The sequence below is a fragment of the Cupriavidus phytorum genome (genome assembly GCF_003254285.1).
Taxonomy (GTDB): Bacteria; Pseudomonadota; Gammaproteobacteria; order Burkholderiales; family Burkholderiaceae; genus Cupriavidus; species Cupriavidus phytorum.
Genome location: NZ_QKZN01000017.1, coordinates 1 through 54,960, shown reverse-complemented (window position 1 = coordinate 54,960; position 54,960 = coordinate 1). Strand labels below are relative to the sequence as shown.

Below are 54,960 nucleotides of genomic sequence, written 5' to 3'. Positions count from 1 at the left end.
CGCGCCTTGGACAGCGCGTTGTCGCGCAGCTGCGCGCCCGGCCAGCCCTTGGCAAGATCCGCGGCGTGGGCGGCGATCTTGTAGGTGATGATGCCCTCGCGCACATCTTCCTTGTCCGGCAGGCCCAGGTGCTCCTTGGGCGTGACGTAGCACAGCATGGCCGTGCCCATCCAGCCGATATTGGCCGCGCCGATGCCGCTGGTGATGTGGTCGTAGCCGGGGGCGATGTCGGTCACCAGCGGTCCCAGGGTGTAGAACGGCGCCTCGTAGCAATGCTTGAGTTCTTCGTCCATGTTGGCCTGGATGCGCTGCAGCGGCACGTGGCCCGGGCCCTCGATCATCACCTGCACGTCGTGCTTCCACGCCTTGGCGGTCAGCTCGCCCAGCGTGCGCAGCTCGCCGAACTGGGCCTCGTCGTTGGAGTCGGCGATGCAGCCGGGACGCAGGCCGTCGCCGAGGCTGAACGACACGTCATAGGCCTTCATGATCTCGCAGATCTCGTCGAAGTGCGTGTACAGGAAGTTTTCCTTGTGGTGCGCCAGGCACCACTTGGCCATGATCGAACCGCCGCGCGAGACGATGCCGGTAACGCGGTCGGCGGTCAGCGGCACGTAGCGCAGCAGCACGCCGGCGTGGATGGTGAAGTAGTCCACGCCCTGCTCGGCCTGCTCGATCAGCGTGTCGCGGAACATCTCCCAGGTCAGGTCCTCGGCGATGCCGCCGGTCTTGTCCAGCGCCTGGTAGATCGGCACCGTGCCGATCGGCACCGGCGAATTGCGCAGGATCCATTCACGGGTTTCGTGGATATGCTTGCCGGTGGACAGGTCCATGATGGTGTCGGCGCCCCAGCGGATCGACCACACCATCTTTTCCACTTCCTCGGCGAGCGACGAAGTCACCGCCGAGTTGCCGAGGTTGCCGTTGATCTTGACGCGGAAATTGCGCCCGATCGCCATCGGCTCCAGCTCGGTGTGGTTGATGTTGGCGGGAATGATGGCGCGGCCCGAGGCGATTTCCTGGCGCACGAATTCCGGCGTGATGTCTTCCGGACGCAGCGGCAGGCCGGCGCCCAGCGCGTTGCCGGGATGCTGGCGCAGCAGCGCCTTGTATTCGGGCTTGTCGTACAGCGCCTGCAGGTTCAGCGACTCGCGCAGCGCCACGTATTCCATTTCAGGCGTGATGATGCCCTTGCGCGCATAGTGCATCTGCGACACGTTGGCACCGGCCTTGGCGCGGCGCGGGTTGGTCAGCTGGGCGAAGCGCAGGTGCGCGGTGGCGGGGTCGTTGGCGCGGTCGCGGCCGTATTCCGACGACAGGCCGGGCAGCACCTCGGTGTCGCCGCGCTCTTCGATCCACTTGGCGCGCACCGGCGGCAGGCCAGCCTTCAGGTCGATATGCACGTCCGGATCGCTGTACGGGCCCGAGGTGTCGTACACCGGGATCGGCGGATTGGGCATCTCGCCCTTTTCCGTGCGCGTGGAAGTCTGCAGGATGGTGCGCAGCGGCACGCGGATGTCCGGGCGGCTGCCGGTCAGGTAGGTCTTGCTCGAAGCCGGGTAGGCGAATTTCTGGTCGAGATCGCTTTCGAGCGATTCGAAGGATGCAGCGGGGGCAGTACGGGCCATGGGTGTCGTCCTCTCTCTCTTGCGGGGTGGACGAAACCAGGAGCCCTGTGAGCGCCGCCTGGCTTGTGGCCGAGGTAGCGAGTCCCGGTGGGACTAGAGGCTTGGTCTTGCTGAAACTTCCCACGCCGGTACTAACCGGATCGGGTTCGAAGGGACTCTCTCAGCCGCGCGGCCCATCCGCACGGCACCCCTGTTTCATCCAACGGGGTGAATTTAAGCACAGAGCACCGGTGGGCGCCAGTGCCAGTTGGCCACCGCGGGTGGTGCCACAGCTGTGCAAAAAGGTATCGAATCGTGCATGCTGCATCGCAAAAATGCGCGCAAAGCGAACCGCCGTGCACTCAATGCGCGCGCGGCGTGATCTACCATGCAAGCAAACGCCCAGCCCCGCTCGAGGAGACAGCATGACCGACGCCGCCACCCACCGCGTCTTCAACCAGGTGCCGGATCTCGCGCACTACAACCTGTTCGACAGCGATCCCACGGTGCGGGCCGCGCTGGAACGCCTGAGCGGCGGCTGGCATGCCGGCGCGCTGCGGCAGTTCGGCGCGCGCCTGGGCGAGCCGGAGGTGCAGCAATGGGCCGCGGACGCCAACCGTCATGCGCCCGAGCTGCATACCCACAGCCGCACCGGCGAGCGCATCGACACGGTCGAGTTCCATCCGGCCTGGCATGCCTTGCTGGGGCTGCTGCGAAGCCAGCAGCTGCAGGCCCTGCCCTTCGCGCAGCCGCGCGCGGGCGCCTGGGCGGCGCGCACCGCGGGGTACTTCCTGCAGGCGCAGGTGGAATCGGGCTCGCTGTGCCCGCCCACCATGACCTTTGCCAGCATCCCGGTGCTGCGCAAGGAAGCCGCGCTGTTTGCCGAGCTGGAACCGCGCCTCTATGCGGCCGAACACGATGCGCGCGACCTGCCCTGGCGCGACAAGACCGCGATCATGATCGGCATGGGCATGACCGAGAAGCAAGGCGGTTCCGACGTGCGCGCCAACACCACCGTGGCACGCGCTGTGCGTGGCGAAGGCCGTGGCGCCGAATACGCGCTGACCGGCCACAAGTGGTTCTTTTCCGCGCCGATGTGCGACGCGCACCTGGTGGTGGCGCGCATGGGTGCAGAAGACGGTCCGCTGTCGTGCTTCTTCGTGCCGCGCTTTCGCGACGATGGCAGCCGCAACGCGGTGCAGATCCAGCGGCTCAAGGACAAGCTCGGCAACCGCTCCAACGCCAGCAGCGAAGTCGAGTTCCGCGACGCCACCGGCATCCTGATCGGCGAGGAAGGCCGCGGCATCCCGACCATCATCGAGATGGCCACCAGCACGCGGCTGGACTGCGTGATCGGCAGCGCCGCGATCCTGCGCGCGGCCTACGTGCAGGCACTGCACCACACGCGCCACCGCAGCGCCTTTGGCCGCCTGCTGTGCGACCAGCCGCTGATGCGCAACGTGCTGGCGGACCTGGCGCTGGAATCCGAAGCCGCCACGCTGCTGATGATGGAGCTGGGCCACGCCTTCGCGCAGGCCGAGGGCGACAACCCCGACCCGCTCGCCACTGCATGGAAACGCGTGGTCACGCCCGCGGCCAAGTTCTGGGTCTGCAAGCGCACGCTCGAAGCCACCGGCGAAGCGATGGAAGTCTGGGGCGGCAACGGCTATGTCGAGGAAGGGCCGATGGCGCGGCTGTACCGCGAGGCGCCGGTCAATTCGATCTGGGAAGGCTCGGGCAACATCATGTGCCTGGACGTGCTGCGCGCGCTCCAGCGCAATCCGGACGATGGCGCGCGGCTGTTGCAGGACCTGTCGCGCCGCGCCGGCGGCCACCCGGCGGTGCGCGCCGAACTGGCCTCGCTGCAGGCCATGCTGCGCGAGAACCCCGACCAGCTCGAAGCCAGTGCGCGCCGCTTTGCCCAGGGCCTGGTGCTGACCGCGCAGGCGGCGCTGATGCTGGCGCATGCCGAGCCCGCGCACGCGGAGCTGTTCGTCGCCAGCCGGCTCGGGCGCCAGCACGGGCGCGTGTTCGGCACGCTCGACGCGGATGCCGGCGCGCTCGGGCGGGTGGCGTCGCGCGGCTTCGAGGGCTAGGCCTCCATCGACTCCAGCACCCGCAGCATCACCCGCGGCGCATAGCGGATCAGGTCGTGCGCGCGCTCGCCGATCATGATCGCGGGCGCATTGGTGTTGCCGCCGACCAGCGTGGGCATTACCGAGGCATCGACCACGCGCAGCCCTTCCACGCCGCGCACGCGCAGCTGCGGGTCGACCACCGCCATCGCATCCATGCCCATGCGGCAGGTGCCGACGGGGTGGTAGATGGTGTCGGCGCGCTCGCGGATCAGCTCGCGCACGGCGGCATCATCGCTGCCATCGGCACGCAGGCCGGCCGTGTAAAGTTCGCGCCCGCCGAAGCAGGCCAGCTGCGGCTGCGCCAGGATGCTGCGCACGATGCGCACGCCGGCCACCATGTCGTCGAGGTCGCGCACGTCGCTGAGGTACTTCGGATCGATCAGCGGCGCGCGCCGGATATCGGGCGCGGCCAGCCGGACCTCGCCGCGGCTGCGCGGCCGCAGCAGGCAGACATGGCAGGAATAGCCATGGCCGAGATTCAGCCTGCGCATATGGTCATCGGCCAGGCCGACCACGAAATGCAACTGCAGGTCGGGCTCGGGCAGCGCCGGGTGGCTGCGCAGGAAACCGCCGGCCTCGGCGAAGTTGCTCGACATCATGCCGGCGCGCTCGCGCCGGTAGCGCAGCATTTCGGACAGCAGCCTGGCGACGCCGCCGAACGACACCCCGAACAGCTCGGGCACGGCGGTGCGCTTGTGCAGCACCACGTCGAGATGGTCCTGCAGGTTGGCGCCTACCCCGGGCAGGTCATGGACCACGTCGATGCCATGCTCGCGCAGGTGCGCGGCGGGTCCGACCCCCGAGACCATCAGCAGCTGCGGCGAGCCGAACGTGCCCGCGCACACGATCACGTCGCGACGCGCGCGCAGCAGCTGCTGGCGGCCGTCACGCTGCACCAGCACCCCGGCGGCGTGGCGGCCTTCGAAGACGATGCGCAGCGCCTGCGTGTCGGTCAGCACGCGCAGCCGCGCCCGGCCGCCGTTGCAGGCACGGTCGCGCGCGTTGCCGCCGTGCAGGTAGGCGCGCGCGGCATTCCAGCGCTCGCCCGCGTGCTGCGTGACCTGGTACCAGCCGATGCCCTCCTGTTCTTCGCCGTTGAAATCGTCGTTGCGCGGATAACCGGCCTGCTGCGCGGCCTCGATAAAGCGCTCGGCGAACGGGTTGGGCGTGCGCAGGTCGCTGACATGCAGCGGGCCATTGCCGCCGTGCAGCGGATCGTCGTCGCTACCCGCCAGGCGCTCGTTGCATTCGGCGCGGCGAAAGTACGGCAGCACGTCGTCCCAGGACCAGCCATCGCAGCCGGCGTCGGCCCAGGCATCGTAGTCGGCGGGCCGGCCGCGCGTGTAGATCATGGCGTTGATCGACGAGCAGCCGCCCAGCCCGCGCCCGCGCGGCTGGTAGCCGCGGCGGCCGTTCAGGCCCGGCTGCGGGACGGTGTGGAAGCCGTAGTTGCGCGTCCCCGCGCGCGGCAGCAGCGCCGCCAGGCCGGCGGGTGTGCGCACCAGCACATGGTGGTCGTGGTGCCCGGCCTCGATCAGCGCAATGGTGTCGTCGCCGCTGTCGGCCAGGCGCCCCGCCAGCGCACAGCCCGCCGAGCCCGCGCCGACGATGACGTAGTCATAGGTGGTTTCCATCTGTCTCCCCGCGAGTCCGCAGGCGGCGCGCATGCGTGAGCCGGGCCGCGCCGGCGCGCGCCCTGTCCGTCCAGCGGATGGCAAGCCGTGAGATTCAGTGTAGGCGCTGGCTGCGCCGGCTCAAGGCCGGAGCGGGCGGCGACAATCAAAGGCACGGGCTTGACGCAGAGGCGCGCGAGCGCGCCGGACGGGCGTTTGAATCGGCTTGCTGGTAGCAAGCTTCCATTGTCTTGGCCGGCGCGCTGCCTTATCTTGCGCGATGGTGCGCGAATGTGCGCGGAAATCCTGGAGCGCAGCCATGCGAGAAGTTCCCGACCTGTCGTCCGTCTTCGGTGCGATGCATGCCGCCTCGCGGCGCGACCAGCTGCCCGCGTGGACCATGCGTGCCGACCGCCTGCAGCGCCTGCGGCGCCTGGTGACCGAAAACCAGGCCGAAATTGCCGCGGCGATCCACGCCGACTTCACCAATCGCCCGCGCCAGGAAACCGCGCTGCTGGAGGTGTTCCCCAGCCTGGCCGGCATCGACGACGCCCTGCGCCACGGCAAGCGCTGGATGCGCGTGCGGCGCGCGCCCACCGGGTTCTGGTTCCGCCCGGGGCGCTCGCGCCTGGTGCCGCAGCCGCTCGGCGTGGTGGGCATCGTGGTGCCCTGGAACTATCCGCTGTACCTGACCGTTGGCCCGCTCGCCGGCGCACTGGCGGCAGGCAACCGCGCCATGGTCAAGCTGTCGGAATACACGCCGCGTTTCGCGGCGCTGTTCGCGCAATTGGTGCCGCAGCACTTCGCCCCGGACGAGATCGTGGTGATCAACGGCGATGCCGAAGTAGCCAGCGCCTTCACCGCGCTGCCGTTCGACCACCTGCTGTTCACGGGTTCGACCGCGGTCGGCCACCATGTGATGCGCGCGGCGGCCGCCAACCTGACCCCGGTGACGCTGGAGCTGGGCGGCAAGTCGCCGGCCATCGTCGGCGCCGGCGCCGACCTGGAGCGCGCGGTCGAGCGCATCCTGGTGGGCAAGCTGATGAACGCGGGCCAGACCTGCATCGCGCCGGACTATGTGCTGGTGCCGGAGGACCTGCGCGGGCAACTGGTTGACGCGGCGCGCCGCTGCGTGGGCCGGCTCTATCCCGACCTGGCGCGCAACCCGGACTACACCAGCATCATCAGCCCGCGGCATTTCGCACGGCTGGCGGGGCTGGTCGACGAGGCCGCCGCGCAAGGTGCGACCGTGGTGCCGCTGTCGGAGGCGCCGCCGGATGCGCAAACGCGGCGCCTGCCGCCGGTGCTGCTGCTGGACGTGCCCGCAGGCGTGACCGCGATGCGCGAGGAAATCTTCGGACCGGTGCTGCCGGTGGTGACCTACCGCACGCTCGACGAGGCGGTGGACTACATCAACGCGCGCCCGCGGCCGCTGGCGCTATACGTGTTCGAGCGCGACCGCGGCGCGATCGCCCATGTGATGCGGCAGACCGTCGCCGGCGGCGTTACCGTCAACGACACGCTGTTCCATATCGCCCAGGACGGCCTGCCGTTTGGGGGCGTCGGCGCCAGCGGCATGGGCGCGTACCACGGGCAGGCGGGCTTCGACACCTTTTCGAAGGTGAAGCCGGTGTTCCACCAGGCCAGCCTGAACGGCGCCGGGCTGCTCAAGCCGCCTTACGGCAAGACCTTCGACACCATGCTGCGCCTGCTGCTGCGTTAGGAGCGGGCCGGCGCAGGCCGCGTCTCACGACGCCAGCATCGGCCGCCCGAGCATGCGCGACAGCACCGCCTCGGGCGAATGGGTGTGGTCCGAAATTGCCTGCGGCGCCAGGTAGATGGTCTGCTCCATCATCGCGCGCCCGCGCATGGCGGCGTGCAGCAGCTGGTCGCTGAAGACGATCCAGGTCGCACCCGGCGGGAAGTGGAATTCCTGCTGCGGCACGTTGGCCTGGTAGTCCAGGTCGCCCTTGGCCAGGTCATGCAGCTGCAGCATGCGGTGGTCGTATTCCGACCGGCGGCGCTTGGTGATATGCAGCAGCTTCATCAGCGCCGCCTGCCCCGGCCACATGCCGTGGGTCTTGGGCACGAACTTCTGCGCAAAGTCGCCGAACGGCTCGCCCACCCGCCACACGCGCGGCGCGGCCGGATCGATATTGTGGAACACGCGCAACAGGCGCTTGCCCAGCATCGGGTTGGACGGAAACGAATCGACGTGCAGGCGGGTGTCGTCCTTGCGCCAGCTGACCGGGCGCCCGGCGATCTCGCTGGGCCGCAGCGAGGTGCCGGCGCGCGTCATGTGGGGGATGTATTCCGGGAACAGCGTGCGGATCAGCGACTCGCTGCTGTCGGCGTAGCGGCGGATCAGCGTGTACAGGTCGGCCAGGTCCTGCGGGCTGCCCTGCGCGCCGCGCACTGCGGTGTCGTTGGCGCGCAGGTTGATGTTCTTGGACTTGCCGTCGGAATAGCGGGCGTCGAGGAAGCGCTCTTCGCCCGGCTGGAACTGGAACTTCAGGTTGGGGAAGTAGAGTACCGCGCCTTGCTCCAGCTCGCGGCGCAGCGTGGCGCGCGCTTCGGGGGTGACCTCGGGCGCCCACTCCGTATAAGGCTGCGGACGGATCAGGTCGAGCTGGCCGGCGGCAGGCGGCCGGGCGGCGGGCGACGGGGCAAGGACAGGCGCTTCGGACATGGCATCCTCTGGGAACGGTTAGCCGTGTTTGGGGTGGCCGCCGCGACGGCGGCATTGCGTGGCGGAATTTTACTCCGTGCGCCGGCCGTGGCGCCGGCGTCACGCACAGCAGCTGGACCAGGATCAAACCCGCGCAAAAAAACCCCGCGGGCCCTTATGGGCCGGCGGGGCTTGCCGTCCGGACTGCGGATGCGGGCGCGGCGCTTACAGGCCGGCCGCGGCGCGCAGCGCAGCCGCCTTGTCGGTGGCTTCCCACGAGAATTCCGGCTCTTCGCGGCCGAAGTGGCCATAGGCCGCAGTCTTCTCGTAGATGGGGCGCAACAGGTCCAGCATCTGCACGATACCCTTCGGACGCAGGTCGAAATGCTCCTGCACCAGCTCCGCAATCTTGGCGTCCGGAATCTTGCCGGTGCCTTCGGTGTAGACCGTCACATTGATCGGCCGCGCCACGCCGATGGCATAGCTGACCTGCACCTGGCACTGCCGCGCCAGGCCCGACGCCACCACGTTCTTGGCCACGTAGCGCGCCGCGTAGGCCGCCGAGCGGTCGACCTTGGACGGGTCCTTGCCCGAGAACGCGCCGCCGCCGTGCGGCGAGGCGCCGCCGTAGGTGTCGACGATAATCTTGCGCCCGGTCAGGCCGCAGTCGCCCTGCGGTCCGCCGATCACGAAGCGCCCGGTCGGGTTCACCAGGTACTTGGTTTCCTTGAGCATCTCCGCCGGCAGCACCGGCTTGATGATCTCCTCGATCACGGCCTCGCGGATCTGCGCCTGGGTGATGTCGGGCGAATGCTGGGTCGATAGCACCACGGTGTCCACGCTGTGCGGCTTGCCGTCGACATAGCGCACCGTGACCTGCGACTTGGCGTCCGGGCGCAGCCACGGCAGGCGGCCGTCGCGGCGCAGCAGCGACTGGCGCTCGACCAGGCGGTGCGCGTAGTAGATCGGGAACGGCATCAGTTCCGGGGTCTCGTCGCAGGCGTAGCCGAACATCAGGCCCTGGTCGCCGGCGCCCTGGTTCAGGTAGTCGTCCGAGGCACGGTCGACACCTTGGGCGATGTCGGGCGACTGCTTGTCATAGGCCACCAGTACCGCGCAGCCCTTGTAGTCGATGCCGTAATCGGTGTTGTCGTACCCGATGCGCTTGATAGTGTCGCGCGCGATCTGGATGTAGTCGACGTTGGCGGTCGTGGTGATTTCCCCGGCCAGCACCACCAGACCGGTGTTGCAAAGCGTCTCAGCTGCCACACGCGCATACTTGTCCTGCGCCAGGATGGCGTCCAGGACGGCGTCGGAAATCTGGTCGGCGACCTTGTCGGGATGGCCTTCGGAGACGGATTCCGAAGTAAAAAGGAAGTCGTTTGCCACGAACTTATTCTCCAGGTTGGCTATTGCGTGCCAGCCTGTTCGGTTCATGGCGGCGACGCTTTAGCGGTATTTCAGGCAGCCCGGTTAGAGCCGCATCGCCCCGCAAGTTGTCAGTTAACTCGGCGATACACGCTATTATACGCGCCTGCAGGCGTCGTTGCAGCGCCACAGGCGTGCGCTACGACACCTTGCCGGCATGCCGGACCCACGCCTGCCTGCCCGTCTGATCCCGGCACAGACCCGGCGGCGGACTTGCCTGGACCCTTTTTCCGCGCCTGATGACTTTTTTATTCTGGCTGATCTCCCGTTTTCCGCTGCGGCTGCTGCAGGCCGCGGGCGGCGCGCTGGGCCTGCTGATCGCGCGTCTGCCGGGCCGCTATGGCCAGCGCCTACGCGAGAACTTCCGGCTCGCCTTCCCCGACGCCACCGAGGCAATGATCGACGAGGCCGCCCGCTCGGCCGGGCGCATGATCATCGAGATGCCCTACTTCTGGAGCCGCTCGCGCATCGGCGCGAAGCTGTACGGCTTCGACGACTACCTGTGGCCCGAACTGGCCAAGCTGCAGGCGCGCGGCAAGGGCATCATCATCCTGACCCCGCACCTGGGCTGCTTCGAGGTGCTGCCGCAATCCCACGCCCTGCATCGCCCGGTGACCGCGCTGTTCAAGCCGCCGCACCAGCCGTGGCTGCGCGACTGGATCGAAAAGATGCGCACCCGGCCCGACATGCATATGGCGCCGGCCACGCCGCGCGGCGTGCGCATGCTGGTCAAGGCGCTCAAGCGCGGCCAGGCGGTGGGCATCCTGCCCGACCAGGTGCCCAGCGGCGGCGAAGGCAACTGGGCGCCGTTCTTCGGAAAGCCCGCCTACACCATGGCGCTGGTGCACCGGCTGCAGCAGCTGACCGGCGCGCCGGTGGTGGCGATCTTCGCCGAGCGGCTGCCGCGCGGCGCCGGCTACCGCGGCCATCTGCGCGTGATCGAGGACGGCGGCATGCTGCCGGACGATCCCGCCGCCGCGGCCGCCGTCATCAACCGCACCATCGAAGAACTGGTGGGCCTGTGCCCGACGCAATACCTGTGGGGCTACAACCGCTACAAGCAACCCGCGGGAGCGGGCACCCCGGACACGCCGGCTACCGAGGGCACGGATTCCGAGCCGGCGACTGATCGATCGACTTCATGAGCCGTGTGTTCACGTGGCTCGGCATCGGCCTGCTGACCGTGCTGGGCAAACTGCCCTATCCCTTCGTGGCGCGCTTCGGCGAGGCGCTGGGCAGCCTGCTGTACCGCATCCCCAGCGAGCGGCGCAAGGTGGTGCAGGCCAACCTGCGCCTGTGCTTCCCCGACCGCACCGAGGCCGAGATCGAAGCGCTGTCGCGCCAGAGCTTTCGCCTGCTGTTCCGTAGCTTTGCCGAGCGCGGCATCTTCTGGACCGGCAGCGAGGCACAGATGCGCCGCTGGGTGCAGATCGACGACCAGGCCGGCCTGGTCGAACTCGATGGCACGCCGCACATCCTGGTGACGCTGCACCTGTCGGGCGTTGAGGCCGGCGCGATCCGGCTCACCATCCACCTGCGCGAGCATGTCGGCCGCTCCGGCGCATCGCTCTACACGAAGCAGAAGAACGCGCTGTTCGACGGCTTCCTCAAGCAGGCGCGCGGGCGCTTCGGCGCCAACATGATCTCGCGCAACGACAGCGCGCGCGACATCCTGCGCTGCCTGAAGAAAGGCGAGGCGCTGCAACTGATCGCCGACATGGATTTCGGCGAGCGCGATTCGGAATTCGTGCCGTTCTTCGGCGTGCAGGCGCTGACGCTGACCTCGGTCTCGCGGCTGGCACGCCTGACCGGCGCCAGGGTGGTGCCGATCTACACCGAGATGCTGCCCGACTACCAGGGCTATGTGCTGCGCGTGCTGCCGGCGTGGGAAGACTACCCCGGCGCCAGCGTGACCGACGACACGCGCCGCATGAACGCCTTCTTCGAGGACTGCATCCGCCCGCGCATACCTGAGTACTATTGGGTCCACAAGCGCTTCAAGCACCGCCTGCCGGGCGAGCCCGAGATCTACTGAGCGCTACTGAGCGCGCCGGCACGTCCGGCGCCGCGCCGCTACAATCCCCACCATGAAACTCAAGTTCACCAAGATGCATGGCGCGGGCAACGACTTTGTCGTGCTCGACGGCATCCACCAGCAGATCGACCTGACCCCGGCCCAGTGGCGCGCGCTGGCCAGCCGGCATTTCGGCGTCGGCGCGGACCAGATCCTGATCGTCGAGAAGCCGACGCGCCCGGACGTCGATTTCCGCTACCGCATCGTCAATGCCGACGGCAGCGAGGTCGAGCACTGCGGCAATGGCGCGCGCTGCTTCGTGCGCTTTGTCACCGAGCAGGGCATGACCGACAAGCGCTCGGTGCGCGTCGAGGTGATGAACGGCGTGATCACGCTGACGCTGCAGGACGATGGCCAGGTCACGGTCGACATGGGCGCGCCCGAGCTGGAACCGGCGCGCGTGCCGTTCCTCGCCCAGGGCCTGCCCACCCATGCCGAAGGCGCCGATACGCTGTACGGCCTCGAGGTCAACGGCCGCACCGAATGGATCTCGGCGGTGTCGATGGGCAACCCGCACGCGGTGCAGGTGGTGGACGATGTCGAGAACTTTCCGGTGCTGCAGGACGGCCCGGTGATCGAGCACCACCCGGCCTTCCCCAACCGCGTCAACGCCGGCTTCATGCAGGTAGTCGACCGCCACGCCATCCGCCTGCGCGTCTTCGAGCGCGGCGCCGGCGAAACCCTGGCCTGCGGCACCGGCGCCTGCGCGGCGGTGGTGGCCGGCATCCGGCGCGGCCTGCTGGATTCGCCGGTGCGGGTCCACACCCATGGCGGCGAGCTGACCATTGCCTGGGACGGCGATGCCGAACCGGTGCGCATGACCGGCCCGGCCACCACCGTGTTCGAAGGCAGCATTGACCTGGCGGCCCTGCCGGCCTGACCATAGGGGCTGCGCGCCCCTTTTTCCCCTCCCTGCAGCGCAGTTTCCGGGGCGCCCGATTCCCTGATCCCGCAGATCATCGCGAATGGAGCGCCCATGCCGCTGGACGATTTCCGCATCACCTCGGGCAAGCGATTCCGCCTTGCCGACTTCGACCCGGGCAGCAAGCCGCTGTCATGCGGCAAGAAAGAGGAAGACCTGGCCCGGATCATCGAGTTGAGCAACGCGCTCGACGCGCAGCAGGACATCTTCTATGCCGAGCACCGCCGCAAGCTGCTGGTGGTGCTGCAAGGCATGGACACCAGTGGCAAGGACGGCACCGTGCGCGGCGTGTTCCGCAGCTTCGATCCGCTGGGCATCCGCGTGGTGGGCTTCAAGGCGCCATCGCCCGAGGAGCTGGCGCGCGATTTCCTGTGGCGCATCCACCTGCAGGTGCCGAAGTCGGGCGAGATCGTGGTGTTCAATCGCAGCCACTACGAAGACGTGCTGATCACGCGCGTGCACGACTGGATCGACGCCGCCGAATGCGAACGGCGCTACCGCCAGATCCGCGAATTCGAGTCGATGCTGACCGAAACCGGCACCACCATCGTCAAGTGCTTCCTGCATATTTCGCGCGACGAGCAGAAGTCGCGGCTCGAGGCGCGCCTGGCCGATCCCGAGAAGCACTGGAAGTTCGATACCCAGGACCTGGCCGAGCGCAAGCACTGGAAGGCCTACATGGACGCCTACGAGGCCGCCATCATGGCCACCAGCACGCCCGACTGCCCCTGGTACGTGGTGCCGGCCGATTCCAAGACGCACCGCAACCTGATGGTGGCCGAGATCATCACCAAGGTCTTCGCGGACCTGAAGCCGGCTTATCCGCCGGCGCGTACGGAACTGGCCAGGATCAAGGTCGACTGAGCCAGCGCGCAGGCCAGGCTCAGCCGCCGTTGCCCCGATGCACGTCGTGCGTGACGAAGGGCTGCTCGCGGCTGGGCATGGCCAGCCAGTGCGGATGGCGCAGCGTCTGGCGGATATCCTCCAAGCCGCTGGTCCAGTGCTCATGCATGGTCAGCGGGCCGAACTGGTAGTCCTTGGCCAGATTCTCGAACGACTTGTCGCGGTAGATCAGCTGGATCACGTTGCGGCGCGCATCGCACGACTGCTCCGCGGCACGGCGGTACCAGTCATTGTCGCGCTTTGACTGCGGCACCAGCGCCATCACCTCGTTGAGCATGCGGCGCAGGTTCTGCTGCTCTCGCATATAGTCGGTGATGGCCCGCGTGCGGCTGGAATACTGGATGTCCTTCTGGCGCTCGGCCACGTCGATCAGGTCGTGCGGCAGCTTGCCGCGCGCACTCCACAGGTCGACCTGGAAGATCAGCGCGTCGCGCCGCGGCTGCGCGGTCAGCACCTCGGCCAGCGGCGTGTTCGAGACCAATCCGCCGTCCCAGTAGTATTCGCCATCGATCTCCACCGCCGGAAAGCCCGGCGGGAGCGCGCCCGAGGCCATGAAATGCTCGGCGCAGAGCTTGTCGCGGGTATTGTCGAAGTAGGCGAAGTTGCCGGTGCGCACATTGACCGCGCCCACCGAGACCCGCATCAGGTCGGGGCGATGGTTGATCAGGTCGAAGTCGGCAAAGCGCTCCAGCGTGGCCTTCAGCGGCTTGGTGTCGTAGAAGCTGGCATGGGTCGGGTCCGAGTAGCGCGACATCAGCGCCGGCCAGCTGCGCGGCTGGAAGAAGCCGCGCTGGCCCTCCAGCATGGCGCGCGCCGCGTGCAGGCCGTCGAACCAGATCCGCATCGGCTCGGGCCAGCTTGCCGCCTCATCGGCAAACCAGGTGTAGGACAGGCTGGGCAGCCACGGCTGCGCGCAGATGTGTTCCCAGAACGCCCGCAGCTGCTCGACCCGGCGCTGCGGCGGATTGCCGGCGATGATGGCCGCGTTCAAGGCACCGATCGAAATGCCGGCGACCCAGCTTGGGAAGATGCCGCCGTCGGCCAGCCCCTGGTACACGCCGGCCTGGTAGGCACCGAGCGCGCCGCCGCCCTGCAGCACCAGCGCGCGCACGGCATAGGCCTCGTGCGCGGGCCGGTCGGGCGCCTTGGCCGCCTTGCGCACCGGCTTGCGCGGCCGCACCTGGGCGCCGCGCTCGGCCAGCGAATCGCCGTTGGCGGCGGACTCCGCCGTTGGGGATGGCGTTGCCGCCTGCCGCACTGCCCGTTCCTGCCGCTCCTTTGCCGCCACGCCGCGCTCCCTCCCAGTCTGAAAGTCAGCCGTGTGCCCACCGGCCACGCCCCGGGCGCTGGCTGCCAGCGCCCGGTCTCTGCAACGGTTTCAGACGCCGTAGCGCTGACGATAGGCCGCCACGGCCTCGCGCGAGGCGCCCAGCGCCGGATCCTGCGAGGCATCGAGATAGGCCAGCAGGTCCTTCAGGCTGGCGATGGCGATCACCGGGATGCCGAATTCGCGCTGCACGTCCTGCACCGCCGAATGGGTGCCGACCTGGTCGGCGGTGCCGCTCTTTTCCATGCGGTCCAGCGCGATCAGCACCGCGGCGGGCTCGGCGCCGGCGGCGCGGATCAGGTTGACCGACTCGCGCACCGAGGTGCCGGCGGAGATCACGTCGTCGACAATCACCACCTTGCCCTGCAGCTTGGCCCCGACCAGGGTGCCGCCCTCGCCGTGGTCCTTGGCTTCCTTGCGGTTGTAGGCGAAGCCGACGTCACGTCCCATGCCGGCCAGCGCCACCGCCGTCGCCGAAGCCAGCGTGATGCCCTTGTACGCCGGCCCGAACAGCACGTCGAACTGCACGCCCGAGGCCAGCAGGGTTTTCGCATAGAATTGCGCCACCTGGCCCAGCATGCCGCCCTGGTTGAACAGGCCGGCATTGAAGAAGTAAGGCGACTTGCGGCCGGCCTTGGTGACGAACTCGCCGAACGACAGCACGCCCGCGTCGAGCGCAAAGCGGATAAAGGTCTGGCTGAGGTCAGTACCGGCTGTCGCCGCGGGCGGATTCTGCTGCGTCATCATTTCTCTCTGAATTCAAAATTTCCCCGAATGTTACGGATTATCAGCGCCAACCTCAACGGCATCCGCTCCGCGTCGAAGAAGGGCTTTTTCGACTGGATGGGCAAGCAGGACGCAGACATGGTCTGTGTGCAGGAACTGAAGGCGCAGGCCGCCGACATGACGGAAGCGTTCCTGGCGCCACACGGTTACCACGGCTTTTTCCATTACGCCGAGAAGAAGGGCTACAGCGGCGTCGGGCTCTACACGCGCCACAAGCCCGAGCGGGTCATCACCGGATTCGGCAATGCCGAGTTCGACAGCGAAGGCCGCTATGTTGAAGTGCAGTATCCGCACCTGGCGGTGATTTCGGTGTACGTGCCGTCCGGCTCGAGTGGCGAGGAACGCCAGCTGGCAAAGTTCCGCTTCATGGAAGCGTTCCTGCCGCACCTGCTGCAGCTCAAGGCCAGCGGGCGCGAGATCGTGCTGTGCGGCGACGTCAACATCGCGCACAAGGAAATCGACATCAAGAACTGGAAGGGCAACCTGAAGAACTCGGGCTTCCTGCCGGAAGAGCGCGCGTGGATCGGCGAACTGTTCGACGTGCATGGCTATGTCGACGTGTTCCGCAAGCTGGACCCGCGCCCGGACCAGTACACGTGGTGGAGCAACCGCGGCCAGGCCTATGCCAAGAACGTTGGCTGGCGCATCGACTACCACCTCGCCACGCCGAAGATCGCCGACACCGCGCAGCTGTGCTCGATCTACAAGGACGAGAAGTTCAGCGACCACGCGCCGCTGTCGATCGACTATAACTTTCCGCTCTGACCATAGCTTCAGGCCGCCCGGACCTCCTCTAGCAGTTCGGGGTGGCGGTCCAGCACTTTCAGCAGCTTGATCAGCGCCAGCGGCGGCATGGTCCGCCCCGTCTCATACCGAGAAAATGCATTGACGCCCCCGCCAAATATTTCGGCTGCCTCGCGCTGATCAAGGCGAAGCTTTTTGCGAACCGCAGTGATGAAGGTGGGGTCGAGGTATTTGGCGTTGACTTGCTTGTTAAAGGCGAGCATCGCTTCGCCCAGTGAATCGTCATGCATGGGCATGACTCCTTCTCCACACCTCGGGCACCAATCCCCCCTGACATTGCGAATTACCGTGGTCTCGCCACGATATGTATAGGGCACGTCTCGCAGTCCATCCACGAGTTCGGCGCCGCCACATTCCGGGCACTTCATCTGACCGCTCCTCCTTGCTCTGTGAACTACCTGAATTTGAATGAAACGACCAACACGCCATCGGTGACTATGAGCTTCACATACAAGGCGCCATTCGGTGTGATAGGCCGATAGACGTCCTGCCACACCGTGTGATCCTCATAGGCTGTCATGCTCTTGTAAAAGTCCCGCGGGGCAAGCTGCAGAAGTATGTCACGCACACTTCGCTTATTCAGCCCCATCTGGTTCGCTCCGTCGTAAGCAGTACGAGTCAGCCTCATCCGCCCCGCCTCGAGAAGTGCCCGCACTTCCGCCAGGCTGTAATGCGCCGTTCCCTTCTCCATGCAAATTAACCTATTTGGTTATTGCCAGCAAGTTCTGAACTGTGCCAAATCGCAATAATCCAATCCGTACAAACCCCTGCGACCGGCCCCCATCCCCGCTACAATGCAGGTTCCCCACAGCGCCCGGCAGGGGAGATTTCTCATATCCAAAGCATTCCCCCGCACTTCATTGAGTGAGTCAGCCATGGTTTTCAAAGTGTTCGTCGATGGTCAGGAAGGCACCACCGGTCTCCGGCTGCTTGACTATCTTTCCGGTCGTGCCGACGTGGAACTGCTGCGCATTGCCGAAGACAAGCGCAAGGACCCGGCCGAACGAGCACGCTTCCTGAACGCCGCCGACGTCGCCTTCCTGTGCCTGCCCGACGTGGCCTCGCGCGAGGCGGTGTCGCTGGTGACCAACCCGAACACCTGTGTGATCGACGCCAGCACGGCGTTCCGCACCGCCGACAACTGGGCCTACGGCCTGCCCGAACTGGCGCGCGGCCAGCGCGACAAGATCCGCGCCAGCAAGCGCATCGCGGTGCCGGGCTGCCACGCCAGCGCCTTCGTGCTGGCGGTGCGCCCGCTGGTGGATGCCGGCGTGCTGCCGGCCGACTACCCGCTGACGGCGTTCTCGCTGACCGGCTACAGCGGCGGCGGCAAGTCGATGATTGCCGAGTTCGAAGCCGGCGGTAACCCGAAGCTGAACAGCCCGCGCCCCTACGCGCTCGGCCTGGAGCACAAGCACCTGCCGGAAATGCGCGTGCAGGCTGGCCTGGCACAGGCGCCGATCTTCAACCCCATCGTCGGCAATTTCCTGAAGGGCCTGGCGGTGACGGTGCCGGTGTTTGCCGAGCGGCTGGCGCGCAAGGCCAGCCCCGAGCAGATCGTCGAGATCTATCGCCAGCACTATGAAGGCGAGCAGTTCGTGCGCGTGATGCCGTACAACAGCGCCGACAACCTCGACGGCGGATTCTTCGACGTGCAGGCCAACAACGACACCAACCGCGTCGACCTGTTCGTGTTCGGCAATGCCGAGCGCCTGAACCTGGTGGCGCGCCTGGACAACCTGGGCAAGGGTGCGGCCGGCGCGGCGGTGCAATGCATGAACGTGCATGTGGGGGCCGACGAGGCCAGCGGACTGCGCGCCTGAAGCCTGCCGTTCCCGCACGTCAAAAAAGCCGGCACTGCCGGCTTTTTTGTTGCCCCGCGGCCGCGGCTTACACGCGCTGCAGCGCGCGCAGCGCGTCGACCAGCCCGGCCCCCTGGAAAGCGCGCTCGCGCCCGAGGTCGGTGGCGGCGGCGCACAGGATGCTCTTGACCGTCTCGGGCTGGCCCATCAGTTCATTGTTGCGCGACAGCAGCAGCGCCGCGACTCCCGACACATGCGGTGCCGCCATGCTGGTGCCGTCCATCGACGCCAGCGTGCCGCCGGGCACGGTCGAGGTGATCTTCTCCCCCGGTGCCACCAGGTCGGGCTTGATGCGGCCGTCGCCGGTGGGGCCATGGCTGGAAAAGTAGGAGATGCCGAAGCGGTAGGGATCGGTGCGATGGGTCGCGCCCACCGTGATCACGGCGCGCGCATTGCCGGGATCGGTGATGGTCTGGCCGCGGAAGCCGGCGCCCATGTGTTCGGCGGCGAAGGCCTCGTCGTAGCCGTAGTTGCCCGCCGCCGCCACCACGATCACGCCGCTTGCCACCAGGCGGTCGCACTCCACACACACCGGGGTGCTGCCGCAGGCGTAGCTCCGCACGTCGTGGCGCAGCGCCACGCTCAGGTTGATGCCGTGCACCGACTGCCGGTCGCGGCTCTGGTTGAGCCAGCGCACATACTGCAGCGCGCCCAGGATGCCGAACTCGTCGCCCCTGCCCTGCGCGTCGAAAATGCGCAGGTCGAGCAGTTCGATGCGCGGGCAGATGCCGCTGACCTCACCGGCCTCCATCAGCTCGGGCGGCAGCGGCATGGGATCCGGCCGCGCCAGGTAGGCCGACGCAGGCCAGCCGGCGCCGATGATGCCCGCCACATGCGTACCGTGGCTGCCGCCGGGCGCCACGTACTGCGCCGGGTCATCGTGGCTGATTTCCAGCAGGGGCTCGATCACCGACCAGTCGATGATGCGGCCATGCGCCAGGTCCTCGGCAATCGCGGCGATGTGCTGCCGGAGTTCCGCCTCGCCGGGCCCGCGCTTGCCCTTGGGCATGGGCGGCAGGCGGCCGCTGGTGATCGCCGACAGGCGCGTGAAGTCCAGCGTCCGGACCACGCGCGACAGGCGCGGCGCGATCAGCCCGTCGCGCACGGGCAGCGGCCCGTCCAGCTTGAGCGGATCGAAGAAGGCCGGATGGCGCGCGTCGATGCCGGAATCGATCACCGCCCAGCGCACGCCCTGTCCGCCGGTATCGAACACGCGGATGGCCGCATCGGCCTTGACGGTCTTGCGCGAGGCGAACACCGCGTGCTCGGCCGGCCGGTTGACCGAGATGCGCCATAGCGGCGAGATGGCGGCGGCAGCGGCGGCGTCTCCGGCGGCCATGCCGGCGGTCGGCGTGGCGGCCCCCTCCACATGGTCCTCGCGCAGGCAATCCCACAGTGTCTCGAGCACCTGGCGGCTGGCCTGCGTGACACGCCGCGTCAGGCCACCGGGCGGGAAGCTGTCGTCGTGCAGGCCCAGCAGCGTCAGCGCGACATACTGCGCGGCGACATTGACCAGCCGCCCCAGCGCCTGCCCGGCCGGCGCGGTGAGGCCGCCGAAGCGGGTACGCGCCGCGGTGTAGCCGATGTCCTTGAAGCGCGCCAGCGCCGCCTCGCTGCCGACATGGGCCAGCACCGACTCGCCCAGCCAGCGTACCAGCGCATCGCCGGTCAGGCTCAGCGCCAGCGCACTGCGCGCGGCGGGCGTCCACCTGATGCCGGCCATCGGCACGCGCACCTCGCGGTGCCACCAGGCGGTGAGCGGCAGCAAGCGCAGCATGTCGAAGAAATCGATCTGCGCCAGCAGGTGCGATTCATTGGCGGCAAGGAAGCGCGGGCCGGCGGGGTCCGCTGCCGGACCGGCCAGCGCCGGCAGGCGCCTCAGTACCGCGGCGCGCAGCGCGGCGATGCCGGCGCCGTGGTGCGGGGTCAGCAGCAGGCCGCGCGGCACCTCGAACGATTCGCCGGATGCATACAGCAGCCAGACTTCGGAGCTGACCGGCAGGTCGCTGGTGAAGCGGTCGGGCTCGGCCTCGCAGCCGGCGAAGATCAGCAGATACGCGGCCCGTCGTTCCGACGGGCTCATGCGGTTCAGGCTCATGCGGGTTCCCCTGCGGTTGTCGCATTGTCCCCGGCGCCGGCTTCACGCCATCAAGGCGCTGTCCGGAATGCGGCGCGGCTGGTCGCGGCGCCGTTCAGCGCTTCAGCGGCTTTTGCCGGTCCTCGTCGCCGGCATCCACCGGCGCATCGCCCAGCCCCGTCATATTGGGGCGGTAGGGCGGCAGCTTGTCGACCGTGGTGTTGATCGCGCGCGCATACAGCGGCAGCACTTCGGGCAAGTGCCTTTCCAGGTCGGCGATGCGGCTGCGCCCGGACGGATGGGTCGACAGGAACTCGGCGCCGGACTGCGAGACCTTGCCCATCTTCTGCCACAGCGACACCGCCGCGCGCGGATCGTAGCCGGCGCGCGCGGCCACATCCATGCCGATCAGGTCGGCCTCGGACTCGTCCGAGCGGGAAAAGCGCAGCGTCAGCAGGTGCGCGCCGGTGCCCAGCGCCATATTGCCGAGGTTGCCGAAGCCGAACAGCTGCGAGATCACGTTGGCACCGAGGTTGGTGATCTCGGACTTGGCGGCGCGCTCGCGCGCATGCTCCTGCAGCGCGTGCGCGATCTCGTGCCCCATCACCATCGCGACTTCGTCGTCGGTCAGCTTGAGCTGGTCGAGCAGCCCGGTATAGACCGCGATCTTGCCGCCCGGCATGCAGAAGGCATTGACCTGCTTGGAGCCGATCAGGTTGATCTCCCACTGCCATTGCCGCGCGCGCTCGTTCCAGCGTGCGGTCTGCGGCAGCAGCCGCTTGCCGATGGCGCGCAGGCGCACCAGTTGCGGGTGGTTGTCGGGCGCCAGCGCGCGCTTGGCGCTGGCCTCCTGCTTGAGCTGCTCGTATTCCTGCACCGCCTGCTGCTCGATCACCTCGGCCGGCACGATATTGCGCACCGCCGAGCCGCCCGGGTTCAGCCGGATACCGCCGGCACCGCCGGCACCGCCGTCCTGCGGCTGCGCCGGCGCCGGCTGGCTCCAGCCGAGCGGCAGCACGGCCGCGGCCAGCGCCAGCGCACGGGCCAGCCGCAGTCGATGGGGACGCTGAACACCTTGCAGGCGGCGACGCATGGGGCGATTCCTCGGGCGCAATCGGAGAGTGGGCAAACAGGTGGTGCAATAATACACGGCGCCCGCGCAGCCGCGCGGGCGGCACACGGCCGCCCCATCCATGAATTTCCAGACCTATCTCGATATCTTCCGCAACCGCCGCATCGGCGCCATGCTGATGCTGGGCTTCGCCTCCGGCCTGCCGCTGGCGCTGACCTCCGGCACCCTGCAGGCGTGGATGACGGTCGAAGGGCTGGACATCAAGACCATCGGCTTTTTCTCGCTGGTGGGCCAGGCCTATATCTTCAAGTTCCTGTGGGCACCGTTGATGGACCGCTACACGCCGCCGCTGATGGGGCGCCGGCGCGGCTGGCTGCTGCTGACCCAGGTCGGGCTGGTGCTGGGCATCGCCGGCATGGCGTTCTGCCCGCCGCAGCAGGCGCTGTGGATGCTGGCGGCGCTGGCCACGCTGGTGGCGTTCCTGTCGGCCTCGCAGGACATCGTCTTCGACGCCTACAGCACCGACGTGCTGCGCCCGGCCGAGCGCGGCGCCGGCGCGGCGGTCAAGGTGCTGGGCTACCGGCTGGCGATGCTGGTCTCGGGCGGGCTGGCGCTGTGGCTGGCGGACCGCGTGCTGGGCTGGCAGCAGACCTACCTGCTGATGGCAGCACTGATGGGCGTGGGCATCCTGACGCTGCTGTGGGCGCCGGAGCCCGACGTGCCCGCGCGCGCGCCGCGCTCGCTGGAAGAGGCGGTGGTGGGCCCGCTGCGCGACTTCTTCGCGCGCCCGGGGGCCTGGTGGCTGCTGCTGCTGATCGTGCTGTACAAGCTCGGCGACGCCTTTGCCGGCAGCCTGTCGACCACCTTCCTGATCCGCGGCGCGGGCTTCTCGGCGGGCGAGGTCGGCATCGTCAACAAGACCCTGGGGCTGGCCGCGACCATCCTGGGCGCGCTGTTCGGCGGCACGCTGATGGTGCGGCTGGGCCTGTACCGTTCGCTGATGCTGTTCGGCGTGCTGCAGGCGGTGTCGAACCTGGGCTATTGGATCCTGGCGGTGACCCCGCCGCACCTGTGGACCATGGGCGCGACCATCGCGGTCGAGAACCTGTGCGGCGGCATGGGCACGGCGGCCTTCGTCGCGCTGCTGATGACGCTGTGCAACCGCTCGTTCTCGGCCACGCAGTACGCGCTGCTGTCGGCGCTGGCATCGGTGGGCCGGGTCTACGTGGGACCGACGTCGGGCTACATGGTCGAGGCCTGGGGCTGGGCGCCGTTCTATCTCGGCACCGTAGTCGTGGCGCTGCCAGGCGTGATGCTGCTCTGGGCGATGCGCCATACCGTGCACCGCTACGAGGCCCAGGCGCGAGAAGCGGTGGCCTGAGCCGCCGGCCGGCTTATTCCTTGTAGTAGACGATCTGGTGCGAGCTGGCGATCAACTCGCCCGCGGCGCTCCACAGCTGCGCGCGCTGGTCGAAAAAGCCTTGCCGGAACACCTGTGCCTGCGCGCTGGCCAGCACGTGGCTGTCGCCCAGGTCGGCCAGCGTGGACGCATCGGCATGGAAATACGTGGTCATCGACACCGTGCCGGCCGGCACGAAGCCGGCGCGCTTGAGGAAGATGCGCGGGTAGAAGCTGTCGGCCCACGCCGCCACCGCGGCGAAGTCGGGCGTGCGCGCCGGCGCGTCGCGCAGCCAGAACTGGGTCAGGCTGTCCGGGTGCTCGGTGCCGGCCTCGGCGATGGGCTTGGCGCCGCGCACCGGCCGCATGTCGTAAGCCTTGAGCCAGCGCACCGGTGCAAACCCGCCCATTCCCGGCAGCGTGTCGGCGGCCGGCACCTCCGGCATCACCGCTTCGCCGCAGGCCCAGGTGTCGCGCCGCACCGCGAACATCGCGGTGGCGGTGGTGGCAACGGCATCGCCCTGGCGCAGTTCCAGGGTCCAGTGCTGGGTCGAGCGGTTGGTGCGGACCGGACGCGCCTCGATCTCGAACGGGCCCTCGGCAATCGGGCCGGCAAAGTTGACGGTCAGCGAGACCGGCTCGCCGAGGCGCTGCGGGTGGTTCATGGCCGCCTGCAGCAGCGTGGCGGCCGTGATGCCGCCAAACGGGCCGATCATGTTCCAGTACGCCGGCGTGGTGCGGCCCTGGAAAAGGTGTTCGCCGGCCGGCACCAGCGCCAGCGCGTCGTCGAAGGGATGGAGCTGGCTGGAAACAGCGGCGGCTTGGATCTGGGGCGCAGTGGACATGGCGGAAGCAGGCTGGTCTCGTTGGAATAGAACGATCGTTCGCTAGCTGCCTACACTAACCGTAGTCAGCATTCCGGTCAAGCGTGGCCATGTGACCGGCCGCGCCCGGCCATGCCTCGCTTCATCCCCGCGCCCGCCGCCGCAACGGCAGCGCCCAGCCCAGCTGGTTGGCGACCACGCCCAGCAGCACCAGCGCCATGCCGGCCACCTGCAGCGGCCCAAGGACCACGCCAAACACCATCACGTCGATGACGATCGCCACCAGCGGATAGATGAACGACAGCGTGGCGATCGACACCACCGACAGCCGCTGGAAGGCGCCGTACAGCAGCGTGTACATCACGCCGGTATGCACCAGCCCGAGCGCCAGCAGCGCGGCCCAGGTGCCGCCGCCATAGCTGCCCGCGGCCGGATGCGCCAGCGGCGCCAGCATCAGCACGCCCAGCACCATCTGCAGCCCGGCGATCTGTCCCGGCGGGATCGCCTGCAGCCGCCGCGTCGCCAGCGTGGTCACGGCGTACAGCAGTGCCGCCAGCAGGCCCAGGCCGATGCCGGCCAGCATCGACGCGCCGCCGGCGCCGTGCTCGAGCCCGGTGATCAGCATGACGCCGGCAAAGGCCAGCACCAGCCATGGCAGCCGCGCGAACGGGAACGGCTCGCGCTGCAGCACCGAGGTCAGCAGCAGCAGGAAAAATGGCTGGGTGTGGTAGACCACCGTGGCGATGGCAATGCCGCTGTACGCGTACGCCGAGAACAGCGCCAGCCAGTTGAGCACCAGCGTGACGCCGCCCAGCACCAGCCAGCCGGCCTGGGCACGGGTCATGCGCACCCAGCCGCGCTGCAAGGTCAGCACGCCGAGCAGCGCTGCGCCGCCGAAAAGGCAGCGGAAGAACACCACGTCCAGCGGCGGCTGGCCGCTGGTCACCACGAACCAGCCGATGGTGCCCGACAGCACCATGGCGGCGGCCATGCGCCAGGTGCCGCCCGGCTGCGATTGTTGCGAAGGCATGAGGAACTCCGGTTTAGCCAATGGCCGCATTGTTCCACTCGTCACGGAAGTCAACAATGTGGCGGCAACTCAATTAGTATTTGACGACAGGTCAAAGACAGGAGATGCGGCATGCTGGATGCGCCACTCAATGCGATGGCGGTGTTTGCGCGCGTGGTCGAGTGCGGCAGCTTCTCGGCCGCCGCGCAAGACCTCGGCATGACACCGTCGGCGGTCAGCCGCCATGTCTCCCGGCTCGAGGCCCGGCTCGGCGCGAGCCTGCTGCAGCGGACCACGCGCGCGTTCGCGCTGACCGAGCTGGGCCAGTCGGTCTACGCCGCCTGCGCGCGCATGACCGCCGCCGCGCGCGAGGTCACCGCGCTGGCCGGCGAACACGGCGGCGCGCCGCACGGCGTGCTGCGCGTGAGCGCGCCGGTGTCTTTTGGCCAAGCCTGGCTGGCGCCGCGGCTGCCGTCGTTGCTGGCGAAATACCCGGGGTTGGACCTGCAACTGACGCTGGCCGACCGCATGGTCGACCTGGTCGAGGAAGGCCTGGATGTAGCCGTGCGCATCGCGCGCGAACTGGCCCCCGGCCTGGCGGCGCGGCCGCTGCGCGAGGTGCGCTACCGGCTGGTGGCCTCGCCCGGCTACCTGGAGCGCCATGGCGCGCCGGCAACGCCGGCCGACCTGCCGGCGGCGCGCTGCCTCTACCTCGGCTACGGCAATTTCGGCGAGCGCTGGACCCTGCGCCACCACGCCGGCGGCGACAAGGTGGAGGTCCGCATCCCGCCGCGGCTGACGCTGAACAACAGCCTGGCGATCATGAGCATGGTCGAGCGCGACGCCGGCATCGGGCTGGTGCCGGATTTCTCGCTGAGCGATGCGCTGGAACGGGGGCGCGTCGTCACCGTGCTGGGGGACTGGGACATCCTGGAACCCTACATCGGCACGGCATACGCGGTGTACACGCCGACGCGGCATGTGCCGCCCAAGGTGCGGGCCTTTGTCGACCACCTGGCTGCCAGCGCCGGCGACGCACCGCGTTAAGGTTCCGCCGGTGCGCGGGCTGCTAGCCCCCGGCCTGCCCCAGCACCCGCCGCAGCAGCCATAGCATCGCTTCACGCACGCTGCCGGCATCGGCGCCGGCCTCGATCTCGAGCGCGGCGCGGTCGAACGCTGCCGACAGCAGCGGGGCCACGCCGCCGGCGTCCACGCCCGCCGCCTCCAGCCCCTCGCGCAGGGTGCGGGCAGCGTTGGCCTCGTCGAGGGCCAGCATCTCGCGCAATCCCAGCACCGCGGGCCCTTCCACCAGCAGCAGGCGGGTGCGTCCGGGTACCGTCATCGCCTGCAGGTAGGCTTGCGCGCCATCGAGCAGGGCCTCGGCCGCGTCTTGCCCCGCCGGCGTGGCGGCCTCGATATCGGCGGCGACGGCCGCGGCTTCCTCGGCCAGCACGTGGCGGAACAGGTCGCGCTTGTCGGCAAAGTGGTGGTACAGCGCGCCCCGCGTGATGCCGGCGGCGGCGCAGACGTCAGGCGTCGAGGTTTCAGCGTAGCCTCGGCTGACGAACAGGGTGCGGGCAGCCTCGGTCAGCGCCTGGCGGGTGGCTTCGGTACGTTCGCGGTTGGTGCGGGCCACGGTTGGGTTCCTTGCAAACATGCAGCCTGTATCTTAATATCTATTTACATACAGACTGCATGTATTTAACGAGGAGCCATCATGAAAGTCACCAGCTATTACCCGGTCATCATGACTGCCGATGTGGCCGGGACGGCCGCGTTCTATCAACGGCATTTCGGCTTCACGGCCCTGTTCGCCAGCGACTGGTATGTGCACGTGCAACTGGCGGACGACCCTACGGTCAACCTCGCCGTGCTCGATGGCAGCCACCCGACCATACCGGCGCCGGCCCGCGGCCAGCACGCACAGGGGCTGCTGCTGAACTTCGAGGTGGAAGACCCGGATGCCGTCCATGAGCGCCTGCGCGCGGCCGGGCTGCCGATCCTGCAGCCGCTGCGCGACGAGGCCTTCGGCCAGCGGCACTTCATCACCGCCGATCCCAACGGCGTGCTGATCGACATCATCAAGCCGATCCCGCCATCGGCGGAGTTCGCGGCGCAGTACCAGGCCGGCGCGCTGCCGGCCTAGGCGGCGATCCCGTTCAGGCGGCGCAGACCCGGTACACCGCCAGGCTGCCGCGCCAGTTGACGCCCCAGCTGACGGTTACGCCCTCGTGCATCACGACGCGGTCGATCACGCGCAGGCCGACCTTGGGCGCCAGCGCCTCGAAGTCGCTGATGGTCAGCACGCGCACGTTGGGCGTGTTGTACCACTGGTAAGGCAGCGATTCCGACACCGGCATGCGGCCGCGGAACACCGACAGCCGGTGCGGCCAGTAGCCGAAGTTCGGGAACGAGACGATGCACTCGCGCCCCACCCGCAGCGTGTCGCGCAGCACCTGCGCGGTGTTGTGGATGGTCTGCAGCGTCTGCGACAGGATCACCGTATCGAAGCTCTTGTCCTCGAACAGCGCCAGCCCGCCTTCCAGGTTCTGCTGGATGACATGCACGCCCTTCTGCGCGCAGGCCAGCACGCCTTCGTCGCGGATCTCGATGCCATAGGCCTGCACCTCGAGCTCGTCCTGCAGCACGCGCAGCAGGCTGCCGTCGCCGCAGCCCAGGTCGAGCACGGTGGAGTTGGGTTCGATCCAGCGCGCGATCGCGCGGAAGTCGGGGCGCAGCGCCAGGATATTGGGATTGGCCAGGGCGTTCATGCGCCGATCTCCTCAGCGATGCGGTCGTAGTAGGCGCGCATCAGGTTGTGATAGCGCGGGTCGTCGAGCAGGAAGGCGTCGTGGCCGTGCGGCGCGTCGATCTCGGCGTACGAGACCGGGCGCTTGTTGTCCAGCAGCGCCTTGACCAGTTCGCGGCTGCGGCTGGGCGCGAAGCGCCAGTCGGTGCCGAAGCTGGCCACCAGGAAGCTGGCCTTGGTCTGCGCCATCGCACGGGTCAGGTCGCCGCCGTGCGCCAGCGCGGGATCGAAGTAGTCGAGCGCGCGCGTGATCAGCAGGTAGGTGTTGGCGTCGAAGTACTCGGCGAACTTGTCGCCCTGGTAGCGCAGGTAGCTTTCCACCTGGAACTCGACGTCGAACGAGAAGCGGATGTCCTCGCTCTTGAGCTCGCGGCCGAATTTCTCGGCCATGTCCTCGTCCGACAGGTAGGTGATATGGCCGATCATGCGCGCCACGCGCAGCCCGCGCTTGGGCTTGACGCCGTGCGCGTAGTAGTTGCCGCCGTGGAAGTCGGGGTCCGACAGGATCGCGCTGCGCGCCACTTCGTTGAAGGCGATGTTCTGCGCCGACAGCTTGGGCGTGGAGGCGATCACGATGCAGTGGCGCAGGCGCTCCGGATACATCAGGCTCCAGGCCACCGCCTGCATGCCGCCGAGGCTGCCGCCCATCACCGCGGCAAACTGCGTGATGCCGAAGGCGTCGGCCACGCGCGCCTGCGCATTGACCCAGTCTTCCACCGTAACCACCGGGAACGCCGCGCCATACGGTGCGCCGGTGGCGGGGTTCAGGCTCATCGGCCCGGTCGAGCCGAAGCACGAGCCCAGGTTGTTGACGCCGATGACGAAGAAGCGGTTGGTATCGAGCGGCTTGCCGGGACCGACCATGTTGTCCCACCAGCCCACGTCGCGCGGGGCGTCGGCATAGACGCCGGCGACATGGTGCGAGGCGTTCAGCGCGTGGCACACCAGCACCGCGTTGGAGCGGTCCGCGTTGAGCGTGCCGTAGGTCTCGACCATCAGGTCGTAGCCGGCGATGGACGAGCCGTTGCGCAGCTTCAGCGGCTCGGCAAAGTGCATGCGCTGCGGCGCGACCACGCCGACCGAATCCGGCGGCAGGTCGAACGCGGCAGGCGCGGCGGTCGGCAGGGCGACATCAGTCATGGAATCCGGCCCGTGGCGAACGGGCATAAAAAAACCCGACCGGCATTTGCGTATCAAGCGTCGCAGCCAAGTCGGGATTCGCTGGATTCCTTGCGGGATTCCGCGTGCCGGCGCCATCCACTGCCGTGGTGGCATGGGGCGCCGACCCAACCTCTTTAGCCGCATTTATAGTGGCGAGCCACGGACCCTGTCCTTGGCTGCCGCGCGCCCGCAAGCCAGTCATCAAATCGGCGCGACCGGGCAATTATAGAGCAATCGGCCCGGCTGGTTGCATTCAGCCCAGCAGCACGCGCAGATGCGCCTCGGCATGGTCCGACGGCGACTTGCGGAAACCGCTCTTGGCATAGCGGTGCCACTGCCCCTGCACCGCCGCCATGATCAGCGCGGCGCGCGCGGGAATATCGGCATCCGCCGGGAACGCGGCCTGGGTCACCGCGACCTTCAGGCACTGGCGCAGCGAGGCCTCGATGCGGTCCACCACCTGGTTGATGCGCTCCTGCAGCCGTTCGTGCTCGCCCACCAGGGCCTCGCCGGTCAGCACGCGCGTCATGCCCGGGTTCTTTTCCGCGAACGACAGCAGCATGCGCACGATCGCATGCGCCTGGCGCAGGCCGTGCTCTTCCTTGTCGGTGATCTGGTTGATCAGTCCGAACACGGTCTGCTCGATAAAGCCGATCAGCCCCTCGTACATCTGCGCCTTGCTGGCGAAATGCCGGTACAGCGCCGCCTCGGACACGCTCAGGCGCGCGGCCAGCGCCGCGGTGGTGATCTTCTCCCCGCGCGGGTGCTCCAGCATGGTGGCCAGCGTCTGCAGGATCTGCACGCGGCGCTCGCCGGGGCGCGGACGCTTGCGCGCCGGCAGCGCCGGCTGCTGGTCGGCGTCCGGCTCGCTGCCCTGCATGCTGCCCTGCGCGCTGCCCGTGATGACCGCCTCTGGTTCGCGCCCGTTGCTTTGCGTCATGACCCGGTTCTCCGCATTCGTCGTTGGAGTTGATGCATCGATTGTACTTTTATGTCCACATAGGCCGGCCGGTTCGGCACGCGCGCGCGTACGCGCGGCACGTTGCCGGGCTGCGCCTGCGGCGCCTGGGTCTCGGCGGCCACCAGCGTCACCGAGCGCTCCTGCACGGCGTGACCGGCATGGCGGCGGTCCTCAGCCTCGAGCGTCGAGCGCACCGCGGCGTCGCGGCGGCTGCCGTCGTCATGTGCGGCGGGCACCACGTGCGGTCGCGACGGCGCGACCGTGCGCAGGTAGCCGGTCACCCACGCGGTGCGGATGCCGGTGCCGGCGTAGCGCTTCAGATGCGACACCGTGTCCTCGACCAGCACCGCGCGATGCGGCGCGATGCGCGCCTGCGCCAGCAGCCGGCGCAGCATGCGGCGGTCAGGCTTGGGCCGCAGGTGGCCGTGCACCCACATCTGCTCGATCGCCACCACGCGCTCGAAGCAATGGCGGATGCCGGCGATGTCCAGCACCGCGCGCGCATAGTCCTGCGGCGCGTTGGTGACCAGGATCTTGCGCCCGGGCAGGCGCCGCAGGTGCGCGGCCAGGCCGCGCCGCACCCGCACCATCTCGGCCAGCGCCGGGAACTCATGCGCGGCGCGCAGGAAGTCCGCCGGGTCGACGCCATGGTGGCGGATCATGCCGAGCAGCGTGGCGCCGTAGCGCTGCCAGTAGTCCACGCGCACGCGGCTGGCGGTGGCCTCGTCGCAACCGAGCACGCGCGCCACGTAGGCGGTCATCAGCCGGTTGATCGCCGGGAAGATCGCGTGCGAGGCGTCGTGCAGCGTGTTATCGAGGTCGAACAGCCAGACCGTGTCGCCGGAGGTATTGCCCGCGGGACGGCGGCGGAGGCGAGCGCGGACACGGCGCGGTGAGGGAAGACTGGAAGGCACGCCGGGCAACTCGGAGGATGGTGGGATATGCCGGAGCGGCCGGCGGGGGCCGGCGCCGCTCCGGGGGCTCCGCTCAGTGCGAGCGGATCATGGTGCCGAAGGCCTGCTCGGTCAGGATTTCCAGCAGCAGCGAATGCTCGATGCGGCCGTCGATGATGTGCACCGAATGCACGCCGCTCTTGGCCGCGTCCAGCGCCGACGAAATCTTCGGCAGCATGCCGCCCGAGATGGTGCCGTCGGCGAACAGTTCCTCGATCTCGCGCGCGGACAGGTCGGTCAGCAGGTTGCCCTTCTTGTCCATCACGCCCGGGATGTTGGTCATCATCACCAGCTTCTCGGCCTTGAGGATCTCGGCCATCTTGCCGGCGACCACGTCGGCATTGATGTTGTAGGCCTGGCCGTCGTCGGAGAAGCCGATCGGCGAGATCACCGGGATGAAGGCGTCGTCCTGCAGCGCCTTGACCACCGCCGGGTTGATCGCCTCGATGTCGCCGACATAGCCGATGTCGATGAACGCGCCCGGGTTCTCGCGGTCGGGCATCTGCAGGCGCTTGGCGCGGATCAGGCCGCCGTCCTTGCCGGTCAGGCCGACGGCCTGGCCGCCGTACTGGTTGATCAGCATCACGATGTCCTGCTGGACTTCACCGCCCAGCACCCACTCGACCACTTCCATGGTCTCTTCGTCGGTGACGCGCATGCCCTGCACGAAGGTGCCGACCTTGCCGACCTTCTTCAGCGCCTCGTCGATCTGCGGGCCGCCGCCGTGCACCACCACCGGGTTCATGCCGACCAGCTTCAGCAGGATCACGTCACGCGCGAAGCCGTGCTTGAGCTTCTCTTCGGTCATGGCATTGCCGCCGTACTTGACCACGATGGTCTTGCCGTGGAACTTGCGGATATACGGCAGGGCCTCGGCGAGGATCTCGGCCTTCAGTGCGGGAGCGATGGCGGCCACCGCGGTCGCGGCAGGCCCAGGGTTGTCGGCGTTCATGGGGGACATCCGTGAGAATCAACAGGTATGATGGCTAAGCCGCCGCGTCCCCGGGGGGAAGCCCGACGGATCGCCCCCGGGGATCGCCCGAAAGTGCGCCATCCGGCCACGGCAGGCGCCGATTTTACAAGAAACCGCGCGGGGCGAAAGCGCGCCGGCCCAACGCGGCGCGGCGAACCGGCTGCAAGCGGCCTGCGGGGCACCGGCGCGTTCCGTCGATGCAACAAGCGCACCGCTTCGTAGCGGTTTGGCCCGCGCCGCGGCACAGTGTTCCCGAATCGCTTCGATCATGCCCGACCGAAATTCCCGCGCCGCCTCCCCATCGCGGAGGCAAACATGAGCGACGCCACAGCGGTGCTGACCGGCCAGCTGCGCCCGGTCGAACATTGCAGCCGCTGCGGCGCCGGCTTCGTCTGCGGCTACGTGGCGGGCTTGCCCGAGTGCTGGTGCGCCAGCCAGCCGCTGCTGCCGGCGCGGCAGATCGTGCCGGGCCAGCATTGCCTTTGTCCGGCCTGCCTGGCGGACCGGCGGCAGGCGGATCAGGCGCCGGATTCCACCCCCGGTTCCGTACCCGACCCAGCGGCCGGCTGACGCGCCGGCGCGGCCGCCGCACCGCTGTCCCACTGCATCGCCAGCATCCCGGCGACGATCAGCGCGGCGCCGGCCACCCGCGCCGGCGTCAGCGCGCGCACCGCAAACCCGGCCAGGCCGAACTGGTCCACCAGCAGCGCGGCCAGCACCTGCCCGGCCACCACCGCGGCGATAAAGCCGGCGGCGCCCAGCCGGGGGGCCATGATCAGCGCGGCCGAGATATAGAACACCCCCAGCACCCCGCCGCTCCACAGCCAGGCCGGCGCCTGGGCCAGTGCCGCCGGCGACGGCAGCGGCACCCGCATCAGCCACAGCACCGGCAGCAGCGCCAGCAGGCTGACCAGCAGCGACACCAGCGTCGCCGACAGCGGATGGCCGAGCATGCGCCCGAGCGTGGCATTGGCCCCGGCCTGGAACGGGATCGCGGCACCGGCCAGCACGGCGGTGCCCAGCGGCAGCCACAGCGATGACGGGATCGAAAACGACAGCTGGGTGCCTGACATGGCGCGCTCCATAGGGCAAGATGCGATGCCAGCAGTTTGAAATATCGCTTTGCGAATTTCCAATTCTGCTTTCGTACGTTTAATATTCGCCGAATGAATAGCCTACGCGGAATCGACCTCAACCTGCTGGTGGTGCTGGAAGCACTGCTGGCGGAGCGCCATATCTCCCGTGCCGCGCTGCGGCTGCACCTGAGCCAGCCGGCGGTCAGCCATGCGCTCGGGCGGCTGCGGCAGCTGCTCGACGACCCGATCCTGGTGCGCGGCAAGGGCGGGCTGGTGCTGAGCGCGCGCGCGCACGAGCTGTCGGGGCCGCTGGCCGAGGCGCTGGCGCAGGTGCGCATCCTGCTGGGGCCGAGCGGCTTCCAGCCGGCCACGGCGCGGCGCAGCTTCCGGCTGGCGATGTCCGACTACGGCGCGCTGGTGGTGCTGCCGCGGCTGCTGCGCGCGGTGCGCAAGGCCGCGCCCAATATCGACCTGGTGGTGTCGCAGGCCAGCCGCGAGGGCATGACCGCGCAAGTGGCCGACGGCGAGATCGACATGGCGCTGGGGGTGTTCAGCCACCAGCCCGAAGGCGTGCAGTCCGCCGAGCTGTTCCGCGAAAGCTATGCCTGCGCGGTCGATGCCGCCACCGTGCGCGATACCGGCCGGCTCGACCAGGTGGCCTACCTGGCGCGCTCGCACGTGCTGGTCGCCACCCACAGCGAACGCATGGATGCGATCGACACGGCCGTGGCCAAACTGGGAGGCCGGCGCAAGATCGCCTGCGTGGTGCCGCACTGGAGCGTGGCGCCGGCGCTGATCGCCGGGACCAACCTGGTGCTGACCACCGCGCGGCGCAGCCTGGCCGCGCTCGAGGACGACCCGCGCTACGCCGTGTTCGCGCCGCCGTTTGCGCTCGACGACTTCACCTTCACCATGATCTGGCACCAGCGCACCGAGGCCGATCCCGCCCACGCCTGGCTGCGCGAGCGCGTGCTGGCGGCGGCGGCGACTCAGGATTCGGACGAGCCGATCAGCTTGCGCGGCTGACGGCGCCCGGTGGGCCGGGCTTGCGCCGGGGGGCGGGGTTCACGCCGCGGTGCCGGCCCCGCAGGACGCTTGCCAGCCCCTGGCTGGCCGCGGAAAACCAGCTTCTGGCGGGTCCCATGCTGCTTGTTGGCCAAGATGTCGCTGCGCCGACGGCCAGGCCGGTCAGTGCTTGTGGTCGCCGTGGCCGGCGTGGCCGCCGCTGGCAGCAGCGGGCACCATGCTGCGCACCTCGGCCGTGACCTTCTGCTCGACCACCTTGCCGCCCTGCTCGATCTTCAGCGTGATGGGCACGGTATCGCCGGGCTTGAGCTGGGCCTTCAGGTCCATCAGCATCACGTGGTAGCCGCCCGGCTTCAGTTCGACGTTCTGCATCCTGGGCAGGTCCAGCGACTTGAGCTGGCGCATGCGCATCACGTTGCCTTCCATCTTCATCTCGTGCAGCTCGGCCGCCGCCACCGGCGACGACACGCCGACCAGCTTCGCATCCTGGTGCGCGTGCAGCACCATGAAGGCGCCCGAAGCGGTCTGGGTCGGCACCGTGCCGCGCACCCAGGCGTTGCTGACATCGACCTGGGCCAGCGCGGCGCCCGATGCCAGCGTGGCGGCCAGGGCAAACGAAGCGGCCAGCGTGGCCGGGCGGAATTTGGCTTGCATCAAAGGCTCTCCTGAAAGCAGACATTAGACCATGGCGAGGACCGTCCCGCCTGCGCCCGGCGTGGCCCCCGGGCACGCGCGCTCGACCGCGCAACCAGCCAGTCTGGCAGCCGCCGCGGCGGCGCGCCAATGCGGCAAGGTGTCGCACGCGCCGGCGCCCCGCGGCGGCATTGATACACTCGCGCCATGCGCCCCGCCCCAGCCATGACCCGCCTGCCCGACTTCCCGTTCCTGTCGCCCCTGCCGGCCGGCAGTTCGGCACGCCATGGCCAGGTGACGCTGCGCCGGCTGTTCTGGCTGCGCTGGGCGCTGCTGGGCGGACAGGCGCTGACCGTGCTGGTGTGCGAGCCGATTGCCGGCATCCGCCTGCCCTACACGCCGCTGCTGGTGGTGCTGGGGCTGCAGGCGCTGTTCAACCTGCTCACCGGCCTGCGGCTGCGCCAGCACACGCGGCGCAACAGCGCGCCCGGCGAGGCCGAGCTGATGGGCCAGCTGCTGGTCGACCTGACCGCGCTGTCGGCGATCCTGTTCTACACCGGCGGTGCCACCAACCCGTTCGTCTCGTTCTACCTGCCGGGGCTGGCCATCGCCGCGGCCATCCTGCCGTGGCGCCAGGTGATTGCGCTGGCGCTGTACGCGCTGGCCTGCTACACGGTGCTGCTGATCGAATACGTGCCGCTGGACCTGCACAACCCGGACAACGCGGTGACCTACCACCTGGCCGGCATGTGGCTGAACTTTGTCGCCAGCGCGGTGATGATCGCGCTGTTCGTGGCGCGCCTGTCGGGCGTGCTGCGCCAGCGCGAGGCGCAGCTGAACCTGGCGCGCGAGCAGCTGCTGCGCGAAGCGCGCGTCGAAGACCTGAACGGCCAGGCCGCGGCGGTGGCGCATGAAATCGGCACGCCGCTGGCGACGCTGGCCGTGATTGCCGGCGAGCTGCGCGCCGATGCCTCCGACGCCGGCCGCGGCGCCGCCGCCATCAGCGGCTATCTGCCCGACCTGCAGACCATGGAGCAGCAGCTGGCGCTGTGCCGCTCGACCCTGGCGCGGCTGCGCGAAGACCCGGCCACGCTGGCGCCGCAGCGCATCGACGGCTGGCTGCCGGCGTTTGCCGAACGCTGGCAGCTGCGCCATCCCAATGCCAGCCTGCAGGCTGTGGCAACGCCGGGCGCCGGCGCGCAGTCGGTGGAAACCGCGCGCGTGGGCCAGATCCTGACCATCCTGCTCGACAACGCCGCGCGCAGCCAGCAGGCGGCCGGGCGCGGCGCGCAGCCGCTGCAGCTGCAGATCGCCATGGCCCCGGGCAATACCGCGCCGTGGCTGTCGTTCCGCGTCGCCGACCACGGCGACGGCATCCCCGAAGCGCTGCGCGGCCAGCTTGGCGAAACCCCGGTGGCCAGCCAGCACGGCGGCCAGGGCATCGGGCTGTACCTGGCGCAAAGCGCCGCCCGGCAGATGGGCGGCGAACTCGCCTGGCACGACCGCCCCGGCGGCGGCACCGTCGCCGAACTGCGCCTGCCCGTGCTCTCCACGCTTTCCACCTCGGCGGCTGCCGCCGCCACCGTGCCCTCTGCCTTATGACCGAACCCCTTACCCCGGTACCCGAAGCCACCGCACCGGCCGGCACGCCCTTCCTGGTGATCGACGACGATGAAGTCTTTGCCGGCACGCTGGCGCGCGCGCTGACGCGCCGCGGCTATGCCGTGGCGGTGGCGCATGATGGCCGCACCGCGCTGGCGCTGGCGGCGCGCACCGACTTTGCCTACGTCACGCTGGACCTGCACCTGGAGCCGCCGCCCGCAGCCGGCAGCACCGCGCCCGCCGAGTCCGGGCTGCAGCTGGTGGCGCCGCTGCGGCAGGCCCTGCCCGACGCGCGCATCCTGATCCTGACCGGCTACGCCAGCATCGCCACCGCGGTGGCGGCGGTCAAGCAGGGCGCCGACGAATACCTGGCCAAGCCGGCCAATGTCGATTCGATCCTGACCGCGCTGATGGCGGGCGTGTCGGAAGACGCGGCGCAGGCCGCGCTGGAAGAACCGGTGCCGCTGTCGGTGGCGCGGCTGGAGTGGGAGCATATCCAGCGCGTGCTGGCCGAGCACGGCGGCAATATCTCCGCCACCGCGCGGGCGCTGAACATGCACCGGCGCACCTTGCAGCGCAAGCTGGGCAAGCGGCCGGTATCACGCTGACCGCGCTGAAGGATCCCTCCAATGCAAAAAGGCCGCGCACGTGCGCGGCCTTTTTTGCATGGCGCGGCATGACGCCGCCTTACAGGCGCAGCTGGACGTAGTCCCACTCCAGGCCGTCGGCGCCGTCCGGAGGCGTGCCGCTGTCGGCAATGCGCATGGCATCGCCGGCATGGCGGTCCGCCAGCGTGAACAGCGCGCCCGAATCCAATGCCAGCGTCGCCGCCGCCGCAGCGGCCGCGCCGAGGGTGCCCGATTGCGCGGCCTCGGCCGCCGGCATCGGCGGACGGATGCAAAGGAAGGCCGTGGCGGCGGCCAGCGCGGCCAGCAGGCCGCCCGTGGCAAGCACGACCCGGCGGGTCTTGTAATGGACCATGTGATTTCTCCTGCCAGTGGGTTGAGGGGGATGCGGTGGCTCCCGCACCGGTCAATCGACCGTCAAGGTGCGCAAGGGTCGCATCGTCCGGCAACGCCGGCCAGCGGGCTTACCAATGCTTACGAGCCTTACCGGGATGTGGCAGGCCGAAACGCACGGACATGAAAAAAGGCGCACCGTGGTGCGCCTTACTTGGGCCGGCTGCGGGCTTTACAGCACGTAGCGCGACAGGTCCTCGTTGCCGGCCAGGTCGCCCAGGCGCTGGTCGACATACGCGGCGTCGATAGTCACGGTCTCGCCGGACGACTTGCTGGCGTGGAAGGACAGGTCCTCCAGCAGCCGCTCCATCACCGTATAGAGCCGGCGCGCGCCGATGTTCTCGACCTTCTCGTTGACCGAGAACGCGATCTCGGCGAGCCGGCGGATGCCGTCCGGCGCGAACACCAGGTTGACCTCTTCGGTGTTCAGCAGCGCCTGGTACTGCTTGGTCAGGCTGGCATCAGTCTGCGTCAGGATGGCCTCGAAGTCCTGCACCGACAGCGATTCCAGTTCGACGCGGATCGGGAAGCGGCCCTGCAGCTCGGGGATCAGGTCGCTCGGCTTGGACAGGTGGAACGCGCCCGAGGCAATGAACAGGATATGGTCGGTCTTGATCATGCCGTACTTGGTGTTCACCGTGGTGCCCTCGACCAGCGGCAGCAGGTCGCGCTGCACGCCCTGGCGCGACACCTCGCCGCCGCCGATATCGCTGCGGCTGGCGATCTTGTCGATCTCGTCCAGGAACACGATGCCGTTCTGCTCGACATTGGCGATGGCCTTGTGCTTGAGCTCCTCGTCGTTGACCAGCTTGGCGGCCTCTTCGTCGATCAGCAGCTTGAACGCTTCCTTGACCTTCATCTTGCGGCGCGCCTTCTTGCCCTGGCCCAGGCCGGCGAACATCGAGCGGATCTGCTCGGTCATGTCTTCCATGCCCGGCGGGCCCATGATGTCCATGCTCGGCATGCCGGCGGAGACCTCGAGCTCGATGTCCTTGTCGTCGAGCTGGCCTTCGCGCAGCTTCTTGCGGAACACCTGGCGCGTGTTGGAATCCTTCTCTTCCGGCTGCGAGAAGCCGATATCGCGCGGCGGCGGCAGCAGCACGTCGAGCAGCCGGTCCTCGGCGGCGTCCTCGGCCTTGGTGCGCACCTTCTTCATCTCGGATTCGCGCGTCTGCTTGATCGCCATCTCGGCGAGGTCGCGCACGATGGTGTCGACGTCGCGGCCGACATAGCCAACCTCGGTGAACTTGGTCGCCTCGATCTTGATGAAGGGCGCGTCGGCCAGCTTGGCCAGGCGCCGTGCGATCTCGGTCTTGCCGACCCCGGTCGGGCCGATCATCAGGATGTTCTTGGGGGTGATTTCCTGGCGCAGCGGCTCGGCCACCTGCTGGCGGCGCCAGCGGTTGCGCAGCGCCACCGCCACGGCCTTCTTGGCCTTGTTCTGGCCGATGATGTGCTTGTCGAGTTCGGAAACGATTTCCGACGGGGTCATGGTGTGCGGCATGGTATCCGTTCAGTTGGGGCGCGGTGCGCGGGGGACGTACGCCGGCCCCCGCTGGTGCCAGCGGCTTATTCCAGCGTCTCGATGACGAAATTGGTGTTGGTATAGATGCAGAGCTCGCCGGCGATGGTCAGCGCCTTCTCGACCACGTCCTTGGGCGCCATCTCGGTGTTCTCCATCAGCGCCTTGGCCGCCGACTGCGCATACGCGCCGCCCGAGCCGATCGCGGCGATGCCGCCTTCGGGATCCAGCACGTCGCCGTTGCCGGTGATGACCAGCGTGGTGTCGCGGTCGGCGGTGATCAGCATGGCCTCCAGCCGGCGCAGCGCGCGGTCCGAGCGCCAGTCCTTGGCGAGGTCGACCGCGGCGCGGGTCAGGTTGCCCTGGTATTTCTCGAGCTTGGCCTCGAAGCGGTCCAGCAGCGAGAAGGCGTCGGCGGTGCTGCCGGCAAACCCGACCAGCACCTTGCCGTTGTAGATGCGGCGCACCTTGCGCGCGGTGCCCTTCATCACGATATTGCCGAGCGTGACCTGACCATCACCGCCCAGCGCGACCTGATTGCCGCGGCGGACGCTGACGATGGTAGTGCCGTGATACTGTTCCATGGTGGCTTCCGTGAATATGTCAGGACCGTAGTTGGCGACGCCTGCGCGCGGTTTCAAGGCCTGTCGTGCACCGCGCGGGCGCGGCGGCAGTCTGACCAATATAGGACGCCGGCCAGCGCCGGTCGCGGCGAGCGAAAACAAAAAGGGCCATGCGCAAGGCATGGCCCTTCGGCACAACGCGCCGGCCAGCAGGCCAGCGCGCCGCATCAATCACTCCATCAGATCAGTCCGCATAGACGCCGGCCTTCTTGATCACCGGGGTCCACTTGTTGATCTCGGCGGCCAGGAAGGTGCGCAGCGAATCCGGCGTGGCGCGCTGCGCCGGCACGGCCTCGGCGCCCAGCTCGGCCATCTTGGCGCGGAAGGCCGGGTCGGCCACCGATTTCTGCAGCGCCGCCGACAGCTTGTCGATCACCGGCTTGGGCGTGCCCTTGGGCGCGTACATGGCGTGCCAGATCTTCACCTCGACGCCCGGCAGGCCCTGCTCGGCGGCGGTCGGGATATCCTTGAAGGCTTCCACGCGGCGCGACTGCATGGCCGCGTACGGCTTGAGCGCGCCCGCCTTGAGCTGGCCGGCGATATTGGTGGTCTGGTCGCACATCAGATTGACCTGGCCACCCAGGATGTCGGTCAGCGCCGGCGCGGTGCCCTTGTACGGCACCGTGGTCAGCTCGGTCTGGATCGCGCTCTGGAACAGCAGCCCGCACAGGTGCGAGGCCGAGCCGATGCCGGCATTGGCCAGCGACAGCTTGCTGGCATTGGCCTTGATATACGGCACCAGGTCCTTGAAGGTGTTGGGCGGCAGCGACTTGTTGCCCACCAGCACCATCGGCACGTCGGCGATCTCGCCGACCATCTCAAAGTCCTTGAGCGGATCGAAGCCGAGGTTGCGGTACAGCGCCGGAGCCGTGGACATGCCGATATGGTGGATCAGCACGGTGTGGCCATCGTTCTTGGCCTGGACCACCTTCTTGGCGCCGATGGTGCCGCCGGCACCGCCGAGGTTCTCGATCACGATGGTCGCGCCCAGGTGCTTGGACATGATCATGGTCAGTTCGCGCGAGACCTTGTCGGTCGGGCCGCCCGCGGCGAACGGCACCACCGCCGTCACCGGCTTGCTGCCCGGATATTCCTGGGCGTACGCGCCCGTCGCCACACCCATCGCGCTGACTGCCATAGCGGCCGCGACCATCTTTGCCACTCGTTTCATGCTCTCTTCTCCTGGTTCCCGGTAATACCCGTCTGCAATGCGTTGCCGCCGGCCTGGCGCCCGCGTGGGCGGGCGCTCTGGCGCGGTCTCTCTGGCCGCGCTTGGACCATGCCGGCTGGCTTCGCTGCCCCGCGTAAACTGCAAGGGCGGGGCTTGATGTTAACCACAGCAGACAATAGGCAGGTATAGGGGCTAACCCGCCTGCAATCCGCGGCATATGGCGGGAAAGCGGGAAGAACTGGCAGCTATCGCCCACAAACTCCGCGTTTCGCGACAGCCGCCGCCGGCTAGCGGAAGAAACCGAGCATTTCCTCCAGCAGCGGCTCGGGGGCTTCCTCGGGGATGTAATGGCCGCAGGGCAGCGCGCGCCCGCTCACGTCGGCGGCCACTTCCTGCCACAGCGCCAGCGGCTCGAAGCAGCGCGCCACCACGCCGTGCTCGCCCCACAGCACGCGCAGCGGCAGCGCCAGGCGGCGCCCGGCCTCGCGGTCGGCGCGGTCGTGCTCGAGGTCGATGGTGGCGGCGGCGCGGTAGTCCTCGCACATGGCGTGCACGCGGGCGGGGTCGCGCATCGCCGCGGTGTAGGCGGCCATCGCATCGGGCGCGAACGCGGCCAGGCCGGCGTGGCGCAGGCCCATCAGCTTCTGGATATAGAAGTCCGGCTCGGCGTTGATCAGGGTCTCGGGGAACGGCGCCGGCTGGATCAGGAAGAACCAGTGCCAGTAGGCCGCGGCGAACGCCATGCTGGTGCGCTCGTACATGGCCAGCGTGGGCGCGATGTCGAGCAGCATGGCACGGCTGACCGCCTCGGGATGGTCCAGGCAGAGGCGGTGCGAGACGCGCGCGCCGCGGTCATGGCCGCACAGCGCGAAGCGCGGGTAGCCGAGGGCGGCCATCAGCGCCACCTGGTCCTGCGCCATGGCGCGCTTGCTGTAGCGCTCGTGGCCGGCATTGCCGGGCGGCGCAGCGCTGCTGCCATAGCCGCGCAGGTCGGTGGCGATCACGGTGAAGTGGTCGGCCAGCGCGGGCGCCACCCCGTGCCAGATCAGGTGGCTTTGCGGGTGGCCGTGCAACAGCAGCAACGGCGGCCCCGAGCCGCCCCGCACCCCGGCGATCTCGACCTCGCCGACCTGTTGCCGGAACGGTTCGAAATTCGGGAACAGCAGCGCGCTCGCGTCATTCAGCATGGGGGTCTCCGCTCAGGTGGTCCTGTGCCGATCATAAGCGCAATCCGCCGTCGCGGCTGACGCAACTGAATTGCAACAACCGTAGGGCTATGGTTAAATCCGGCCATGACCCGTTCCAGTCCGGACCGGCCGGCCCTGGCGCCGGAACCGGCAAGCCCGACCCCGTCGGCCCTGGAGGCCGCCCATGAACGCCTGCGCCGGCTGGGCGCGCGCGTGACCCAGCCGCGGCTGTGCATCCTGGCCTGCCTGATCGGCAGCGACGAGGCGCTGACCCACCAGGCCGTGATCGACCGCCTGCCCGACGCCGGCGAGACCATCGACCGCGTCACCGTCTACCGCGTGCTGGACTGGCTGGTAGACCAGGGCGTGGCGCAGAAGCGGGCCGGCAACGACCGCGTGTTCCGCTTCAGCCTGGTCGAGCACGAGGCCGCGCGCGCGCAGGAGCATCGCCAGCACAGCCATTTCCACTGCACCCGCTGCGACCGCACCTTCTGCCTGGACGATGCCGCCGCACCGGCGCAGCCGGCCGCGCCGCGCGTGCCCAGCGGCTTTGCCATCGAACATGTCGAACTGACCGTGAACGGCGTCTGCGCCGAGTGCGGCAAGCGTCCGCGCGCCGCCCACTGACCGGCACTCATTTCCCGGAGAACCAACAATGTCCAAACTGATTCCGGTCACGATCCTGACCGGCTTCCTCGGCAGCGGCAAGACCACCCTGCTCAAGCGCATCCTGAACGAGCAGCACGGCATGAAGATCGCCGTGATCGAGAACGAGTTCGGCGAAGAAAACATCGACAACGAGATCCTGGTGCAGGATGGCCGCGAGCAGATCGTGCAGATGAGCAACGGCTGCATCTGCTGCACTATCCGCGGCGACCTGGTGCAGGCGCTGTCGACGCTGCTGACGCGCCGCGACGCCGGCGAGATCGACTTCGACCGCGTGGTGATCGAGACCACCGGCGTGGCCAACCCGGGCCCGGTGGCGCAGACCTTCTTCATGGACGAAGAGATCGCCTCGCGCTACCTGCTCGACGCGGTGATCACGCTGGTCGATGCCAAGCACGCCCACCTGCAGCTCGACCAGCAGGAAGAGGCGCAGCGCCAGGTCGGCTTTGCCGACGCCATCTTCATCACCAAGTCCGACCTGGTAGGCGAAGCCGACGTGGCCGAGCTGCGCCATCGCCTGCTGCATATGAACCCGCGCGCGCCGATCCGCCTGGTCAATTTCGGCGAGGCCCCGATCGAAACCATCTTCGACCTGCGCGGCTTCAACCTGAACGCCAAGCTCGAGATCGACCCGGAATTCCTGCGCGCCGAGGAACACGACCACGACCACGCGCACGACCATGAGCACGGCGACCATTGCGGCACCGACTGCGGCCATGATCACGATCACGGTCACGACCATGGTCATGCGCACGACCACCATCACCACCACAACCACACCGACCGCATCGCGTCGTTCGTCTTCCGCAGCGACAAGCCGTTCCACTACGGCAAGCTGGAGGAATTCCTGTCCGGCATCCTGGCGGTCTACGGGGAAAAACTGTTGCGCTACAAGGGCGTACTATATATGGAGGGGGTGGACCGCAAAGTGGTGTTCCAGGGCGTTCACCAGCTGATGGGCAGCGACATCGGTGCCAAGTGGGAAGACGAGACCCCGGGCACGCGCATGGTGTTCATCGGCGTGGACCTGCCCCGCGACGCCATCCTCAAGGGCCTGGAGAACTGCCTGGCCTGAGTGCGCCTGCCGTCCCATGGGCGGCATCCCTTCCGACACCGCCGCGCGGCTGCCCCCCGTTCGGGGTACCGGGGAAATACCGAAGCGCCAGCCGGTTTTCCCCATATCTCCGAAAAATTTGTTCAAGTACAATAGGCCGGATTTGATACCGGTGGCGCACCTTTTTCCCGCCACCGGTGTCCGGTCCACCGCTTGCCGGTGGACTTGCAGGGCGGCGGTTGTCGTCAGCATGAGGCAGGCCGCCAGCAGGTGCGGTCGCAGTGCTTCGTGCGGAGACCGCCTGTTCCGCTTGGGGTACCCCGACGCGCGCCGTCACTGACTGACGCGAGAGAGAGGTGTCCCCATGACAGCCGCAACGAAGACCAAAGAAAGCCGCAGCAAGACTGGTAGTGCAGCGGCAGAGACGCTCAAGGCGCAGCCTGTGAAGGCCGCGCCCGCTCCCCGCGGCAGTACGGCGAACGCCGAAGCGGGCGCAAGGAAGGGAGGCCCGCGAAGCAGCAAGACTGCAGCCAGCCAGAGTGAAACAACCGTGGCGCGCAAGCGCGCGGACAGCGCACCCGAGCGGACTGAGACGCCGCCGGCCGCATCAACAAGAGAATCAGCAGCAACCATGAGCAGCAACAAACTTCTGACTGAAGCTGAAATCCTGAAGATGAGCGACAAGGATTACATGAACGAAGCGCAGCTCGCCTTCTTCAAGCACCGCCTTGAACAGCTGCGCGACGAAATCCTGAAGAACGCTGACCAGACCACGGAACACCTGCGCGAAACCGTGATCGTGCCGGACCCGGCCGACCGCGCCACCATCGAGGAAGAACACGCGCTGGAGCTGCGCACGCGCGACCGCGAGCGCAAGCTGCTGAAGAAGGTCGAACAGTCGCTGCAGCGCATCGAGTCCGGCGACTACGGCTGGTGCGAGGAAACCGGCGAGCCGATCGGCGTGCCGCGCCTGCTGGCGCGCCCCACCGCGACGCTGTCGCTGGAAGCGCAGCAACGCCGCGAACTGCGCCAGAAGCTGTTCGGCGACTGAAGCACGGCGCGCCGGCCAGCCGGCGCAGCCTGCGCAACATCACGGCCCGGATACCCCGGGCCGTTTGTTTTTGGGCCCCGCACCAGCGCTTGTCGCGCCATGGCCACGGCCCGACATTGAGAATCATCCGGCTGTTGCCGCCGCGGCCTTTCTGGTAAATTCGCAACCTTGTTGCAACAGCGCGCGCGACCTTTACGCGCTGCGTTGCCTCCTCCACATTCCCTGCTGCTGCCATGGCTGATCGCCTGCCCGTCACCGTGCTGTCCGGTTTTGCCGGCGCCGGCAAGACCTCGCTGCTGAACCACCTGCTCGCGCATGGCGCGGGCGGGCGTGTCGGCGTACTGGTCTGCGGCGCGCAGGACGGACAAACGCTGGCGCCCTTGCCGCCCGGTTGCGAGGCCACGCTGCTGCCGTCGGGCGAGCCACTGCTCGCCGAAGCCGCAAGGCTGGCCGCCACGGGCCGTTTCGACGCGCTGCTGGTCGAGGCCGACGGCCTGGACGAGCCGCTGGCGATTGCCGAAGGCTTCCTGTTCGAGGCCGAGCATGGCGCGGGGCCCGGCGCGGCCGTGCAGCCTGATACGCTGGTAACCGTGGTCGATGCCGCCACCGTGCTGCGCGATCTCAACGAAGCCGAATTCCTCGCCGAGCGTGGCCTGACGCAGGACCAGGACGACCGCACCGTGGCCGAAGTGCTGGTGGCGCAGATCGAAGGCTGCGACGTGATCGTGCTGAACAAGGCCGACCTCGTCGATGCCGCGGAGCTGGCGCGGCTGCGCGCGGCGCTGCAGGCGCTGAACCCGCGCGCCGACATCGTCGAGGCCAGCTTCGGCAAGGTGCCGCCCGGACGCGTGCAGGGCACCGGCCGCTTTGATTTCGAAGCCGCCGCCGATGGCGCCGGCTGGCTCGCCGCGCTGCGTGGCGAGGCGCCCGCGGCGGATGCCGCCAACGGGGTGTCCACGCTGGTCTACCGCCGCCGCCGCCCATTCCACCCGCAACGCTTCGCCGACCTGATCCATACCGAATGGCTGCGCGAGCATGGCAGCGTGCTGCGCTCCAAAGGACTGTTCTGGCTGGCGGGCCGCATGGAGACCGCGGGCGACTGGAACCAGTCCGGCGGCGTCTGCCGCCATGGCGGCGCCGGCGCCTGGTGGGCGGCGCTGGACCCGGCGGAATGGCCGGCCGACGCCGCCGAGCGCGCGGAAGTGGAAGCCGACATGCATGACGGCGGCGCCCCGGCACCGTTCGGCGACCGCCGCCAGGAACTGGTGCTGATCGGCCTGGACCTCGACCACGCCGCGCTGCAGGCCCGTCTCGACGCCTGCCTGCTGAGCGATGCCGAGATGGCCGCCGGGGTGGAGGCCTGGGCCGCGTATCCGGACCCGTTCCCCGCCTGGGTCGATGATTTCGACGACGACCACGACCATGGCCACGACCACAGCCATGGCGATGACTGCGGTTGCGGCGATCCCGGCCACGATCACGATCACGGTCATGGCGGCCACGGCGGCCCTCCCCATGCGCACTGACTGGTTCGCCCGCCTGCGCGCACACGGCCCGGGCCTGTGGTCCGCGCTGTGCCTGGCGCTGTGCCTGCTGCTGGCGCAGCATGCCGGGCTGACCCACCGCATCGTCCATGGCGGCCTGTTTGCACCGGCCGGCGCCCCGGCCGCGGCCAACGCCGCCGCGTCCGACAATGACCCGCACCCGCGGTCGCAGGCCTTCAGCGGTCACTCGTGCGTGCTGTTCGATGGCGCCACCGTCGCCGACACCCATTGCGGCAAGCTGCCGCCGCTGCAGCTTGCTTACGGCAAGCCGGTCAAGCCCGCCAGCCTGGCCTGGCGCTGGCCCGACCTGCCCTCATCCCAGCCCTTCCAATCGCGCGCCCCGCCGCCGCCGGCCATCGCCCTCGCCTGATCCGGGACGCGGCCAGCGCCGCGCCCCCGCCGTCTTACGCATTCCGAGCTGAACACGCGCCCTGTCGGCCGCGCCGCCATGCCCCATCGCGGGTGTGCCTCGCCTGGCCGGATGCCGTCGTGCCAGCCGGGCCGATTGCCACTGCATTGCTACGCGCGCCATGTCGAAGAACCGTTACACCGCCCGCCGTTTTACCCAGCCTGCCTCCCTGCGCCTGACCCCGCTGGCTACACTTGCCGCCTCGCTGACCGCCACGCTGGCCACCGCCCTGGTGGCGCCCGCCGCGCTGGCGCAGACCACCACGGCGCCGGCCGCCGAGGCCGCTCCTCCCGCCGCCGTGCCTGCCGCCGTGCCTGCCTCCGCGCCAGCCACCCCGGCCGGCGCCACGCTGCGCGAAGTCGTGGTCACCGCCAACCCGCTGGGCAGCGACCTGAACGACATGGTGGCGCCGGTCTCGACGCTGGGCGGCGACGCGCTGACCGTACGACAGGCCAGCACGCTGGGCGAGACCCTCGACAAGCTGCCCGGGGTGTCGTCGACCTATTTCGGCCCCAATGCCAGCCGGCCGGTGATCCGCGGCCTCGACGGCGACCGCATCAAGGTGCTGCAGAACGGCGGCACCACGGTCGACGCCTCGACGCTGTCCTACGACCATGCCGTGCCGGTGGACCCGCTGGTGGCCGAGCGCATCGAAGTCGTGCGCGGGCCGGCGGCGCTGATGTACGGCGGCAATGCCATCGGCGGCGTGGTCAACGTGATCGACAACCGCATCCCCAAGGAGCCGATCGAAGGCGTCGGCGGCGCGGTCGATGCCAGCGCCACCGCCGGCGGCGACCAGGCGCGCAACGCCAGCGCGCTGATCGAGGCCGGCAACGGCAAGTTCGCGGTCCACGCCGATGCCTTCGCGCGCAAGACCAGCGACCTGCGCATCCCCGGCTACGCGCGCAGCGACCGCCTGCGCAACGCCGAGCCGCTGCCCGACGGCGAGGCCGAACCGTACGGCCGCCTGCCCAATACCAGCGCCGACCAGCAGGGCGGCTCGCTGGGCGGCTCCTACACCTGGGCGGATGGCTTCCTCGGCGCCAACTACAGCGCCTACCGCAACGACTACGGCACGCCCGCCGAGGACGCGGTGCGGCTGAAGATGAAGCAGGACCGCTTCGCGCTGGAAGGCGAGGCGCGCAACCTGGCGGGCAACACCGGCGGCTGGTTCGAGTCGGTCAAGGGCAAGGTCAGCTTCACCGACTACGAGCACCGCGAAATCGAGGACGGCGAGACCGGCACCATCTTCAAGAACCGCGGCTGGGATGCGCGCTTCGAGGCCCGCCACGCGAAGATCGGCAACCTGACCGGCGTGGTCGGCACGCAGTTCGGCCATACCAACTTCTCGGCGCTGGGCGAAGAGGCCTTCGTGCCCAGCACCAACACCGACAACGCCGCGCTGTTCCTGTTCGAGGAAATGCCGCTGACCGCCGGCGGCGACCTGAAGCTGAATTTCGGCGGCCGGCTCGATCACAGCAGCGTCAAGGCCAGCGCCAACGGCAACGACCGCTTCGCCGACGCCAACCGCAGCTTCAACGCCACCAGCGCCTCGGCCGGCCTGCTGTACAAGATGAACCCGGCCTGGTCGCTGACCAGCAACCTGTCCTACACCGAACGCGCACCGACCTTCTACGAGCTGTACGCCAATGGTCCGCACGTCGCGACCGGTGCCTGGGAAGTCGGCGATCCGAACGCCAACAAGGAGCGCGCCACCTCGATCGACCTGGGCGTGCGCTTCAAGTCAGGCGCGCACAGCGCCGGCATGTCGGGCTACTACAGCCGCTTTGCCAACTACCTCGCGCTAAGCGCCACCGGCCGCGCGCGCGACGAGGCCGGCGACGTGGTCGCAGTCGGCAGCCCGGATGCGCTGCCCGAGTTCCAGTACCTGGGCGTGCCGGCGACGCTGTACGGCTTCGAGGCCGAAGGCAAGACGCGCCTGCTGCAGAAGATGCTGACCAGCAGCGACACGCTCGACTTCGAGGCGCGCGCCGACTACGTGCGCGGCGAAAACCGCGACACCGGCGAGCCGCTGCCGCGCCTCGCGCCGCTGCGCCTGGGCGGCGCGCTGGTGTATGGCGCCGGGCCGTGGGGCGCGCGCGTCGACGTCACCTACGCGGCCAAACAGACGCGTGTGCCGTCCAACGACACGCCGACCGATGCCTACACGCTGCTGAGCCTGGCGCTGACCTACAAGTTCAAGGTGGCGGGCACGCAAACCCTGGTGTACCTGCGCGGCGACAACCTGACCAACCAGGACGCGCGCAACGCGGCCTCGATCCTGCGGGATATCGCGCCGATGGCTGGCAGGAGCGTGAAGGTAGGGTTCAGGACGTCGTTCTGACGACGAGACTGCGGTGCGGGTGGGGCGGTACTTCGTGGAGGCGCCGGCCCTCTCCCCCGGCCAAATTCAAACAAACCTAATCCCGATTCACCACCCACTCCCCCTCGACCTGCGCCGCCCCCACCCGCGCCAGCGCCCCCACCGTCTGGGCGCAGATTTCCGCCATCTGCTGCCCCGCCATGAAGCGCTCGCGCATGTGGGCCATCAGCGGCGCCGCCTCCATCCACGCGGCCAATGCCGCCAGCGTCATCCGCTGCGCCTCGAGCAGCTTGAATTTCACCAGCACCTTGACCGCATGGGCGGCATTGCGCGCCGGGTCGGCACTCAGGTACGCCAGGCGTCCCTGCGCGCGTTCGACCGACGCGGCGACGTCGGTGAACACGCTGCCGTGGCCGGGAATCACCACGCGCACGTCGAGCTGCGCGATGCGCGCCAGCACCGCCGCCTGTTCGGCGAAGCCGCTCTCGCCCTCCAGCTCGGGAAAGATCACGCCGAAGCCGTTCTGCCACAGCGCGTCGCCGGAAATCAGGATGCGCTCGGCCGGCGCGAACAGCATTACCGCGTGCGGGTCATGGCCGGGGGCCGCCACCACCTGCCAGTCGATGCCGCCCAGGCGCAGCGTGTCGCCGTCGTTCAGCACGCTGTCGAAGGTAAAGCGGTCGCACTGCTGGCCGGTGGCCTTATAGCTGAGCGCATCGGTATCCCACGCCGCCACGGCCTCGGCCTCGGCTGCGGGGATCGCGGTGCGCGGCTGCCAGCGCGCCTGCAGCGCGGCATTGCCGCCGCAGTGGTCCGAGTGCAGATGGGTGTTGATCACGCGCGCCAGCGGCCGGCCCTGCAGCGCCGAGGCCACCAGCGCCAGCGTCTGCGGCGCGTGGGTGACGTAGCCGGTGTCGACCAGCGCGGTATCGGCGCCGTCGTCGAACAGGATGTTGTTGGCCGACAGCCAGCCGCGCTCGAACACGCGCATGGTGGCCGGCAAGCGCGGCACGGTGTTTTCGCTCACGACGATGTCTCCTCGCCCGCCAGCCCTGCGGCGCGCCGCGGCAGTTGCGCCCAGATGCGGCGCTTGTCTTCGTCGCCGGCTGACGACCAGCCGGCAATCTCTTCGATGGTGCGCAGGCAGCCCTCGCAATAGCCGCTCGACGGGTCCATGCGGCAGACGTTGCGGCACGGCGACGGCACCGGCGTTGCCCGCATCGCGGCGTCGGCCTGCCTGGCCAGTTCCGCGGCGAGCGAGGCGGGCGAAGGCGGCGAAGGCGGCGAAGGGGGCATCGTAGCCATGGCGTTGCGCGCGCTCGCTACTCAGCCCGCCGCGCGCGCAGCCTTGGCCGCGACCTTCTGGTTGAAGCGGCCGACGTCGATCAGGTGGCGCTCGTGCACGCCCTCCGAGATCTTGTCCTGGCCGTCCCACGCGCTCAGCTGGAAGCGCAGGCGGCGCCCGTCGACCTCGACCAGTTCACCCCTGACCGTCACAGTCATGCCCGGCGGGGTCGGCGCCAGGTGCGAGAAGCTGACCAGCGTGCCGAGCGACTGCTCGCGCGGCCAGTCGAGGTGTTCGCGCAGCATCTGCAGGCAGGCACACTCCATGATGCCGACCAGGTAGCCGGTGGCCAGCACGTCGGGCATCTCGGGGCAGCCCGGGATATCGTCATACAGGCGCGGCACCGTGGCCTTGGGCGGCACCGTGTATTGCCAGGTGAAGGCCAGACCGGGGCGCAGGTCCGGGCTCATGCCGCGGCTCCGGAGGTGCCAGCGGCGGCCGCCGCGACATCGGCCACTTCGGCCCCGGTCATCTGCTGCAGCTGGTGCGGGGTCAGGTTGAACACCGCGTGCGGATGGCCGGCCGCGGCCCACAGGCTGTGATAGCGAAACAGGTCCTGGTCCAGCAGCATCACCGGCGCCACCGCATGGCCGATCGGGCAGACGCCGCCGATGGCATAGCCGGTCTTCTCGCGCACGAAGCGCGCGTCGGCCTTGCCCAGCGCGCCCACGCGCGCGGCCACCTTGGCTTCGTCGACGCGGTTGCTGCCGCTGGCGATCACCAGCACCGGCGCATCGTCGGCGACGCGGCGGAAGATGATGGACTTGGCGATTTCGGCCACGCTGCAGCCGAGCCCGGCGGCGGCCTCGGCCGAGGTCTTGCCGGTCGCGGGCAGCATCACCACGGGCCGGTCGTGGCCGAGGCCGGCCAGCAGGTCGGCCACGCGCTGCGCGGACTCGGGCAGCGCTTGGTCAGGCATCGTCATGCGTTCTCCTGTTTGCGCACCGCGCGCCTTACACGCAGGCCGGCGCCGCGTCGCTGGCGGCGGCCCATTTGGTCAGCAGGGCGCGGCCCACGCGCGAACTGTTGGCGCGGCCGATCGCCTGCGAGATGTAGTCGCCGGCGCGCACCACCGCTTCCAGGTCGATGCCGGTGTGGATGCCCATGCCATGGAGCATGTACAGCACGTCCTCGGTGGCGACATTGCCGGTGGCGCCCTTGGCATAGGGGCAGCCGCCCAGGCCCGCGACCGAGGCGTGGAAGATCGCGATGCCCACTTCCAGGCTGGCCAGGATGTTGGACAGGGCCTGGCCGTAGGTGTCGTGGAAATGGCCGGAGAGCCGGTCCAGCGCAAACTCCGCCGCCGCGGCGCGCATCACTTCCTGCACGCGCACCGGCGTACCCACGCCGATGGTGTCGGCGATGTCGATCTCGTCGCAGCCCAACTCGCGCATGCGGCGCACCACATCGACCACCGAGCTGACCGGCACCTCGCCCTGGTAAGGGCAGCCGAGCGCGCACGAGATGCTGCCGCGCAGGCGCACGCCCTGCTCCTTGGCCGCCGCCGCCACCGGCGCGAAGCGCGCGATCGACTCGGCGATCGAGCAGTTGATGTTCTTCTGCGAGAACGCCTCGCTGGCCGCGCCGAAGATCACCACCTCGTCGGCCCCGGCCGCGATCGCGCCCTCGAAGCCCTTCATGTTCGGCGTCAGCGCCGAATACAGCGTGCCCGCGCGGCGCTGGATGCGCGCCATCACGTCGGCGCCGTCGGCCATCTGCGGCACCCATTTGGGCGACACGAACGAGGCGGCCTCGATATTGACGAAGCCGGCGTCGGTAAGCTGGTTGATCAGCGCGACCTTCACGTCGGTCGGCACCATCGCCTTCTCGTTCTGCAGGCCGTCGCGCGGGCCCACTTCAACGATCTTCACGTAGTTCGGCATGGTCATGGCTGTCTCCTGTCGTTTATTCGGTGGGGATTTGGTTGGCTCGTTCGGTAATCAATAGCCGCGCTGCAGGTCGACCACGCCCGCGATCGGCTGGCCGGCGCGCAACGCGCGGATCTTGCCGGCGATCTGCGCGATGCTGTCCTCGCGCAGCGTCAGCGCCGAGATATGCGGCGTAATGGTGATGCGCGGCTCCTGCCAGAACGGGTGGTCGGCGGGCAGCGGCTCGGTGCGGAACACGTCCAGCGTCGCGCCCGCGACCTGGCCGGCCTGTACCGCCGCGAGCAGGTCGGCTTCGACCAGGTGCTGGCCGCGCGCGACATTGATCACGTAGGCACCTTGCGCCAGCTTGCCGAACAGTTCGCCGTTGAGGATGTTCTCGGTCTGCGGCGTCAGCGGCAGCACATTGACCAGCACGCGCAGGCCGTCCAGGAACGGCGCGCGGCCGGCATCGCCGTGGAATCCCACCACGCCCTCGACGGCGCGCGCGGTGCGGCTCCAGCCGCGCACCGGGAAGCCGAAGCCGGCCAGCGTGCGCGCGATATGCGTGCCGAGCGTGCCGATGCCCATCACGCCAATGGTGAAGTCCTCGCGGCGGTGCGGCTTGAGGAATTTCCACTTGCCGGCCTGCGCCTGGGCGGCGTAATCGTCCAGCCGGCGGAAATAGCGCAGCACGGCAGAGGTGACGTATTCGGCCATCTGCGCCGCCATGCCCGCGTCGTCCAGCCGCACGATCGGCACGCCGGCCGGCAGTGCCTGAGGATCCTCGTCGCGCAGGCGCAGGATGCCGTCGACGCCTGCGCCGAGGTTGAACACCGCCTTCAGGTCGGTGCGGCCGCGCAGCATCTCGACCGGCGGGCGCCACACCACGGCGTAATCGGCGGCCTCGCCGCGGCTGTCGTCCCAGGTCACGCAGGTGGCTTCGGGCAGCGCCTCGGCGAAGCCTTCGATCCAGGGTTCGTAACGGCCATCCGGAACGTACAACTGCAACTTCATGATGTCTCCAGCGACTCTGGTGGTTCAAAGGGCTATTTTGGCAGAGGAATGCGCCGCGGGGGCGGATGGCGGAAACGCCGCCAATGGAAAATGCCCCGCGCTGGCGGGGCATTTCCATGGTTTGCGCGGCTCGCGCGGTCTTGTGCGGCGGCGCCAGGCGGCGCGCGGGCCGCTACTGGTAGTTCATGTTGAGCGTCGCGATGGCGCTCACGCGGCCGCTGGTCACGACCGGGCTGGTCTTGAAATACCGTGCGGTCATCGGAATGCTGACGGCCTCGTTGTCGCTGGTGGTCAGCACATACGGAGACGACACCCCATTCAGCGTGACCGGCACCTTGCCTTGCAGCACCTGTACCCCGACGCCGGTGGCCATGCCGCTGCCGGCCTGGTTTGCCAGCACGCCCGGGGCATTCGACGGGTCCGCCGTGCCGTCCAGTTCGTAGGCGATGCTGATGCCGGCATCGCACACCAGCGGAATGCCGAACGGCGTCGCGCCTTGCGTCGAACCGACGCCGCCGAAGCTCTGCAGGCTAGCGGTTGGCAGCGTGACGATGATGTTGTTGTTGGTGACGCGGCAGCCCGCCGTCCGGATATTGACCTGCGTACTGGTGAAGTTGGTCGAGGTAGCGACGACGGTGCCATACATGGACGTCGCGGTGGGATTCTGGAACGCGATCACGCCCGGCGTAATCGGCCCGGTCTTGATCAGCTGCACGCGATACAGCGCGGGCGGCAGATAGACGCCGCGCAAATTGGGCAGCGTCTGCTGCACCCGCGGCCAGCTCTGCACCATGGCCTGGGTGATGTCGGCCGGCTGCACGCTGAGCGTGTTCGACCATCCGGTCCGGATGCCGACGCCAGGGACGCCGGTTTCATAGACGCCGGCGCCGGCCGCCGGCATCATCGGCATGGCATAGCCATAGCTCCAGGTTTCGAGCGGGTCGCATTCGATGTACGCGGAAGCGCTGCCGACCCAGCCGGTATCGAACAGGACGCTGCCGTTGGGCAAGTCCCGCGCAACGGTGAGGCTGGCGGGCAACGACATGGTCGAACTGACGCCGGTGCCGGTACACGCGGCCCCGGCGGTGCCCGAAGTCAGCAAGGCCCAGAGAAGGATCCGGCATAGCGTGCGTAGCATGGAAAGTCGGCGTGACGGGCTGAAGGTCCGCAATTCTAGTCACGACGCATCAAGCCCAAGCGTAGGAGGTATCCCAATTTCAGCCGGAAAAGTCATAGCCGAGATGCCCTCGCGCGCTCTGCCGCTTCCGGGCCAGCGCCATCGCGCCGGTTCCTGGCCGCAGGGCTATTTCCCCGCAAACGCCAGCAACTGCGCCCCTTCCGCCACCTGCTCGCCGACGCCGTAAAGGATTTCGCTGACCACCCCGTCGGCCGGCGCGCTGATGGTGTGCTCCATCTTCATCGCCTCCATCACCAGCAGCGGCGTGCCGCGCGTGACCGTGCTGCCGGCCTCGACCATCACGGCGATGACCTTGCCCGGCATCGGCGCGGTCAGCTTGCCGCCCTCGCCTTCGGTTTCGCCCGCGTGGGCGAGCGGGTCGAGCCAGGCCAGGCTCACATGCCGGCCGGCGTAGAAGACGTGGAAGGTATCGCCATCGGCATGCACCTGTCCGCGCGTGCGCCGCGTGCCGAGGTTGACGCGAAGATCGTCCGCCTGGCAGGTATAGGCAAAGGGCGCGGCCTGGTCGGCGTAGATCAGCGTGCTGCCGCGCGCATTGCTGTCCAGCTTCACGTCGAGCACCTGCTCGCCATAGCCGAAACGCAGCGTGCGCGACACGCCGCCATTGAGCCGCCACACGCCGGCGTGGGTCCACGGCGAGTGCGGATCGGCGGCATCGATGCGCAATTCGCGCGCCTCGCGATCCAGCAGCGCCGCCACCGCCAGCGCGATCACTTCCATGCCGACCGGCGCCGGCGGCGGGAACAGGACCGCCTCGTTGCGCGCGATCAGGCCGGTGTCGAGATCGGCGGTACGAAACGCCTCCGACTTGACCAGCCGCTGCAGGAACGCCACGTTGGTCGACAACCCCACCACGTGGTACGCCGCCAGCGCCTGGCGCATGCGCGCCAGCGCCTCGTCGCGGTCCTTGCCCCAGACGATCAGCTTGGCGATCATCGGATCGTAGAACGGGCTGATGGTGTCGCCCTCGCGCACGCCGGCATCGATGCGCACGCCGGCCGGGCCATGGGCATCCTCGCCGCGCATGAACTGCACCGCCGGCGGCGTGCGCAGGAAGCGCAGCGTGCCGGTGGACGGCAGGAACTGCTTGTCGGGATTCTCGGCGTAGATGCGTGCTTCCAGCGCATGGCCGTCGATGCGCAGCTGGTCCTGCGTCAGCGGCAACGCTTCGCCCGCGGCGACGCGCAGCTGCCATTCGACCAGGTCCTGGCCGGTGATCATCTCGGTCACCGGGTGCTCGACCTGCAGGCGCGTGTTCATCTC

General features: G+C 68.8%; 54 protein-coding genes and 1 riboswitch (1 of these 55 only partly in view). Of the genes, 21 read left to right on the top strand and 33 right to left on the bottom strand.

The genetic code is table 11. From position 1 onward, the window contains the following. Positions 1 to 1,625 carry the 5' portion of a phosphomethylpyrimidine synthase ThiC gene (thiC, locus tag C7416_RS26805; RefSeq protein ID WP_018004674.1) on the bottom strand. It extends 256 nt beyond the left edge of the window, so 1,625 of the gene's 1,881 nt are visible here — the first part of the coding sequence; its start codon is at positions 1,623 to 1,625; the stop codon falls past the left edge of the window. Between the two features lie 100 nt (positions 1,626 to 1,725). Beyond that, a riboswitch (TPP riboswitch) is annotated at positions 1,726 to 1,827 on the bottom strand. Between the two features lie 202 nt (positions 1,828 to 2,029). On the opposite strand from thiC, the gene C7416_RS26800 reads away from it, so the two are divergent. Next, entirely contained in the window at positions 2,030 to 3,700 is a 1,671-nt protein-coding gene (locus C7416_RS26800; protein ID WP_111521686.1) for an acyl-CoA dehydrogenase family protein, read from the top strand. Here the strand turns inward: C7416_RS26800 and C7416_RS26795 are convergent. Further along, positions 3,697 to 5,376, bottom strand: a complete 1,680-nt coding sequence (locus C7416_RS26795; RefSeq protein WP_111521685.1) for a GMC family oxidoreductase — start codon at positions 5,374 to 5,376, stop codon at positions 3,697 to 3,699. The genes C7416_RS26800 and C7416_RS26795 overlap by 4 nt on opposite strands. A 298-nt stretch (positions 5,377 to 5,674) precedes the next feature. Between C7416_RS26795 and C7416_RS26790 the strand changes: the two genes are divergently transcribed. Continuing rightward, complete coding sequence (locus tag C7416_RS26790) at positions 5,675 to 7,078, top strand: coniferyl aldehyde dehydrogenase (protein WP_111521684.1); 1,404 nt, start codon at positions 5,675 to 5,677, stop codon at positions 7,076 to 7,078. Between the two features lie 24 nt (positions 7,079 to 7,102). Here the strand turns inward: C7416_RS26790 and C7416_RS26785 are convergent, their stop codons facing one another. Together C7416_RS26785 and metK are read right to left on the bottom strand one after the other, a co-directional pair. After that, positions 7,103 to 8,044 (bottom strand): Kdo hydroxylase KdoO, encoded by a 942-nt coding sequence (locus tag C7416_RS26785; protein WP_111521683.1) that lies wholly within the window; start codon positions 8,042 to 8,044, stop codon positions 7,103 to 7,105. Positions 8,045 to 8,248: 204 nt separating this feature from the next. Continuing rightward, entirely contained in the window at positions 8,249 to 9,412 is a 1,164-nt protein-coding gene (metK, locus tag C7416_RS26780; protein ID WP_010813318.1) for a methionine adenosyltransferase, read from the bottom strand. Between the two features lie 278 nt (positions 9,413 to 9,690). On the opposite strand from metK, the gene C7416_RS26775 reads away from it, so the two are divergent. From C7416_RS26775 to C7416_RS26760, 4 genes are all read left to right on the top strand, one after another. Further along, on the top strand, positions 9,691 to 10,596 hold the full coding sequence (locus tag C7416_RS26775; protein WP_111521682.1) for a lysophospholipid acyltransferase family protein: 906 nt from the start codon (positions 9,691 to 9,693) through the stop codon (positions 10,594 to 10,596). Then, entirely contained in the window at positions 10,593 to 11,486 is an 894-nt protein-coding gene (locus C7416_RS26770) for a lipid A biosynthesis lauroyl acyltransferase (protein ID WP_111521681.1), read from the top strand. Before C7416_RS26775 ends, C7416_RS26770 begins: the two co-directional genes overlap by 4 nt. A gap of 52 nt (positions 11,487 to 11,538) precedes the next feature. Beyond that, the gene (dapF, locus tag C7416_RS26765; RefSeq protein WP_111521680.1) at positions 11,539 to 12,405 is read left to right on the top strand and encodes a diaminopimelate epimerase; all 867 of its coding nucleotides are present in this window, start codon (positions 11,539 to 11,541) and stop codon (positions 12,403 to 12,405) included. A 96-nt stretch (positions 12,406 to 12,501) separates the two neighbouring features. Continuing rightward, the gene (locus C7416_RS26760; protein WP_111521679.1) at positions 12,502 to 13,311 is read left to right on the top strand and encodes a polyphosphate kinase 2 family protein; all 810 of its coding nucleotides are present in this window, start codon (positions 12,502 to 12,504) and stop codon (positions 13,309 to 13,311) included. A gap of 19 nt (positions 13,312 to 13,330) precedes the next feature. Here the strand turns inward: C7416_RS26760 and C7416_RS26755 are convergent, their stop codons facing one another. Beyond that, positions 13,331 to 14,638 carry a patatin-like phospholipase family protein gene (locus tag C7416_RS26755; RefSeq protein WP_111521678.1) on the bottom strand — a complete coding sequence of 436 codons (1,308 nt, stop codon included), beginning with the start codon at positions 14,636 to 14,638 and terminating at the stop codon, positions 13,331 to 13,333. Positions 14,639 to 14,728: 90 nt separating this feature from the next. Further along, the gene (gene pyrE, locus C7416_RS26750) at positions 14,729 to 15,424 is read right to left on the bottom strand and encodes an orotate phosphoribosyltransferase (RefSeq protein WP_181461322.1); all 696 of its coding nucleotides are present in this window, start codon (positions 15,422 to 15,424) and stop codon (positions 14,729 to 14,731) included. A gap of 27 nt (positions 15,425 to 15,451) precedes the next feature. On the opposite strand from pyrE, the gene C7416_RS26745 reads away from it, so the two are divergent. Then, complete coding sequence (locus tag C7416_RS26745; RefSeq protein ID WP_111521677.1) at positions 15,452 to 16,228, top strand: exodeoxyribonuclease III; 777 nt, start codon at positions 15,452 to 15,454, stop codon at positions 16,226 to 16,228. An 8-nt stretch (positions 16,229 to 16,236) separates the two neighbouring features. On the opposite strand, the gene C7416_RS26740 is transcribed toward C7416_RS26745, so the two are convergent. Further along, a complete protein-coding gene (locus C7416_RS26740) occupies positions 16,237 to 16,635 on the bottom strand; it encodes a type II toxin-antitoxin system MqsA family antitoxin (RefSeq protein WP_111521676.1) in 399 nt (132 codons plus the stop codon). A 26-nt stretch (positions 16,636 to 16,661) separates the two neighbouring features. Then, on the bottom strand, positions 16,662 to 16,958 hold the full coding sequence (locus tag C7416_RS26735) for a type II toxin-antitoxin system MqsR family toxin (RefSeq protein WP_111521675.1): 297 nt from the start codon (positions 16,956 to 16,958) through the stop codon (positions 16,662 to 16,664). A 184-nt stretch (positions 16,959 to 17,142) separates the two neighbouring features. Between C7416_RS26735 and argC the strand changes: the two genes are divergently transcribed. After that, positions 17,143 to 18,090: an N-acetyl-gamma-glutamyl-phosphate reductase gene (argC, locus tag C7416_RS26730; protein WP_111521674.1), complete on the top strand. Its 948-nt coding sequence runs from the start codon at positions 17,143 to 17,145 to the stop codon at positions 18,088 to 18,090. A gap of 67 nt (positions 18,091 to 18,157) precedes the next feature. Here the strand turns inward: argC and C7416_RS26725 are convergent, their stop codons facing one another. Together C7416_RS26725 and C7416_RS26720 are read right to left on the bottom strand one after the other, a co-directional pair. Continuing rightward, the gene (locus C7416_RS26725) at positions 18,158 to 20,227 is read right to left on the bottom strand and encodes a S8 family peptidase (protein ID WP_111521673.1); all 2,070 of its coding nucleotides are present in this window, start codon (positions 20,225 to 20,227) and stop codon (positions 18,158 to 18,160) included. Between the two features lie 94 nt (positions 20,228 to 20,321). After that, complete coding sequence (locus C7416_RS26720; protein WP_111521672.1) at positions 20,322 to 21,299, bottom strand: M48 family metallopeptidase; 978 nt, start codon at positions 21,297 to 21,299, stop codon at positions 20,322 to 20,324. A gap of 100 nt (positions 21,300 to 21,399) precedes the next feature. Between C7416_RS26720 and C7416_RS26715 the strand changes: the two genes are divergently transcribed. Continuing rightward, complete coding sequence (locus C7416_RS26715) at positions 21,400 to 22,659, top strand: muropeptide transporter (protein WP_111521671.1); 1,260 nt, start codon at positions 21,400 to 21,402, stop codon at positions 22,657 to 22,659. A 13-nt stretch (positions 22,660 to 22,672) separates the two neighbouring features. Here C7416_RS26715 and C7416_RS26710 read toward each other — a convergent pair whose 3' ends face one another. Both C7416_RS26710 and C7416_RS26705 read right to left on the bottom strand, forming a co-directional pair. After that, positions 22,673 to 23,521 carry an acyl-CoA thioesterase gene (locus C7416_RS26710; protein WP_111521670.1) on the bottom strand — a complete coding sequence of 283 codons (849 nt, stop codon included), beginning with the start codon at positions 23,519 to 23,521 and terminating at the stop codon, positions 22,673 to 22,675. 121 nt (positions 23,522 to 23,642) lie between these two features. Continuing rightward, a complete protein-coding gene (locus tag C7416_RS26705) occupies positions 23,643 to 24,530 on the bottom strand; it encodes a DMT family transporter (RefSeq protein WP_111521669.1) in 888 nt (295 codons plus the stop codon). A 111-nt stretch (positions 24,531 to 24,641) separates the two neighbouring features. On the opposite strand from C7416_RS26705, the gene C7416_RS26700 reads away from it, so the two are divergent. Beyond that, positions 24,642 to 25,556 carry a LysR family transcriptional regulator gene (locus C7416_RS26700; protein ID WP_111521668.1) on the top strand — a complete coding sequence of 305 codons (915 nt, stop codon included), beginning with the start codon at positions 24,642 to 24,644 and terminating at the stop codon, positions 25,554 to 25,556. Positions 25,557 to 25,578: 22 nt separating this feature from the next. Here C7416_RS26700 and C7416_RS26695 read toward each other — a convergent pair whose 3' ends face one another. After that, positions 25,579 to 26,166, bottom strand: a complete 588-nt coding sequence (locus tag C7416_RS26695; RefSeq protein WP_111521667.1) for a TetR/AcrR family transcriptional regulator — start codon at positions 26,164 to 26,166, stop codon at positions 25,579 to 25,581. A gap of 60 nt (positions 26,167 to 26,226) precedes the next feature. On the opposite strand from C7416_RS26695, the gene C7416_RS26690 reads away from it, so the two are divergent. Beyond that, a complete protein-coding gene (locus tag C7416_RS26690) occupies positions 26,227 to 26,655 on the top strand; it encodes a VOC family protein (RefSeq protein ID WP_111521666.1) in 429 nt (142 codons plus the stop codon). A 13-nt stretch (positions 26,656 to 26,668) separates the two neighbouring features. On the opposite strand, the gene metW is transcribed toward C7416_RS26690, so the two are convergent. The 5 genes from metW to argB all read right to left on the bottom strand — a co-directional run bounded on the left by metW (position 26,669) and on the right by argB (position 31,345). After that, entirely contained in the window at positions 26,669 to 27,280 is a 612-nt protein-coding gene (gene metW, locus C7416_RS26685; RefSeq protein ID WP_062796341.1) for a methionine biosynthesis protein MetW, read from the bottom strand. After that, positions 27,277 to 28,458 carry a homoserine O-succinyltransferase MetX gene (gene metX, locus C7416_RS26680; RefSeq protein ID WP_111521665.1) on the bottom strand — a complete coding sequence of 394 codons (1,182 nt, stop codon included), beginning with the start codon at positions 28,456 to 28,458 and terminating at the stop codon, positions 27,277 to 27,279. Before metX ends, metW begins: the two co-directional genes overlap by 4 nt. 274 nt (positions 28,459 to 28,732) lie before the next feature. After that, positions 28,733 to 29,419: a nucleoid occlusion factor SlmA gene (slmA, locus tag C7416_RS26675; RefSeq protein ID WP_111521664.1), complete on the bottom strand. Its 687-nt coding sequence runs from the start codon at positions 29,417 to 29,419 to the stop codon at positions 28,733 to 28,735. Then, the gene (locus C7416_RS26670; RefSeq protein WP_111521720.1) at positions 29,416 to 30,354 is read right to left on the bottom strand and encodes a pyrimidine 5'-nucleotidase; all 939 of its coding nucleotides are present in this window, start codon (positions 30,352 to 30,354) and stop codon (positions 29,416 to 29,418) included. The genes slmA and C7416_RS26670 overlap by 4 nt, the downstream gene beginning before the upstream one ends. A 73-nt stretch (positions 30,355 to 30,427) precedes the next feature. Next, a complete protein-coding gene (gene argB, locus C7416_RS26665; protein ID WP_039008462.1) occupies positions 30,428 to 31,345 on the bottom strand; it encodes an acetylglutamate kinase in 918 nt (305 codons plus the stop codon). A gap of 336 nt (positions 31,346 to 31,681) precedes the next feature. Between argB and C7416_RS26660 the strand changes: the two genes are divergently transcribed. Continuing rightward, positions 31,682 to 31,936, top strand: a complete 255-nt coding sequence (locus C7416_RS26660) for a cysteine-rich CWC family protein (protein WP_111521663.1) — start codon at positions 31,682 to 31,684, stop codon at positions 31,934 to 31,936. On the opposite strand, the gene C7416_RS26655 is transcribed toward C7416_RS26660, so the two are convergent. Continuing rightward, entirely contained in the window at positions 31,885 to 32,439 is a 555-nt protein-coding gene (locus tag C7416_RS26655) for a DMT family transporter (RefSeq protein WP_111521719.1), read from the bottom strand. The two genes, C7416_RS26660 and C7416_RS26655, sit on opposite strands and share 52 nt — an antisense overlap. Before the next feature lie 93 nt (positions 32,440 to 32,532). On the opposite strand from C7416_RS26655, the gene C7416_RS26650 reads away from it, so the two are divergent. Next, positions 32,533 to 33,468 (top strand): LysR family transcriptional regulator, encoded by a 936-nt coding sequence (locus C7416_RS26650; protein WP_111521662.1) that lies wholly within the window; start codon positions 32,533 to 32,535, stop codon positions 33,466 to 33,468. 162 nt (positions 33,469 to 33,630) lie between these two features. Here the strand turns inward: C7416_RS26650 and C7416_RS26645 are convergent, their stop codons facing one another. Beyond that, positions 33,631 to 34,122 carry a copper chaperone PCu(A)C gene (locus tag C7416_RS26645; RefSeq protein WP_111521661.1) on the bottom strand — a complete coding sequence of 164 codons (492 nt, stop codon included), beginning with the start codon at positions 34,120 to 34,122 and terminating at the stop codon, positions 33,631 to 33,633. 186 nt (positions 34,123 to 34,308) lie between these two features. Between C7416_RS26645 and C7416_RS26640 the strand changes: the two genes are divergently transcribed. Continuing rightward, positions 34,309 to 35,703 carry an ATP-binding protein gene (locus C7416_RS26640; protein WP_111521660.1) on the top strand — a complete coding sequence of 465 codons (1,395 nt, stop codon included), beginning with the start codon at positions 34,309 to 34,311 and terminating at the stop codon, positions 35,701 to 35,703. Further along, a complete protein-coding gene (locus C7416_RS26635) occupies positions 35,700 to 36,311 on the top strand; it encodes a response regulator transcription factor (protein ID WP_062796328.1) in 612 nt (203 codons plus the stop codon). The genes C7416_RS26640 and C7416_RS26635 overlap by 4 nt, the downstream gene beginning before the upstream one ends. A gap of 79 nt (positions 36,312 to 36,390) precedes the next feature. Here the strand turns inward: C7416_RS26635 and C7416_RS26630 are convergent, their stop codons facing one another. The 5 genes from C7416_RS26630 to C7416_RS26610 form a co-directional block, all read right to left on the bottom strand. Next, a complete protein-coding gene (locus C7416_RS26630; RefSeq protein WP_111521659.1) occupies positions 36,391 to 36,684 on the bottom strand; it encodes a hypothetical protein in 294 nt (97 codons plus the stop codon). A gap of 210 nt (positions 36,685 to 36,894) precedes the next feature. After that, a complete protein-coding gene (gene hslU, locus C7416_RS26625) occupies positions 36,895 to 38,226 on the bottom strand; it encodes an ATP-dependent protease ATPase subunit HslU (protein ID WP_111521658.1) in 1,332 nt (443 codons plus the stop codon). 65 nt (positions 38,227 to 38,291) lie between these two features. Continuing rightward, positions 38,292 to 38,828 carry an ATP-dependent protease subunit HslV gene (hslV, locus tag C7416_RS26620; RefSeq protein ID WP_012351483.1) on the bottom strand — a complete coding sequence of 179 codons (537 nt, stop codon included), beginning with the start codon at positions 38,826 to 38,828 and terminating at the stop codon, positions 38,292 to 38,294. A 223-nt stretch (positions 38,829 to 39,051) separates the two neighbouring features. Then, entirely contained in the window at positions 39,052 to 40,038 is a 987-nt protein-coding gene (locus tag C7416_RS26615) for a tripartite tricarboxylate transporter substrate-binding protein (protein WP_111521657.1), read from the bottom strand. A 287-nt stretch (positions 40,039 to 40,325) separates the two neighbouring features. Next, entirely contained in the window at positions 40,326 to 41,225 is a 900-nt protein-coding gene (locus C7416_RS26610; protein WP_111521656.1) for an alpha/beta fold hydrolase, read from the bottom strand. A 105-nt stretch (positions 41,226 to 41,330) separates the two neighbouring features. On the opposite strand from C7416_RS26610, the gene C7416_RS26605 reads away from it, so the two are divergent. From C7416_RS26605 to C7416_RS26580, 6 genes are all read left to right on the top strand, one after another. Beyond that, positions 41,331 to 41,852 carry a Fur family transcriptional regulator gene (locus C7416_RS26605; protein ID WP_111521655.1) on the top strand — a complete coding sequence of 174 codons (522 nt, stop codon included), beginning with the start codon at positions 41,331 to 41,333 and terminating at the stop codon, positions 41,850 to 41,852. A 28-nt stretch (positions 41,853 to 41,880) separates the two neighbouring features. Next, on the top strand, positions 41,881 to 42,966 hold the full coding sequence (locus C7416_RS26600) for a CobW family GTP-binding protein (RefSeq protein ID WP_111521654.1): 1,086 nt from the start codon (positions 41,881 to 41,883) through the stop codon (positions 42,964 to 42,966). 610 nt (positions 42,967 to 43,576) lie between these two features. Beyond that, on the top strand, positions 43,577 to 43,996 hold the full coding sequence (gene dksA, locus C7416_RS26595) for an RNA polymerase-binding protein DksA (protein WP_010813282.1): 420 nt from the start codon (positions 43,577 to 43,579) through the stop codon (positions 43,994 to 43,996). 233 nt (positions 43,997 to 44,229) lie between these two features. Next, a complete protein-coding gene (locus C7416_RS26590) occupies positions 44,230 to 45,522 on the top strand; it encodes a GTP-binding protein (protein WP_111521653.1) in 1,293 nt (430 codons plus the stop codon). Further along, positions 45,512 to 45,910, top strand: a complete 399-nt coding sequence (locus C7416_RS26585; protein ID WP_240988133.1) for a hypothetical protein — start codon at positions 45,512 to 45,514, stop codon at positions 45,908 to 45,910. The genes C7416_RS26590 and C7416_RS26585 overlap by 11 nt, the downstream gene beginning before the upstream one ends. A gap of 160 nt (positions 45,911 to 46,070) precedes the next feature. After that, complete coding sequence (locus tag C7416_RS26580; protein WP_111521651.1) at positions 46,071 to 48,293, top strand: TonB-dependent receptor; 2,223 nt, start codon at positions 46,071 to 46,073, stop codon at positions 48,291 to 48,293. A gap of 76 nt (positions 48,294 to 48,369) precedes the next feature. Here C7416_RS26580 and C7416_RS26575 read toward each other — a convergent pair whose 3' ends face one another. From C7416_RS26575 to C7416_RS26540, 8 genes are all read right to left on the bottom strand, one after another. After that, the gene (locus tag C7416_RS26575) at positions 48,370 to 49,263 is read right to left on the bottom strand and encodes an MBL fold metallo-hydrolase (RefSeq protein ID WP_111521718.1); all 894 of its coding nucleotides are present in this window, start codon (positions 49,261 to 49,263) and stop codon (positions 48,370 to 48,372) included. Between the two features lie 32 nt (positions 49,264 to 49,295). After that, positions 49,296 to 49,577: a DUF1289 domain-containing protein gene (locus tag C7416_RS26570; protein ID WP_240988132.1), complete on the bottom strand. Its 282-nt coding sequence runs from the start codon at positions 49,575 to 49,577 to the stop codon at positions 49,296 to 49,298. 21 nt (positions 49,578 to 49,598) lie between these two features. After that, positions 49,599 to 50,027 (bottom strand): thioesterase family protein, encoded by a 429-nt coding sequence (locus tag C7416_RS26565; protein ID WP_111521649.1) that lies wholly within the window; start codon positions 50,025 to 50,027, stop codon positions 49,599 to 49,601. Further along, a complete protein-coding gene (locus C7416_RS26560; RefSeq protein ID WP_111521648.1) occupies positions 50,024 to 50,542 on the bottom strand; it encodes a YbaK/EbsC family protein in 519 nt (172 codons plus the stop codon). The genes C7416_RS26565 and C7416_RS26560 overlap by 4 nt, the downstream gene beginning before the upstream one ends. A 28-nt stretch (positions 50,543 to 50,570) precedes the next feature. After that, positions 50,571 to 51,506 (bottom strand): hydroxymethylglutaryl-CoA lyase, encoded by a 936-nt coding sequence (locus tag C7416_RS26555; protein ID WP_092317893.1) that lies wholly within the window; start codon positions 51,504 to 51,506, stop codon positions 50,571 to 50,573. Between the two features lie 51 nt (positions 51,507 to 51,557). Beyond that, positions 51,558 to 52,499 carry a 2-hydroxyacid dehydrogenase gene (locus C7416_RS26550; protein WP_111521647.1) on the bottom strand — a complete coding sequence of 314 codons (942 nt, stop codon included), beginning with the start codon at positions 52,497 to 52,499 and terminating at the stop codon, positions 51,558 to 51,560. A 172-nt stretch (positions 52,500 to 52,671) separates the two neighbouring features. After that, positions 52,672 to 53,637: a fimbrial protein gene (locus tag C7416_RS26545; protein WP_111521646.1), complete on the bottom strand. Its 966-nt coding sequence runs from the start codon at positions 53,635 to 53,637 to the stop codon at positions 52,672 to 52,674. A gap of 165 nt (positions 53,638 to 53,802) precedes the next feature. After that, positions 53,803 to 54,960, bottom strand: a 1,158-nt coding sequence (locus C7416_RS26540; protein ID WP_309250944.1) for a biotin/lipoyl-containing protein, incomplete at its 5' end; no start/stop codon positions are given.

Excerpts from the sequence above, each read along its gene's own strand:
- C7416_RS26600 (WP_111521654.1), top strand. The coding sequence starts at position 41,881 with ATGTCCAAACTGATTCCGGTCACGATCCTGACCGGCTTCCTCGGCAGC.
- argB (WP_039008462.1), bottom strand. The coding sequence starts at position 31,345 with ATGAACGCCGACAACCCTGGGCCTGCCGCGACCGCGGTGGCCGCCATC.
- C7416_RS26640 (WP_111521660.1), top strand. The coding sequence starts at position 34,309 with ATGCGCCCCGCCCCAGCCATGACCCGCCTGCCCGACTTCCCGTTCCTG.
- C7416_RS26775 (WP_111521682.1), top strand. The coding sequence starts at position 9,691 with ATGACTTTTTTATTCTGGCTGATCTCCCGTTTTCCGCTGCGGCTGCTG.
- C7416_RS26660 (WP_111521663.1), top strand. The coding sequence starts at position 31,682 with ATGAGCGACGCCACAGCGGTGCTGACCGGCCAGCTGCGCCCGGTCGAA.
- C7416_RS26715 (WP_111521671.1), top strand. The coding sequence starts at position 21,400 with ATGAATTTCCAGACCTATCTCGATATCTTCCGCAACCGCCGCATCGGC.
- C7416_RS26800 (WP_111521686.1), top strand. The coding sequence starts at position 2,030 with ATGACCGACGCCGCCACCCACCGCGTCTTCAACCAGGTGCCGGATCTC.
- argC (WP_111521674.1), top strand. The coding sequence starts at position 17,143 with ATGGTTTTCAAAGTGTTCGTCGATGGTCAGGAAGGCACCACCGGTCTC.
- metW (WP_062796341.1), bottom strand. The coding sequence starts at position 27,280 with ATGAACGCCCTGGCCAATCCCAATATCCTGGCGCTGCGCCCCGACTTC.
- C7416_RS26560 (WP_111521648.1), bottom strand. The coding sequence starts at position 50,542 with ATGACGATGCCTGACCAAGCGCTGCCCGAGTCCGCGCAGCGCGTGGCC.
- C7416_RS26555 (WP_092317893.1), bottom strand. The coding sequence starts at position 51,506 with ATGACCATGCCGAACTACGTGAAGATCGTTGAAGTGGGCCCGCGCGAC.
- pyrE (WP_181461322.1), bottom strand. The coding sequence starts at position 15,424 with ATGATGACGCAGCAGAATCCGCCCGCGGCGACAGCCGGTACTGACCTC.
- C7416_RS26550 (WP_111521647.1), bottom strand. The coding sequence starts at position 52,499 with ATGAAGTTGCAGTTGTACGTTCCGGATGGCCGTTACGAACCCTGGATC.
- C7416_RS26605 (WP_111521655.1), top strand. The coding sequence starts at position 41,331 with ATGACCCGTTCCAGTCCGGACCGGCCGGCCCTGGCGCCGGAACCGGCA.
- C7416_RS26720 (WP_111521672.1), bottom strand. The coding sequence starts at position 21,299 with ATGCGTCGCCGCCTGCAAGGTGTTCAGCGTCCCCATCGACTGCGGCTG.
- C7416_RS26610 (WP_111521656.1), bottom strand. The coding sequence starts at position 41,225 with ATGCTGAATGACGCGAGCGCGCTGCTGTTCCCGAATTTCGAACCGTTC.
- C7416_RS26575 (WP_111521718.1), bottom strand. The coding sequence starts at position 49,263 with ATGCGCGTGTTCGAGCGCGGCTGGCTGTCGGCCAACAACATCCTGTTC.
- C7416_RS26565 (WP_111521649.1), bottom strand. The coding sequence starts at position 50,027 with ATGAGCCCGGACCTGCGCCCCGGTCTGGCCTTCACCTGGCAATACACG.
- dapF (WP_111521680.1), top strand. The coding sequence starts at position 11,539 with ATGAAACTCAAGTTCACCAAGATGCATGGCGCGGGCAACGACTTTGTC.
- hslU (WP_111521658.1), bottom strand. The coding sequence starts at position 38,226 with ATGCCGCACACCATGACCCCGTCGGAAATCGTTTCCGAACTCGACAAG.
- C7416_RS26735 (WP_111521675.1), bottom strand. The coding sequence starts at position 16,958 with ATGGAGAAGGGAACGGCGCATTACAGCCTGGCGGAAGTGCGGGCACTT.
- C7416_RS26740 (WP_111521676.1), bottom strand. The coding sequence starts at position 16,635 with ATGAAGTGCCCGGAATGTGGCGGCGCCGAACTCGTGGATGGACTGCGA.
- C7416_RS26795 (WP_111521685.1), bottom strand. The coding sequence starts at position 5,376 with ATGGAAACCACCTATGACTACGTCATCGTCGGCGCGGGCTCGGCGGGC.
- C7416_RS26700 (WP_111521668.1), top strand. The coding sequence starts at position 24,642 with ATGCTGGATGCGCCACTCAATGCGATGGCGGTGTTTGCGCGCGTGGTC.
- metX (WP_111521665.1), bottom strand. The coding sequence starts at position 28,458 with ATGACTGATGTCGCCCTGCCGACCGCCGCGCCTGCCGCGTTCGACCTG.
- C7416_RS26710 (WP_111521670.1), bottom strand. The coding sequence starts at position 23,521 with ATGTCCACTGCGCCCCAGATCCAAGCCGCCGCTGTTTCCAGCCAGCTC.
- C7416_RS26585 (WP_240988133.1), top strand. The coding sequence starts at position 45,512 with ATGCGCACTGACTGGTTCGCCCGCCTGCGCGCACACGGCCCGGGCCTG.
- slmA (WP_111521664.1), bottom strand. The coding sequence starts at position 29,419 with ATGACGCAAAGCAACGGGCGCGAACCAGAGGCGGTCATCACGGGCAGC.
- C7416_RS26590 (WP_111521653.1), top strand. The coding sequence starts at position 44,230 with ATGGCTGATCGCCTGCCCGTCACCGTGCTGTCCGGTTTTGCCGGCGCC.
- C7416_RS26785 (WP_111521683.1), bottom strand. The coding sequence starts at position 8,044 with ATGTCCGAAGCGCCTGTCCTTGCCCCGTCGCCCGCCGCCCGGCCGCCT.
- C7416_RS26650 (WP_111521662.1), top strand. The coding sequence starts at position 32,533 with ATGAATAGCCTACGCGGAATCGACCTCAACCTGCTGGTGGTGCTGGAA.
- C7416_RS26580 (WP_111521651.1), top strand. The coding sequence starts at position 46,071 with ATGTCGAAGAACCGTTACACCGCCCGCCGTTTTACCCAGCCTGCCTCC.
- C7416_RS26645 (WP_111521661.1), bottom strand. The coding sequence starts at position 34,122 with ATGCAAGCCAAATTCCGCCCGGCCACGCTGGCCGCTTCGTTTGCCCTG.
- C7416_RS26725 (WP_111521673.1), bottom strand. The coding sequence starts at position 20,227 with ATGAGCCTGAACCGCATGAGCCCGTCGGAACGACGGGCCGCGTATCTG.
- C7416_RS26655 (WP_111521719.1), bottom strand. The coding sequence starts at position 32,439 with ATGTCAGGCACCCAGCTGTCGTTTTCGATCCCGTCATCGCTGTGGCTG.
- hslV (WP_012351483.1), bottom strand. The coding sequence starts at position 38,828 with ATGGAACAGTATCACGGCACTACCATCGTCAGCGTCCGCCGCGGCAAT.
- C7416_RS26705 (WP_111521669.1), bottom strand. The coding sequence starts at position 24,530 with ATGCCTTCGCAACAATCGCAGCCGGGCGGCACCTGGCGCATGGCCGCC.
- C7416_RS26570 (WP_240988132.1), bottom strand. The coding sequence starts at position 49,577 with ATGGCTACGATGCCCCCTTCGCCGCCTTCGCCGCCTTCGCCCGCCTCG.
- C7416_RS26630 (WP_111521659.1), bottom strand. The coding sequence starts at position 36,684 with ATGGTCCATTACAAGACCCGCCGGGTCGTGCTTGCCACGGGCGGCCTG.
- dksA (WP_010813282.1), top strand. The coding sequence starts at position 43,577 with ATGAGCAGCAACAAACTTCTGACTGAAGCTGAAATCCTGAAGATGAGC.
- C7416_RS26770 (WP_111521681.1), top strand. The coding sequence starts at position 10,593 with ATGAGCCGTGTGTTCACGTGGCTCGGCATCGGCCTGCTGACCGTGCTG.
- C7416_RS26545 (WP_111521646.1), bottom strand. The coding sequence starts at position 53,637 with ATGCTACGCACGCTATGCCGGATCCTTCTCTGGGCCTTGCTGACTTCG.
- C7416_RS26635 (WP_062796328.1), top strand. The coding sequence starts at position 35,700 with ATGACCGAACCCCTTACCCCGGTACCCGAAGCCACCGCACCGGCCGGC.
- C7416_RS26615 (WP_111521657.1), bottom strand. The coding sequence starts at position 40,038 with ATGAAACGAGTGGCAAAGATGGTCGCGGCCGCTATGGCAGTCAGCGCG.
- C7416_RS26760 (WP_111521679.1), top strand. The coding sequence starts at position 12,502 with ATGCCGCTGGACGATTTCCGCATCACCTCGGGCAAGCGATTCCGCCTT.
- C7416_RS26695 (WP_111521667.1), bottom strand. The coding sequence starts at position 26,166 with ATGTTTGCAAGGAACCCAACCGTGGCCCGCACCAACCGCGAACGTACC.
- C7416_RS26745 (WP_111521677.1), top strand. The coding sequence starts at position 15,452 with ATGTTACGGATTATCAGCGCCAACCTCAACGGCATCCGCTCCGCGTCG.
- C7416_RS26690 (WP_111521666.1), top strand. The coding sequence starts at position 26,227 with ATGAAAGTCACCAGCTATTACCCGGTCATCATGACTGCCGATGTGGCC.
- C7416_RS26790 (WP_111521684.1), top strand. The coding sequence starts at position 5,675 with ATGCGAGAAGTTCCCGACCTGTCGTCCGTCTTCGGTGCGATGCATGCC.